55 protein-coding genes, 4 tRNA genes, 1 other RNA gene and 1 riboswitch (2 of these 61 running past the window's edge) are annotated in these 54,174 nt (G+C 64.2%); of the genes, 25 read left to right on the forward strand and 35 right to left on the reverse strand.

Annotation, left to right across the window (positions count from 1 at the left end):
- Positions 1-121 carry the 5' end (the start) of a PilT/PilU family type 4a pilus ATPase gene (locus tag ACDA63_RS10170; protein ID WP_373663120.1) on the reverse strand. 1,013 nt of this gene lie to the left of the window's left edge, so only the first 121 of its 1,134 coding nucleotides appear in the window; its start codon is at positions 119-121; the stop codon falls past the left edge of the window.
- Between the two features lie 48 nt (positions 122-169).
- Positions 170-1,216 carry a type IV pilus twitching motility protein PilT gene (locus ACDA63_RS10175; RefSeq protein ID WP_373663121.1) on the reverse strand — a complete coding sequence of 349 codons (1,047 nt, stop codon included), beginning with the start codon at positions 1,214-1,216 and terminating at the stop codon, positions 170-172.
- Between the two features lie 103 nt (positions 1,217-1,319).
- On the opposite strand from ACDA63_RS10175, the gene ACDA63_RS10180 reads away from it, so the two are divergent.
- The 5 genes from ACDA63_RS10180 to ACDA63_RS10200 all read left to right on the forward strand — a co-directional run bounded on the left by ACDA63_RS10180 (position 1,320) and on the right by ACDA63_RS10200 (position 4,313).
- A complete protein-coding gene (locus tag ACDA63_RS10180) occupies positions 1,320-2,012 on the forward strand; it encodes a YggS family pyridoxal phosphate-dependent enzyme (RefSeq protein WP_373663122.1) in 693 nt (230 codons plus the stop codon).
- Between the two features lie 125 nt (positions 2,013-2,137).
- The gene (proC, locus tag ACDA63_RS10185; RefSeq protein ID WP_373663123.1) at positions 2,138-2,947 is read left to right on the forward strand and encodes a pyrroline-5-carboxylate reductase; all 810 of its coding nucleotides are present in this window, start codon (positions 2,138-2,140) and stop codon (positions 2,945-2,947) included.
- 65 nt (positions 2,948-3,012) lie between these two features.
- On the forward strand, positions 3,013-3,588 hold the full coding sequence (locus ACDA63_RS10190; protein WP_373663124.1) for a YggT family protein: 576 nt from the start codon (positions 3,013-3,015) through the stop codon (positions 3,586-3,588).
- Positions 3,585-3,878 (forward strand): DUF167 domain-containing protein, encoded by a 294-nt coding sequence (locus tag ACDA63_RS10195; RefSeq protein WP_373663125.1) that lies wholly within the window; start codon positions 3,585-3,587, stop codon positions 3,876-3,878. Before ACDA63_RS10190 ends, ACDA63_RS10195 begins: the two co-directional genes overlap by 4 nt.
- A 6-nt stretch (positions 3,879-3,884) precedes the next feature.
- Positions 3,885-4,313 (forward strand): YqaA family protein, encoded by a 429-nt coding sequence (locus ACDA63_RS10200; protein ID WP_373663126.1) that lies wholly within the window; start codon positions 3,885-3,887, stop codon positions 4,311-4,313.
- A 1-nt stretch (position 4,314) separates the two neighbouring features.
- On the opposite strand, the gene amrS is transcribed toward ACDA63_RS10200, so the two are convergent.
- Genes amrS through amrB form a run of 3 tightly spaced genes read right to left on the reverse strand, consistent with a single transcriptional unit; the run spans position 4,315 to position 6,799 of the window.
- Positions 4,315-5,388, reverse strand: a complete 1,074-nt coding sequence (gene amrS, locus ACDA63_RS10205; protein ID WP_373663127.1) for an AmmeMemoRadiSam system radical SAM enzyme — start codon at positions 5,386-5,388, stop codon at positions 4,315-4,317.
- A 27-nt stretch (positions 5,389-5,415) separates the two neighbouring features.
- Positions 5,416-6,000: an AmmeMemoRadiSam system protein A gene (gene amrA / locus ACDA63_RS10210; RefSeq protein WP_373663128.1), complete on the reverse strand. Its 585-nt coding sequence runs from the start codon at positions 5,998-6,000 to the stop codon at positions 5,416-5,418.
- Complete coding sequence (amrB, locus tag ACDA63_RS10215) at positions 5,987-6,799, reverse strand: AmmeMemoRadiSam system protein B (protein ID WP_373663129.1); 813 nt, start codon at positions 6,797-6,799, stop codon at positions 5,987-5,989. Before amrB ends, amrA begins: the two co-directional genes overlap by 14 nt.
- Positions 6,800-6,881: 82 nt before the next feature.
- Between amrB and ispD the strand changes: the two genes are divergently transcribed.
- Genes ispD through thpR form a run of 3 tightly spaced genes read left to right on the forward strand, consistent with a single transcriptional unit; the run spans position 6,882 to position 8,597 of the window.
- Complete coding sequence (gene ispD, locus ACDA63_RS10220) at positions 6,882-7,568, forward strand: 2-C-methyl-D-erythritol 4-phosphate cytidylyltransferase (protein WP_373663130.1); 687 nt, start codon at positions 6,882-6,884, stop codon at positions 7,566-7,568.
- A gap of 10 nt (positions 7,569-7,578) precedes the next feature.
- The gene (gene ispF, locus ACDA63_RS10225; RefSeq protein ID WP_373663131.1) at positions 7,579-8,070 is read left to right on the forward strand and encodes a 2-C-methyl-D-erythritol 2,4-cyclodiphosphate synthase; all 492 of its coding nucleotides are present in this window, start codon (positions 7,579-7,581) and stop codon (positions 8,068-8,070) included.
- Positions 8,071-8,078: 8 nt separating this feature from the next.
- Entirely contained in the window at positions 8,079-8,597 is a 519-nt protein-coding gene (gene thpR / locus ACDA63_RS10230) for an RNA 2',3'-cyclic phosphodiesterase (protein ID WP_373663132.1), read from the forward strand.
- Between the two features lie 94 nt (positions 8,598-8,691).
- Here the strand turns inward: thpR and ACDA63_RS10235 are convergent, their stop codons facing one another.
- The 17 genes from ACDA63_RS10235 to btuB form a co-directional block, all read right to left on the reverse strand.
- Positions 8,692-9,288, reverse strand: coding sequence for a MarR family winged helix-turn-helix transcriptional regulator (locus tag ACDA63_RS10235; RefSeq protein WP_373663133.1), 597 nt, complete (start codon positions 9,286-9,288; stop codon positions 8,692-8,694).
- 71 nt (positions 9,289-9,359) lie between these two features.
- The gene (locus tag ACDA63_RS10240; RefSeq protein ID WP_373663134.1) at positions 9,360-10,475 is read right to left on the reverse strand and encodes a glycosyltransferase family 9 protein; all 1,116 of its coding nucleotides are present in this window, start codon (positions 10,473-10,475) and stop codon (positions 9,360-9,362) included.
- Positions 10,472-11,590, reverse strand: coding sequence for a glycosyltransferase family 4 protein (locus ACDA63_RS10245; RefSeq protein ID WP_373663135.1), 1,119 nt, complete (start codon positions 11,588-11,590; stop codon positions 10,472-10,474). Before ACDA63_RS10245 ends, ACDA63_RS10240 begins: the two co-directional genes overlap by 4 nt.
- A 12-nt stretch (positions 11,591-11,602) precedes the next feature.
- Positions 11,603-12,799 (reverse strand): glycosyltransferase family 4 protein, encoded by a 1,197-nt coding sequence (locus ACDA63_RS10250; protein ID WP_373663136.1) that lies wholly within the window; start codon positions 12,797-12,799, stop codon positions 11,603-11,605.
- Positions 12,796-13,878, reverse strand: a complete 1,083-nt coding sequence (gene rfaQ / locus ACDA63_RS10255; RefSeq protein ID WP_373663137.1) for a putative lipopolysaccharide heptosyltransferase III — start codon at positions 13,876-13,878, stop codon at positions 12,796-12,798. The genes ACDA63_RS10250 and rfaQ overlap by 4 nt, the downstream gene beginning before the upstream one ends.
- Before the next feature lie 465 nt (positions 13,879-14,343).
- Positions 14,344-14,913: an alpha-ribazole phosphatase family protein gene (gene cobC, locus ACDA63_RS10260; RefSeq protein WP_373663138.1), complete on the reverse strand. Its 570-nt coding sequence runs from the start codon at positions 14,911-14,913 to the stop codon at positions 14,344-14,346.
- A 13-nt stretch (positions 14,914-14,926) separates the two neighbouring features.
- Positions 14,927-15,703, reverse strand: coding sequence for an adenosylcobinamide-GDP ribazoletransferase (locus tag ACDA63_RS10265; RefSeq protein ID WP_373663139.1), 777 nt, complete (start codon positions 15,701-15,703; stop codon positions 14,927-14,929).
- A gap of 3 nt (positions 15,704-15,706) precedes the next feature.
- Positions 15,707-16,756 (reverse strand): nicotinate-nucleotide--dimethylbenzimidazole phosphoribosyltransferase, encoded by a 1,050-nt coding sequence (gene cobT, locus ACDA63_RS10270; protein WP_373663140.1) that lies wholly within the window; start codon positions 16,754-16,756, stop codon positions 15,707-15,709.
- A 37-nt stretch (positions 16,757-16,793) separates the two neighbouring features.
- Positions 16,794-17,318 (reverse strand): bifunctional adenosylcobinamide kinase/adenosylcobinamide-phosphate guanylyltransferase, encoded by a 525-nt coding sequence (gene cobU / locus ACDA63_RS10275; RefSeq protein WP_373663141.1) that lies wholly within the window; start codon positions 17,316-17,318, stop codon positions 16,794-16,796.
- On the reverse strand, positions 17,315-18,223 hold the full coding sequence (locus tag ACDA63_RS10280) for a cobalamin-binding protein (protein ID WP_373663142.1): 909 nt from the start codon (positions 18,221-18,223) through the stop codon (positions 17,315-17,317). Before ACDA63_RS10280 ends, cobU begins: the two co-directional genes overlap by 4 nt.
- Complete coding sequence (locus ACDA63_RS10285) at positions 18,220-19,041, reverse strand: ABC transporter ATP-binding protein (RefSeq protein ID WP_373663143.1); 822 nt, start codon at positions 19,039-19,041, stop codon at positions 18,220-18,222. The genes ACDA63_RS10280 and ACDA63_RS10285 overlap by 4 nt, the downstream gene beginning before the upstream one ends.
- Positions 19,038-20,018: a FecCD family ABC transporter permease gene (locus ACDA63_RS10290; protein WP_373663144.1), complete on the reverse strand. Its 981-nt coding sequence runs from the start codon at positions 20,016-20,018 to the stop codon at positions 19,038-19,040. Before ACDA63_RS10290 ends, ACDA63_RS10285 begins: the two co-directional genes overlap by 4 nt.
- Positions 20,015-21,478: a cobyric acid synthase gene (locus ACDA63_RS10295; protein WP_373663145.1), complete on the reverse strand. Its 1,464-nt coding sequence runs from the start codon at positions 21,476-21,478 to the stop codon at positions 20,015-20,017. Before ACDA63_RS10295 ends, ACDA63_RS10290 begins: the two co-directional genes overlap by 4 nt.
- Positions 21,475-22,494 (reverse strand): threonine-phosphate decarboxylase CobD, encoded by a 1,020-nt coding sequence (cobD, locus tag ACDA63_RS10300; protein ID WP_373663146.1) that lies wholly within the window; start codon positions 22,492-22,494, stop codon positions 21,475-21,477. Before cobD ends, ACDA63_RS10295 begins: the two co-directional genes overlap by 4 nt.
- Positions 22,487-23,416 (reverse strand): adenosylcobinamide-phosphate synthase CbiB, encoded by a 930-nt coding sequence (gene cbiB, locus ACDA63_RS10305; RefSeq protein WP_373663147.1) that lies wholly within the window; start codon positions 23,414-23,416, stop codon positions 22,487-22,489. The genes cobD and cbiB overlap by 8 nt, the downstream gene beginning before the upstream one ends.
- On the reverse strand, positions 23,416-24,039 hold the full coding sequence (gene cobO, locus ACDA63_RS10310) for a cob(I)yrinic acid a,c-diamide adenosyltransferase (protein ID WP_373663148.1): 624 nt from the start codon (positions 24,037-24,039) through the stop codon (positions 23,416-23,418). The genes cbiB and cobO overlap by 1 nt, the downstream gene beginning before the upstream one ends.
- A 10-nt stretch (positions 24,040-24,049) precedes the next feature.
- Positions 24,050-25,873: a TonB-dependent vitamin B12 receptor gene (btuB, locus tag ACDA63_RS10315; protein ID WP_373663149.1), complete on the reverse strand. Its 1,824-nt coding sequence runs from the start codon at positions 25,871-25,873 to the stop codon at positions 24,050-24,052.
- A 145-nt stretch (positions 25,874-26,018) separates the two neighbouring features.
- Positions 26,019-26,252, reverse strand: a riboswitch (cobalamin riboswitch).
- Between the two features lie 122 nt (positions 26,253-26,374).
- Between btuB and ACDA63_RS10320 the strand changes: the two genes are divergently transcribed.
- The 5 genes from ACDA63_RS10320 to ACDA63_RS10340 all read left to right on the forward strand — a co-directional run bounded on the left by ACDA63_RS10320 (position 26,375) and on the right by ACDA63_RS10340 (position 29,577).
- Positions 26,375-26,575: a hypothetical protein gene (locus ACDA63_RS10320; protein ID WP_373663150.1), complete on the forward strand. Its 201-nt coding sequence runs from the start codon at positions 26,375-26,377 to the stop codon at positions 26,573-26,575.
- Positions 26,575-26,871, forward strand: coding sequence for a cell division protein ZapA (locus ACDA63_RS10325; protein WP_373663151.1), 297 nt, complete (start codon positions 26,575-26,577; stop codon positions 26,869-26,871). Before ACDA63_RS10320 ends, ACDA63_RS10325 begins: the two co-directional genes overlap by 1 nt.
- A 72-nt stretch (positions 26,872-26,943) precedes the next feature.
- A non-coding RNA gene (gene ssrS, locus ACDA63_RS10330) (6S RNA) lies at positions 26,944-27,123 on the forward strand.
- Positions 27,124-27,257: 134 nt separating this feature from the next.
- Positions 27,258-28,058 (forward strand): sulfite exporter TauE/SafE family protein, encoded by an 801-nt coding sequence (locus ACDA63_RS10335; RefSeq protein WP_373663229.1) that lies wholly within the window; start codon positions 27,258-27,260, stop codon positions 28,056-28,058.
- A 649-nt stretch (positions 28,059-28,707) separates the two neighbouring features.
- The gene (locus ACDA63_RS10340) at positions 28,708-29,577 is read left to right on the forward strand and encodes a neutral zinc metallopeptidase (protein ID WP_373663152.1); all 870 of its coding nucleotides are present in this window, start codon (positions 28,708-28,710) and stop codon (positions 29,575-29,577) included.
- Between the two features lie 12 nt (positions 29,578-29,589).
- On the opposite strand, the gene ACDA63_RS10345 is transcribed toward ACDA63_RS10340, so the two are convergent.
- The 6 genes from ACDA63_RS10345 to ACDA63_RS10370 form a co-directional block, all read right to left on the reverse strand.
- On the reverse strand, positions 29,590-31,002 hold the full coding sequence (locus ACDA63_RS10345) for a sorbosone dehydrogenase family protein (RefSeq protein WP_373663153.1): 1,413 nt from the start codon (positions 31,000-31,002) through the stop codon (positions 29,590-29,592).
- Between the two features lie 80 nt (positions 31,003-31,082).
- Positions 31,083-31,811, reverse strand: a complete 729-nt coding sequence (locus ACDA63_RS10350) for an amino acid ABC transporter ATP-binding protein (RefSeq protein ID WP_373663154.1) — start codon at positions 31,809-31,811, stop codon at positions 31,083-31,085.
- A 25-nt stretch (positions 31,812-31,836) separates the two neighbouring features.
- Entirely contained in the window at positions 31,837-32,502 is a 666-nt protein-coding gene (locus ACDA63_RS10355; RefSeq protein WP_373663156.1) for an amino acid ABC transporter permease, read from the reverse strand.
- Positions 32,503-32,513: 11 nt separating this feature from the next.
- Positions 32,514-33,248, reverse strand: coding sequence for an amino acid ABC transporter permease (locus tag ACDA63_RS10360; RefSeq protein ID WP_373663157.1), 735 nt, complete (start codon positions 33,246-33,248; stop codon positions 32,514-32,516).
- 177 nt (positions 33,249-33,425) lie between these two features.
- Positions 33,426-34,331 carry a transporter substrate-binding domain-containing protein gene (locus tag ACDA63_RS10365; RefSeq protein ID WP_373663158.1) on the reverse strand — a complete coding sequence of 302 codons (906 nt, stop codon included), beginning with the start codon at positions 34,329-34,331 and terminating at the stop codon, positions 33,426-33,428.
- A 387-nt stretch (positions 34,332-34,718) separates the two neighbouring features.
- Complete coding sequence (locus ACDA63_RS10370; RefSeq protein ID WP_373663159.1) at positions 34,719-35,111, reverse strand: hypothetical protein; 393 nt, start codon at positions 35,109-35,111, stop codon at positions 34,719-34,721.
- A 169-nt stretch (positions 35,112-35,280) separates the two neighbouring features.
- On the opposite strand from ACDA63_RS10370, the gene ACDA63_RS10375 reads away from it, so the two are divergent.
- The 4 genes from ACDA63_RS10375 (at position 35,281) to ACDA63_RS10390 (ending at position 42,166) form a co-directional block, all read left to right on the forward strand.
- Positions 35,281-36,585, forward strand: coding sequence for an extracellular solute-binding protein (locus ACDA63_RS10375; RefSeq protein ID WP_373663160.1), 1,305 nt, complete (start codon positions 35,281-35,283; stop codon positions 36,583-36,585).
- 2 nt (positions 36,586-36,587) lie between these two features.
- Positions 36,588-37,334, forward strand: a complete 747-nt coding sequence (gene ugpQ / locus ACDA63_RS10380; protein WP_373663161.1) for a glycerophosphodiester phosphodiesterase — start codon at positions 36,588-36,590, stop codon at positions 37,332-37,334.
- Positions 37,335-37,464: 130 nt separating this feature from the next.
- Positions 37,465-40,197, forward strand: a complete 2,733-nt coding sequence (alaS, locus tag ACDA63_RS10385) for an alanine--tRNA ligase (RefSeq protein WP_373663162.1) — start codon at positions 37,465-37,467, stop codon at positions 40,195-40,197.
- A 244-nt stretch (positions 40,198-40,441) separates the two neighbouring features.
- Positions 40,442-42,166: a diguanylate cyclase gene (locus tag ACDA63_RS10390; RefSeq protein WP_373663163.1), complete on the forward strand. Its 1,725-nt coding sequence runs from the start codon at positions 40,442-40,444 to the stop codon at positions 42,164-42,166.
- A gap of 71 nt (positions 42,167-42,237) precedes the next feature.
- On the opposite strand, the gene ACDA63_RS10395 is transcribed toward ACDA63_RS10390, so the two are convergent.
- The 6 genes from ACDA63_RS10395 to ACDA63_RS10420 all read right to left on the reverse strand — a co-directional run bounded on the left by ACDA63_RS10395 (position 42,238) and on the right by ACDA63_RS10420 (position 50,189).
- Positions 42,238-43,611 carry a phosphomannomutase/phosphoglucomutase gene (locus ACDA63_RS10395; RefSeq protein WP_373663164.1) on the reverse strand — a complete coding sequence of 458 codons (1,374 nt, stop codon included), beginning with the start codon at positions 43,609-43,611 and terminating at the stop codon, positions 42,238-42,240.
- A gap of 118 nt (positions 43,612-43,729) precedes the next feature.
- Positions 43,730-44,824, reverse strand: coding sequence for an FIST N-terminal domain-containing protein (locus tag ACDA63_RS10400; protein WP_373663165.1), 1,095 nt, complete (start codon positions 44,822-44,824; stop codon positions 43,730-43,732).
- 9 nt (positions 44,825-44,833) lie between these two features.
- Entirely contained in the window at positions 44,834-45,244 is a 411-nt protein-coding gene (locus tag ACDA63_RS10405) for a PhaM family polyhydroxyalkanoate granule multifunctional regulatory protein (protein WP_373663166.1), read from the reverse strand.
- Positions 45,245-45,318: 74 nt separating this feature from the next.
- Positions 45,319-47,253: an ATP-binding protein gene (locus ACDA63_RS10410; RefSeq protein ID WP_373663167.1), complete on the reverse strand. Its 1,935-nt coding sequence runs from the start codon at positions 47,251-47,253 to the stop codon at positions 45,319-45,321.
- Complete coding sequence (locus tag ACDA63_RS10415) at positions 47,250-48,173, reverse strand: ABC transporter substrate-binding protein (RefSeq protein WP_373663168.1); 924 nt, start codon at positions 48,171-48,173, stop codon at positions 47,250-47,252. Before ACDA63_RS10415 ends, ACDA63_RS10410 begins: the two co-directional genes overlap by 4 nt.
- A gap of 9 nt (positions 48,174-48,182) precedes the next feature.
- Positions 48,183-50,189, reverse strand: coding sequence for a TonB-dependent receptor plug domain-containing protein (locus ACDA63_RS10420; protein WP_373663169.1), 2,007 nt, complete (start codon positions 50,187-50,189; stop codon positions 48,183-48,185).
- Positions 50,190-50,378: 189 nt separating this feature from the next.
- On the opposite strand from ACDA63_RS10420, the gene ACDA63_RS10425 reads away from it, so the two are divergent.
- Positions 50,379-51,044 (forward strand): response regulator, encoded by a 666-nt coding sequence (locus ACDA63_RS10425; RefSeq protein WP_373663171.1) that lies wholly within the window; start codon positions 50,379-50,381, stop codon positions 51,042-51,044.
- Positions 51,045-51,066: 22 nt separating this feature from the next.
- Here the strand turns inward: ACDA63_RS10425 and ACDA63_RS10430 are convergent, their stop codons facing one another.
- Positions 51,067-51,711 carry a hypothetical protein gene (locus tag ACDA63_RS10430; RefSeq protein ID WP_373663172.1) on the reverse strand — a complete coding sequence of 215 codons (645 nt, stop codon included), beginning with the start codon at positions 51,709-51,711 and terminating at the stop codon, positions 51,067-51,069.
- Between the two features lie 221 nt (positions 51,712-51,932).
- Between ACDA63_RS10430 and ACDA63_RS10435 the strand changes: the two genes are divergently transcribed.
- From ACDA63_RS10435 to nusG, 7 genes are all read left to right on the forward strand, one after another.
- Positions 51,933-52,017: transfer RNA gene (locus tag ACDA63_RS10435), tRNA-Tyr, on the forward strand.
- A gap of 80 nt (positions 52,018-52,097) precedes the next feature.
- Positions 52,098-52,171: transfer RNA gene (locus ACDA63_RS10440), tRNA-Gly, on the forward strand.
- Between the two features lie 12 nt (positions 52,172-52,183).
- Positions 52,184-52,258, forward strand: a tRNA-Thr gene (locus ACDA63_RS10445).
- A gap of 45 nt (positions 52,259-52,303) precedes the next feature.
- On the forward strand, positions 52,304-53,494 hold the full coding sequence (gene tuf, locus ACDA63_RS10450) for an elongation factor Tu (protein WP_373663173.1): 1,191 nt from the start codon (positions 52,304-52,306) through the stop codon (positions 53,492-53,494).
- Positions 53,495-53,581: 87 nt separating this feature from the next.
- A tRNA-Trp gene (locus tag ACDA63_RS10455) sits at positions 53,582-53,657 on the forward strand.
- Between the two features lie 28 nt (positions 53,658-53,685).
- Complete coding sequence (secE, locus tag ACDA63_RS10460; RefSeq protein WP_373663174.1) at positions 53,686-54,036, forward strand: preprotein translocase subunit SecE; 351 nt, start codon at positions 53,686-53,688, stop codon at positions 54,034-54,036.
- Positions 54,033-54,174 carry the 5' portion of a transcription termination/antitermination protein NusG gene (gene nusG, locus ACDA63_RS10465; protein ID WP_373663175.1) on the forward strand. The gene runs 392 nt beyond the window's last position, so the window shows 142 of its 534 coding nt (coding positions 1-142); it begins with the start codon at positions 54,033-54,035; its stop codon lies off the right edge, out of view. The genes secE and nusG overlap by 4 nt, the downstream gene beginning before the upstream one ends.

Raw genomic sequence — 54,174 nt, forward strand, 5'->3', positions numbered from 1 at the left:
TCTTGCCGTCGATCTTGATCGCCGGCGGAAAGCCCGTGGTGATGAACAGATCCGACCCTTTCTTGCTCATCATGAGCTTGAGCAGGTCGTTCATGAATTTGATTGCCTGGTCGCGTTCCATCGCAGCGCATCCTCAGTTGGGTGTGGGGGCACATGGCGGCCCCTGTCGTCAATTGCCGGGGAACAGGTCCTTGTTCATCGCGCGCGGACGGGCTTCGGCCGACGAGATGACATTGCGGCGGACCAGATCCTGCAGGCACTGGTCGAGCGTCTGCATGCCGTACTGCTGACCAGTCTGGATCGCTGAATACATCTGCGCCACCTTGTTCTCGCGGATCAGGTTGCGGATGGCCGGCGTGCCGATCATGATCTCGTGCGCCGCGACGCGCCCCTGCCCGTCCTTGGTCTTGAGCAGCGTCTGCGAGATCACGGCGCGCAGCGATTCGGACACCATCGCGCGCACCATTTCCTTCTCTTCGGCCGGGAACACGTCGACGATACGGTCGATCGTCTTGGCTGCCGACGAGGTGTGCAAGGTGCCGAAAACCAGGTGACCCGTTTCGGCCGCGGTCAGCGCGAGGCGGATCGTTTCGAGGTCGCGCAACTCGCCCACGAGGATGATGTCCGGGTCTTCGCGCAGCGCCGAGCGCAGTGCGTTCGAGAAACTCAGCGTGTCGCGCGACACTTCGCGCTGGTTGATCAGGCTACGCTTGGATTCGTGCACGAATTCGATCGGGTCCTCGATGGTGAGGATGTGGCCGTATTCGTTCTCGTTGAGATAATCGATCATTGCCGCCAGGGTGGTCGACTTGCCCGAGCCGGTCGGCCCCGTCACCAGCACCACGCCGCGCGGCTGGTTGGAAATGTCCTTGAAGATGCGCGGCGCATTCAGATCGTCCAGCGACAGCACCTTCGACGGAATGGTACGGAACACCGCACCGGCGCCGCGGTTCTGCTGGAACGCGTTGACGCGAAAGCGCGCCAGGTTGGGCACGGCGAACGAGAAGTCGCACTCGAGGAATTCCTCGTACTGCTTGCGCTGCGCGTCGTTCATGATGTCGTACACCATCGCGTGGACCTCTTTATGGTCCAGCGGCGGCAGGTTGATGCGGCGTACGTCCCCGTTTACACGGATCATCGGTGGCAGGCCGGCTGACAGGTGCAGGTCGGAAGCCTTGTTCTTGACGGAAAACGCCAGCAGTTCGGTAATGTCCATGGGGCGGGTCTGGTTCGTTGTCGATGCAGCGCCGAGCGCGGGCAGCCTTGAGCGGACTGCTATACTCCCCGACGCTTCTGGATAGAAACGATGGATCGATTATATGCCCGGCATTGAGGCCAGCCTGAGGGCTGTTCGTGCCCGGATGGGTGCCGCTGAGCGGGAAAATGGACGAGCGGCGGGTAGCGCAGGATTGCTGGCGGTCTCCAAGACGGTGCCGCCCGCCGGGTTGCGCGAAGCATGGGAGGCGGGTCAGCGCGCCTTTGGCGAGAGCTACGTGCAGGAAGCGCTCGACAAATTTGCGGCGTTGGCCGATCTGCCCATCGAGTGGCATTTCATCGGCCCGCTTCAGAGCAACAAGACGCGCCCCGTGGCGGCGAATTTCGCCTGGGTGCACTCCGTCGACCGGCTGAAGATCGCGCAGCGCCTGTCCGAGCAGCGCGACGTGCATCTGCCGCCGCTCAACGTGTGCGTGCAGGTCAACGTCAGCGGCGAAGCAAGCAAGAGCGGCGTCGCGCCGGATGAAGCGCGCGCCCTGGTGGAAGCCGTCGCCGTACTGCCGCGATTGCGCTTGCGGGGCTTGATGTGCATCCCCGAGCCGAGCAACGATGCGCTCGTCATTCGTGCTCGATTCGCACTTCTGCGAAGTCTGCGCGACGACCTGAACGCCGCGCTCGGGCTCGATATGGATACGCTGTCGATGGGCATGTCGGACGATATGGAGATGGCCATCGCCGAAGGCGCCACGCTGGTCCGCGTGGGCAGCGCGATTTTCGGCGAGCGACCAGCGGCGTGACGACAGGGCGGCGCCATGCCGCCCGCGTGAGGCGTGGGTTTTGCCAGGCACCGCAGCCGGCAAAACCGACTCCTTACAGGATGAAAAAGCGCAACCGGTGCGACCGTGCCGGCGCTTTCGTACACATGAAGATCACTTTCCTCGGCGGCGGCAACATGGCCTCCGCATTGATTGGCGGCATGCTCAAGCAGGGTTTCGCGCCGCAGGACATCGCGGTCGTCGAACTCTCGGAAGAAGGTCGCGCCCGCCTGGCCTCACAGTTCGGCGTACGTACGGCGGGCTCGCTTACCGACGACGTCGTGGACTGCGACGTGCTGGTGCTGGCCGTCAAACCGCAGCAGATGCAGGCCGCATTGGTGCCGCTCGCGGGGCGCATGTCGCGCCAGACGGTGGTCAGCATCGCGGCGGGTACGCTGCTCGCCAGCGTGTCGAAGTGGCTCGGCGGGCACACGCGAATCGTGCGCGCCATGCCCAACACCCCGGCGCTGATCGGGCAGGGTGTCACCGGCCTGTTCGCCGATCCGAGCGTCAGCGCGGACGAGCGGGCGGCGGTCGAACGCATCATCGGCGCGGTCGGCACCAGCGTGTGGGTCGATGCCGAATCGCTCATCGATGTCGTGACCGCCGTCTCGGGCAGCGGCCCGGCGTACGTGTTCTACTTCATCGAAGCCCTGCAGGCGGCGGGCGAAGCCCAGGGCTTGCCGGCAGAGACGGCGCGTACGCTGGCGCTGCGGACATTCACCGGCGCCTCGGCGCTGGCGGCGCAGAGTACCGAGCCGTGCAGCGTGCTGCGCGAGCGCGTCACCTCCAAGGGCGGCACGACCGAAGCGGCGCTGCGCAGCATGGGGCAGGACGGCCTGCCGGCGCTGATCGGCCGCGCCGTGGCGGCGGCTACCGAACGCGGACGGGAACTCGGCCGTCAAAGTCAGGACTGAGTGTAGGGCGCCGCCTGCCGAACGCATGGCGGCACACAGACGATCAACGATTTTCCGGGGACAGCATGCTGGGTGGCCTACTCTCGATGATTCTCGTAACGGTTGGCGGCTTCATCACGATGATGTTGCTGATCCGTACCGCCATGCGCTGGATGCGCGTGTCTTTCGTCAACCAGCTCGGGCAATTCGTGCTCGCCACGACCAACTGGATCGTGCTGCCTGCGCAGCGCCTTTTTCCAAGCATGGGGCGCCTCGATCTCTCTGCGCTGATCCCCGCCTGGGGCATCCAGGTGCTGCTCACGGTGCTGACCGTCGTACTGGTCGGCGCGTCGTTCGGCAACCCGGTCACTGCGCTGGGCGGCGTGCTCGCCGTGGGCGCGCTGGACGTCGTCAAGAGCGCGTTGTACCTGCTGATGTTCGCCGTCATCGTGGGCGCGGTACTGTCCTGGGTGAATCCCCATTCACCGCTGGCGCCTGCGCTCAACGTGCTGACGCGGCCGTTCCTCGCGCCTTTCCGCCGTGTCATTCCGCCGATCTCCGGCATCGACCTTTCGCCGTTGGTCCTGCTGCTGGTGGTGCAGATCGCGCTCTACGTACTGCAGCACCTGCGCGGCGCATTCTTCATGCTGATCATTTCGTGAGCTGGCTGCGGCGCAATGATGACGGCATCTCGCTGACGCTGCACGTACAGCCGGGTGCCAAGCGCACCGAGTTCGCCGGTCTGCATGGCGACGCGCTGAAGATCCGGCTCGCCGCGCCGCCGGTCGAAGGCAAGGCCAACGCCGCGCTGCTGGCGTTTCTTGCCAAGTATTTCGGCGTGGCTCGTGCGGATGTCGAACTCGTCAGCGGCGACACATCGCGCCACAAGATCGTACGTGTGCACGGCGCGGATACCACCGCCGTCGCCGCGCTCGAAGCCAGCCTGACCTGAGCGGGAATGGGCGCGCTCGCCGCCTATGGCAGTCTCTTCGCTGCGGCATTCCTCGCCGCCACCATCTTTCCCGCGCAATCCGAAGCGTTGCTGGCAGGCCTGCTGCTGGCAGGGCATCAGCCCGCAATATTCCTCGTGCTGGTCGCCAGCGTCGCGAACGTCGCCGGCGCATGCGTCAACTGGCTGCTTGGCCGCTACATCGAGCACTTCCGTCACCGTCGCTGGTTTCCGGTGAGCGAGTCTCGGCTGGCGCAGGCCCAGCAGTGGTATCGCCGCTGGGGGCGTTGGTCACTTCTGTTGAGCTGGGCGCCGCTGATCGGGGACCCGATCACGGTTGCCGCAGGGCTGATGCGCGAATCCTTCGGCGTGTTTCTCGCCATCGTGACCGTCGCCAAGACCACGCGTTATGTCGTGCTTGCGGTGCTGATCCTGTGACTTACGCCGCGACCGCTATGCGGATCGGGATGCGACGGTTGCCGAAGTGCCCCGCATGCGCGCCGAAACGCCCCTCCAGCGGTGTGCCGCAGTCAGGGCAGCGGCCGGCGGCGTTGAGTCGGTAATCGACGATGGCGTAGCCATCACGCACGATCAGCGCCTTGCCGCAGCCCGTGCAATACGTAGTGGCGCCTTCGCGGTCGCGCACGTTGCCCACGTACACGTGGCGCAGCCCTTCTCGACGCGCGATGGCGCGAGCGCGCGTGAGCGTCGCATGCGGCGTGGGAGGCCGATCGGTCAGCTTGAAGTCCGGATGGAACGCCGTGAAGTGGAGCGGCACCTCTGGCGACAGTTCCCGTGCCACCCATTGCGACAGTGCTGTGATTTCCTCGTCGCTGTCGTTGGCGTCCGGAATCAGCAGCGTGGTGATCTCAAGCCAGGTGTCGGTGTGGTGGTGCACATAGCGCAGCGTGTCGAGCACCGGACCGAGGCGCGCACCGGTCAGTTGCGTGTAGAACGCCTCGGTGAATCCCTTCAGGTCAATGTTGGTGGCATCCATGGCCGCGAAGAATTCCTCGCGGGCCGCTTCGCCGATGTAGCCCGCCGTCACCGCAACCGTCTTTACGCCCGCGTGGCGGCATTCGCGCGCAATGTCGATGGCGTATTCGGCGAAGATCACCGGATCGTTGTACGTGAAGGCGACGCTGTCCGCGCGGGCCGCGATGGCGGCATGGGCGATGTGCGCCGGCGTAGCGGTGTCCATGAGCCGATCCATGTCGCGCGACTTGGAGATGTCCCAGTTCTGGCAGAACTTGCATGCGAGGTTGCAGCCTGCCGTGCCGAAGGACAGCACGCTCGAACCGGGCAGAAAATGATTGAGCGGCTTCTTCTCGATCGGATCGAGGCAGAAACCGGAACTGCGCCCCCACGTGGTCAGGACGATGGCATCGCCTTCGCGCTGACGGACGAAGCATGCCGCACGTTGCCCTTCATGCAGGCGGCATTGGCGCGGGCACAGATCGCACTGGATGCGTCCATCGGGTAATGCGTGCCACCAGCGGCCCGGATGATTCATGGTGTGCCTCGTACTGCTCGGCACCGATCAATGTCGCGTGTCGCTGTGTGTCTCGTGGAACTCGTGCACACGATAGCGGCCCAGCAACATGTCTTCCGGCCAATGCGTCATGCCCGCTTTGAGCATGAGCTGCTGCAGGAAAGTCCGCGCATCCGGCAGCTTGCGCCAAACCTGCGGCAGGAAGGTCGCGTGATTGCAACCGGCAATCAGCACGACACCGTCGACGTCCGGCTCGATGCACGCCAGCGCTTGCGCCATGTCGCGGCATGGTTCGAACGTCATCGGCCCGAGCAGCGAAACCTCCACGCCGATGTCCGGCCATTCATCGACCGTCACCACCGTGTAGCGCGGATCTCGCGTGGCGGCGGCCACCGCGTTGGTGCGGACATCCTGCCGTGTCGGACGGCTGGCTTCGAGTTGTCCAATGCAGCCACGCAATTGGCCGGCCTGGGTGAGCGTCACGAAGGTCGCACCAGGTTCGTCGAGGGCGGGATGTTCCAGCGGGGGCGTGCGCGGCAGGTCCAGGTACTCGGCGATGGCATCGCGAGCCTGTGAGATCAGCGCCTTGCCCAATGCCGCATCGGCGGCGGGGGCGTTTTCAGTGTGCGACACGGGATTCCTCCGAAAAGCTGAACGATGCATAGCCCACCACCCGCGTGCGATCGCCGGCCGTATCGCCGGAGTTGCGCACGTCGAGCAGGTGTGGCGTCAGATGATGTCGCTGAGCGGCGAGCAGCAGCGCGTTGATGGCGGTCGCCCCGCACGCTTGTTCATGGTCGAGGACGGGTTCGAGTTTCATCACGCGGTCCACGGTGTACGCGTCGATCTCGCGCGCGCGGCGATAGTCGTTGTAGTGAGACAGGTCCGAACTGATGATGAACAGGGTTTCCGGCCCGCCCCACAAGGTGTCGATCATCGCCGCGATCAACGGCGCTTCTGAAAAACCGACCGTGATCGGCGCGATGCGGAAGCGTTCCAGCACCGTCTGCAAAAACGGCAACTGGACTTCCAGCGCATGCTCGACGATGTGTGCGTCGTCATCGATCACTACCCCCGGCATGCTGGCCAATTGGTACATGGCCGCGCTGTCGATTTCGACGCGTCCCAATGGTGTCTCGAATGCATTGCAGCCAGGCAGGGCTGCGCCGCTCACGGGCACGCGATGGCTGGGGCCGAGCATCACGACGCGCGTTACCGTCTGGCGCAACGGCAGCAGTTGCGCGTAGGCCTGCGCGGCGATCGGGCCGGAATACACATAGCCGGCGTGCGGCACTATCAAGGCCTTCGGCGGATAGCCGCTGGCGACGTCGACGTGGGCCATCAGGTCGTGCAATTGCGAGGTGAGGGCCAGCGTGTCCGACGGATAGAACAGGCCCGCGACGGCGGCAGGCCGTATGAGCTCGGTGGCCATTGGGGGTACCTTGCTGCAAGAGGGGTAACTCCGATTATAGGAAAGCCCTCGCCGGCCTTGCCGGGGCGTAGAATCCCGCTCCATGCGTTATATAGCCATCGTTCCCGCCGCCGGCAGCGGCAGTCGCATGGGCGGAGACCGCCCCAAGCAATATTGGCCGCTCCACGGCCGCCCGCTCCTGTGGTATGCCGTCGAAACCCTGGTCTCCGTGCCGCGCATCGATGCCGTGTGCGTCGTCCTGTCGCCAGAGGACACGGAATGGGACCAGTACGACTGGTCGCCCCTGGGATCGAAACTGCGCACCTTGAGGGTGGGCGGTGCGACACGGGCGCAGAGCGTGGCCAACGCGCTTTCGCAATTGTCGGGCGACATGTCGGCGCAGGATTGGGTGCTCGTACACGACGCCGCGCGTGCCTGCCTGACCGTGCAACAGGTGGATGCGCTCATCGACACGCTGTCGGACGATCCGGTGGGCGGGCTACTGGCGATGCCGGTGGCCGACACCATGAAGCGCGCCGACGACGGTGGCCGCGTGGGCGAGACCGTTGCGCGCGACGGGCTGTGGCAGGCGCAGACGCCGCAGATGTTTCGTGGCGGCATGCTGATCGAAGCGCTGCGCGCCCGCACCGATGTGACGGACGAAGCCGGCGCGATCGAAGCGCTCGGCCTCCGTCCCCGTCTGGTCGCGGCCGATGTGACCAACTTCAAAGTGACCTATCCGCAGGATTTTGCGCTGGCCGAGCGTCTGCTCGCCACGCGCGGCAAGTGACAGAGCAACCATGAACATTCCATTCCGTATCGGCCAGGGCTTCGACGTACACGCGCTGGTCCCCGATCGCAAGCTGATCCTCGGCGGCGTCGAGATTCCCTACCACCTCGGATTGGCAGGCCATTCGGATGCGGACGCGCTGCTCCACGCGATCACCGATGCCATCCTCGGTGCGGCGGGCCTGGGCGACATCGGCCGCCATTTCCCGGATACGGACGCACGCTTTGCGGGCGCCGACAGCCGCGTACTGCTGCGCCACGCCATGCAACGCGTGGCAGAGGCCGGCTGGGCGGTGGTGAATGTCGACGCCACCATCATCGCGCAGGCGCCAAAGATTTCCCCCCACGCCGCCGCCATGGTGACCAACATCGCGGCCGATCTCGGCATCGACGCCAGTTGCGTGAACGTCAAGGGCAAGACGTCGGAAAAGCTCGGCTACCTCGGCCGCGGCGAAGGCATTTCGACCCAGGCGGTATGCCTGCTGGCGCGGTGCGAGCGCTGAACACGCACATGGATGGCATGCAGCGGGTCTTCCTGGCTCTGTGGCCGTCGACGCCGGTCGTCGAACGGCTGCGCACCGTCGTGCCGCTGCACGTCAGCGGGCGCCACATGCGGCCCGATACCTTCCACATGACCCTGGCCTTTATCGGCGCTGCGGATGAGGACTGCCTGGAGCGGATTGCGACCGCAGCCGACAGCGTGCAGGTGCCGCCCTTCACTTTGCGCCTCGATCATCTCGGATATTGGGCTGGCAATCACATTCTGTGGGCCGGGCCGTCACGGTCGCCGCGCGAATTGCTGGAGCTGGCCGGTGGCCTGCGCGATGCACTCGATGCACAGGCCGTGTCCTACGAACCGCATCGCTTCACGCCTCACGTCACGCTGGTGCGCAACGCGTCGGCGGTCGTCCCGGCGCGCCTGTCGGAGCCTATCGATTGGGACGTTGCCGGTTGGTGCCTGGTCAGTTCCCGTCCTGACGCTCACGGCCCGCACTACGAGCTTCTGGCGCGCTGGCACTGTCGCCCCTGAATCGACCGCGTCGGCGCACAAGACAAAAGCCCGATACGCCAGGTTGGCTGGCGTATCGGGCTTTTTCTTCAATCTTGGGGGGAAGGCTGCGTCGTCAGCCGGCGTGGACGCTCTCTGTCAGGCCCGCGCTGGCCGGCGTATTGGCGATCCATAGCGTATCGGCCTTTTCGAGCGCTTCCATCTTGCCGAGCAGTTCGCCCAGGCAACGATGAAGCGACTCCAGCGTTTCGGGTGCGAGCTTGTCCAGCGCATCCGGCAACAAGCCGCGCACCGGCGCGGGCGAATTCCTGACGCGTTCGATGCCGGCTTGGGTAGGGGTCAATAAAACTGTGCGGTTATCGCCCGAGCCACGGGTGCGGATGACGAGGCCGGCCTCGACCAGTTGGTCGAGCAGGTTGCTGGCGGTGGATTGGTGCACCGACATCAGGCGGGCCAGCTCAGTGACCCGTAGCCCCGGTTTATCCACGATGACGGCCAACGCCCAAAGCTGCGCACCGCTCACGCCCACTGCGTTTTCAATGGCGTGAAAGTGTTTTCGGATGGATTTGAAAATGACCCGGAATTGCTTGAGGACCGCCAGATCCTGCGTGGCGACGGGTGTCATTACGGTGTCCATGGTGCTGATCTCTCCAGTGGCAGATAGGGCCTGCTGGAAAGCAATAACGCGCCGGTCCGCGAAAGGATGACGCATTCCTACCTAAAATTCAGGGCAATCCTAGCCGTCGCCCAAGACACCGTGAAACGGCGTTCCGCCCGGAGCGCTCACGGTTGGGTTATCAACAACCTCAGGTAGGCGGTCTGGACCGATTCCAGGGTCAGCGCTTCCATGCAGCGTGCTCGCGGACATTGACCGGGCCCCGTGCCGAAGCCCCGTCCGCATCGACGCACCCACTCGATCCGGCGACGGAAAAGAATGCGCTGATCGCGGCACTCGATGTCGGCGGTCACCGCGACATAGGGCGCATCGCGCCAGAATTCGCCGGGTCCGCAGAGTAAGGCTGAGCCCGGTCCGAACAGCACCACGGTGGGGACGTTCACGACGCGTCCGAGATGGGCGATGCCGGTGTCCGGGCTGATCAGCAGGGTGGCGCCACGCAGCAGATGTGCCATCTGGAGCAGATCGAGGCGGCCCGCGTAACTGACGTAGTTACCATCCATGTCGGCGGCTGTGACGAGTTCCAGCTCTTTCGCGCCGGCGCTCCACACGGGCGTGATGCCCTGCGCGGCAAGTGAGTCCGCGAGTGCGCGCCAATGAGCGCTGTCCCAACGCTTGAGCTTCGTCGACGCACCCAGATGAAGCACCGCGTAGCGGCCGGTGGGCGCCTCGAATGGCCTGGCTTCGGCCAGCGGCCATTGTTCGGGGCTGAAGTGCCCGGGCTCGGCGCCATCTGCGAGCTGGGCGAAAGTCTCGACCAAGGCGGTCGGCGTGCCGGGCCAGGGGCGGCGCTCATCGACCAGCCAGTTCTTGTAACCCTTGTCGTCGCCTGCAAACCCCACGATGTGGCGTGCGCCCAGGGCGCGGGCAAGCCAGGCCATGCGGTTTTCCGCCGGCACGATGGCCAGATCGAATCCACGCTGACGCCACAAGGCGCGCAAGCTGGCCGCATCGCGCTCGGCATAGGGCAGCGCGATCACGCCGTAGGGCCGCGCCGAGAACAACGGCAGCGTGGCCGGCGGGCAGATCATGACGATCTCGGCGTCCGGATGGTTCTGCCGAAGCTTGGCAAGCAGGCCCGCGAGCATGAGCGTATCGCCCAGCAACAATTGATGCGCAATGAGGATGCGGCGCGGTCGCACGGCGCGACGCCGAGGGCGCGCGACCAGAGCGCTCCAGGCGAGCATCGGGAGTAGCGTCAGGCGGGTGGCGGTGCGGCTCAAGCGCGGGACTCGCTGACGACGTGGCGGAACACCGCTTCCATGCGGTCGAGCATGTGGTCGATGCCGCAGTGCTCGACCGCGTAGAGATGCGCTTGCTGGCCCAGGCGTCCGGCCAGCGCCGGATCGTTGAGCAGGCGACGCAGCGCCTCGGACAGGCGGATCGCATCCTGCGGCGGCACGATCAGGCCGGTTTCGCGGTCATGCACCACGTCGGTCATGCTGCCCACCGCCGTGGTGACGATCGGCAGCCCGACCGCCATGGCCTGCATGACGGCCTGCGAGACGCCTTCGTTGGCATAAGAGGGCAGGGCGAAGATGTCCATGGCCTGCAGCCAGGGCACGACATCGATCTGGTTTCCGGCGAAGTGCACGCGTTCGGTCAGGCCGAGCTCGCGCACGCGATCCTCCAGCGCCCTGCGCTGCGGGCCGTCGCCGACGATGGCCAGCCGCACGTCCGGATCGTTGAGCATCTTCACCGCGTCGAGCAGGAACCGATGGCCCTTCCACGAGCGCAGCGTGGCGACGATGCCGATCCAGCGCGCATTTTCTTCCAGCCCTAGCGCGCGACGGGCATCGACGGCATCGCTCGGCACGAAACGCGTGGTGTCGATGCCGGTGGCGATGGACGCGCTGGCGTCCGGGCGCACGCCCAGGTTGTTGATCAGCTCGGAGCGCAGGCGTTCGCCGGTGGTCACCACGAACTTCGCGGCCCGCGCGTAAAGCCAGCGATTGGGCGCGCTCGATGTCACCGGCGCCGAAATATGCCGGGTGCGGACGATCGGGGTGCGACCCCGCATGGTGTAGGTGGCGATGGCCGCCAGCCACGAATCGGTCGAGCTGTGACTGTTGATGACGTCGATGTCGCCTTGCGCGGCCAGCCAGTGGCGCAGCGCCATCAGGCACGGCAGGCGCTTCTTGCGGATGGGCAGGGCAATGGCACGGACGCCCCATGCATCGGCCCGCTGGTAGAGCTTGGACTCGCCCGGACACACGATGCTGACGCGATGCCCGCGTGCCTGCATGCCGCGCGCTTCTTCAAGGATGCGGATTTCCTGTCCGCCCCATCCGCACGACGACTCAGTGTGGACGATATGGAGTGATGTCGAATCGCTCATGATTGGCGCCGATTATAGCGGGCCGCGCTCGGCCGCCTCACTCAGGAGCAAGCGGTAGAGCGCCAACTGCCGGGTGGCCATGTCGTCGCTGCCCATCCCCGCCACGGCGTGGCGCGCGGCATCGCAGACCAGATCGCGTTGCGCCGGATCGGCCACGCGGGCCAGCAGGCGCGCCAGCTCGCGCGAGATACCGTCGACATCGAGCGCGTCGACCACCGCGCCGTAGGCTGGGCGGACCAGTTCCGCCGCGCCGCTGGTGTGCGAGGTCAGTACCGGCAGCCCACAGGCCAGTGCTTCCAGCGCCGCGTTGGGCATCGGATCGTACAAGGTCGGCAGGGCAAAGGCATCCGCCGCGCCGAGATAGGGCGTCACGTCTTTCTGCGGCCCAAGAAAGCGCACGCGGAACGACAACCCGCAGGCGCCGGCCCGCGCCACCATCTTCTTGGCATCGCGATCCTTGCCGATGATCCACAGTTCGGCTTGGGCCAGCGCCGGGCTGCGAAAGGCATCGATCAACTGCGGCACGCCCTTGCGGGCAAAGCCCGACCCGACATACACCACCACCGGCGTACGCCGGTCCACGCCCAGTTGAGCACGTACGGCGTCGCGATGCTGCTCGCGCAGATCGGGTGAAAAGCGCGCCAGATCGACGCCGTTGTGGATGACGTGCAGCTTGTGGGTAATGTCCGGGTAGCGCCGCGCGACGTCGTCGCGAACCATGTGCGAATTGCAGATCACCGCGCGCAGGCGTGCGTCGCGGAACATCGCGTCTTCGGCCGCCAGGGTGTAGCGGTGCCAGTGCGAACGCTTCTGCAGAAAGCGTTGCCACCGCGTCAGCGTACGTGAGCGCTGCTCCAGCCAGGTGGCATGCACGCCATCGCCCGCGCGGAAAATATCGCAGCCGGGAATGCGCTCGTGGCTCTGCACGAGGTCGTAGCCCTCCCGGCGGATCAGCCGCTGCACCGCTTCGGCAAAACGGCGATCGCGCGACAGCCGGCCAAAGTGGAACGGCCGGCATTTTTTCAGGTGGAATCCTGCGGCGGCGGGGCCGTCCCATTTGCGGGCGATGAGCGTGACATCCAGTCCGCTGCCCGCCAATGCGCGCAATGCGCGTTCAACGAAACGTTCCGCGCCGCCGAACGGGTTGTAGCGCTGGCGCACGATCGCCAGTCGCAGCGCACGTTTTTCGGTAGCGGCGGGCGCGTTCATGCGCGCTGCTCCAGCAATCGTTGCGCGGCGGCCAGCACCCGTGCAGCGGGCAGCGTTACGAGGCAGTCCGACACTTTGCCGCCACCGCAGCCATCCAGCCCACAAGGGCGACAAGGATGCACGTCGCTCGCGACGACCTCGTGCGGCACCATCCATGGGCCCCATTCCTTGTCACCGGAAGGCCCGAACAGGGCCACGGTCGGCGTACCCACGGCGGCCGCGATATGCATGGGGGCCGAATCGACGCCGACGAACAGCGCGGCGCGCGCCGACACCGCTCCGAGTTCCTTGAGCGACAGCTTGCCGGCGAGGTTCACGACCGGTACGCCGGCCTGCGCGAGGATTGCGTCGACCAGGGCCCGTTCCCGCGCATCGGGTGCAGCCGTCATCACCACGGTTCGGCCGGATTCGACCAGCGCGCGCAGCACGTCCGCATTGCGCTCGACCGGCCATGTCTTGAAGAACCAGCGCGATGCCGGATGAAAGTGCACGTAGCCGTTGGCCACGCCCGCTTCGCGCAGCAACGCATCGACGCGTTCGGTGGCGGCATGACCCGGCACCAGCGTCAGCGCGCGCTCGTTGGGCGCGGGTTGGATGCCGATGCGCCGCAGGGCGTCCAGATGCATCTCGACGGTATGGCGACGTCCGCCGCTGACGGTGCGGAAAATATGTGTGAAGGACTTCTTCCACCACTTGGCGCCCTTGGCGCGCTGTGGCGCCACCGACCAACGAGCACCCAGGAATCGCGCGAGCCACGCGCCTCGCGGATGATCCGTAAGATGAATGACAAGGTCGTAACCCCGCGCGCGCAACGTCCGGAACAGACCCCATTCAGCACGCGCCTGCGCCAGCGGGCCGAGCTTTTTCCAGTTGCGGTCGATGGTATGCAACTGCGCCAATGCCGGGTGCTCCGAGAGCATCGCAGCGGTATCGGCGAACACCAGCGCGTCGATTTCGCACTGGGGGGCGTGGCGCTTGAGCACCGAGAAGACGGGTGAGGTCAGCAGCACGTCGCCGTGGTGGCGCAGCTTGATGACGAGAGCCCGGCGCAGGGCACCAGCGGGAATCGCGTCGGGCAAGGGTGATAGGTCGGCCGAGGTCGGCATGCGGGAGAGGGAGTCAAAATCAACGGGGGATTTTAGCCCGGATGTATGGCGGAGTTGGTTTATCTGCGGGTTTCGGGGAGTTTTGGCTGTCGGGCGCCCTTTCTTGGGCTCTTGCCCCGGAGCTTGTGATGGGGTCGCGGGAAAGGCTCTTTGTTGCTTGGACTGTGGCTTTTCGGGCTTGGCCTCGACGGCTAATGCTCGGCAGCCGGGACGAACTCCTGGCCAACGAAATCGCGCAGTCAAGGCCAGCCCGGAAAACTGAGAAACGAGCAGGAAAGGGCTGTTTGCCCTTCCTAAACAAGCGCCGCCGTAGTTGATAACCCTCCTTCCCCCTGCCGCACGGTCTATTTCGGCGGAACACACATCATCAAGCGCAACCGCGGCAGATACACGAAAGCCTAAACAAGAAGGGGACTTCAAGTCCCCACTGACCCCGCCTCACCATGGGGCGACGATCCTCATGGCAACACCGCCATGACCATCAACCGCAAACCTCACCACCTCCCCAAACCCAAACCGCCGCGCCAACCAGGCGCCATGTTCGCTTTTCCACTCCCCAAGGAGCACCGCCGCCATCACCCGCATCGGCCCCCCATGCGTGACGACCACGACATCAGCCTCCGGCCGTTGCCGCAGATCGTCGAGCGCCGCGATGACCCGCTCCGCCATCTCGCGTGCGGTCTCTCCACCGGGCGGGCGGAAATCCAAGGGGCTCGCGGCCCAGGCGTCGATGTCCTCGCGCGCGATGTCGTCGAACAAGCGCCCCTCCCATTCGCCGAAGTCCATTTCGGCCAGGCGCGCGTCCACCTCTGGTGTGCCCAACGCCTCGGCCAGTCGCCGGCAGCGCGACAGGGGGCTCGTGATGAGCGTGCAGTCCGCAGGAAGAAGAGGGCGCAGGCGCTCTGCTGTGACTGCGGGATGTTCGGCGACGCTGATATCGAGCCGGCCGTAGCACACGCCTGGTGCGACATCTGGCGCAGCGTGGCGAATCAGATAGAGGGTTCGCACGGCGTCGTCGGGCTCACGCCCAGCGTACGCACAAGGCGACGTAACCGGCCAGTTCGCACAGTTGCTGGGCCATGCCGAGGCAGTCGCCCGTGTAGCCTTCCAGGCGACGGGCGAAGTAACGGCGGCAGAGCCAGGCGGTGAGGATGGTCGCCACCAGCACGGCAAGCCATGGCCGCAGGTCAAAAGGTCCGACCGCCGCGACGCATGCGAGGGGCAGGACGCCAGTGAGGAGCCCGATGCTGATTTCGGCGGTGCCGATGCCCTGCGCAACGGGTTTCGCGCGACTGTCTTCATCGCGCACGTAAGGCAGCACGGCCATGATCCATAGCGCTGCGGCACGCGAAAGTGGATGAATGGCGATGAGTGCGAGGCAGGGTAGCAGCGGCCCGGCTATCCCGAGTGCGTCGAGCGCCACGAACTTTGTAAGCAGCGCCATGATCAGCGCCATCGCGCCGAAGCTGCCGATGCGCGAATCTTTCATGATGCGCAGCACATCGGCGCGTTGCCAGCCGCCACCAAAACCGTCCGTGGCATCGGCCAGCCCGTCTTCATGGAATCCACCGGTCAGCATGAGCGAGGCGGCCATGCTCATCAGCACCGCCAGCGGCCATGGCAAGACCATCGCAGCGAGCCACGCGACGCACGCCGCGACTGCGCCGACGATGAGCCCGGCGAGAGGAAAGTAGCGTGCCGCGCGATTGAGTTCATCCGGCGCCCAGCCCTCCCATCGTGGAATGGGGATGCGGGTGAAGTACCCGATGGCCATGAACGCGCGGCGCAATTCCCGCATCGTTCAGGCGCGACTCACGCCGGCGTCATCGAAGCCCGCCATTTCGGAAGCGATGGCGGCAGCTGAACGCAGGAGCGACAGGCCCAGTGCGGCGCCGCTGCCTTCGCCCAGGCGCATGCCCAGTTGCAGCATCGGGTGAGCGTCGAGATAGGCGAGCTGGATGGCATGGCCGGTCTCGGCGGAGCGGTGCGCGAAGAAACAGTACTCGCGGACATTGGGCGCCAGTGCTGTGGCGATCAACAGTGCGCTGGTGGCGATGAAGCCATCCACCACGATGCCGATGCCTGCACGTGCCGCGCCGATGTATGCGCCCGTCATCATGGCGATTTCGAATCCGCCGAATTCCGCCAGCACCTCGTGTGGCGTCAGCAGCCGCGATCCGACGCGTTCCTGCGCCTGTCGCAGAAGGTTGCGCTTGCGTGCGAGCCCCGCGTCATCCAGCCCGGTGCCGCGCCCGACCACGTCATCCAGCGGCACGCCGCACATCAGCTTGGTGATGAGGCTGGCCGAAGCGGTGTTGCCGATGCCCATCTCGCCGAAGCCGATGGCATCGCAGCCGCCATCGGCCCATGACAATGCCAGTTCGACGCCACGACCGATGGCATTGTCGGCCTGAGCCGCGCTCATGGCGGGCTCGAACAGATAGTTGCGCGTGCCCGGGCCTAGCGCCGCGTCGACGTACTCGATACCTTCCACCGCGTCGGTGGCGTAATCGCTGGCAACCCCGGCATCGATGATCGATAGCGCCAGCCCGTTGGCGCGCGCCAGCGCATTGATGGCGGCACCGCCAGCGAGGAAATTGCTCACCATCTGGCCGGTGACCGCGGCCGGATAGGCAGACACGCCCGAAGCAGCCGCCCCATGGTCGCCCGCGAAGACCGCGATGCGTGGGTTATGGATACGGGGCGTAACGCTGCGCTGGATGAGGCCCAGGCGCAGGGCGAGATCTTCGAGCATGCCGAGGCTGCCCGGTGGTTTGGTGCGGCTGTCGATGCGCGCTCTCAGGTCGGCGCGAAGCGCATTGTCCAGCGGTGGAACGTCGTAGTCTTTCATGCTGCGAGGGACCATCTGTTGCAGGGAGCAGGCGCCATCATCGCACAGCGCCGTTGTGCTTGAGTGGCATGGGGAGCCCGGCCACGACCAGCGTAACCGTGTCGCATACCGCGGCCAGCCTCTGGTTGAGGCGGCCCGCTTCATCGCGGAACTGCCGTGCCAATGCGTTTTCGGGAACGATACCCCAGCCCACTTCGTTGGCGACGATGATCAGTTCGCCCGGCGCGCGTGCGACAGCGTCCACCAGCACATCGCAGGCGTGTTCGAGTGTATCCGGCACACCGCACATGACATTCGACAGCCACAGCGTCATGCAGTCGATCAGTACGCAGGCATTCGGACGGCAGGTGGCGTCGATCGCGGCGGCAAGCGCCAGGGGCGCCTCGACGGTCTGCCAATGCGCGGGGCGGCTCTGGCGATGCAGGGCGATGCGTGCGCGCATCTCGTCGTCCCACGCCTCGGCGGTGACGATCATGCTCACGTCGGATGCGCGTGCGGCCATGTCCTGTGCATAGCGACTCTTGCCGGAACGCGCGCCGCCGAGTACGAGGTGGCGGCTCATCGCGGCGACCTCGCGTTGCGCGCGGCATCGACGGCCGAGCAGATGGCTTCGGCGCCGTCGATGATGCGAGGCCCCGCCCGGCTGATGGCATCTCCGGGGACCGTCCACAACTGGTCGCCACGAACGGCGCGCATTGAAGCAAAACGACGCCATGAGGCAATGTCCGAATCCTTGCCGGCTCGCTGCGCACCGGCAGTGGCATCGTGATCGATGCGCGAAGCGATGATCACATCCGGGTCGGCCGCGACCACGCTTTCGCTCGATAGCTGCGGAACGGTACCACTCTGCGTGTCGAACACGTTCTCGCCGCCGCACAGCGAGATGACATCCGAAATGACCTGCCCGGCGCCAATGGTCAGCAGCGGCTGCGCCCAGACTTGGTAGAAGACGCGTACGCGAGGCTTGCCGGCATATCGCGCGTGCAGATCGTTCAGGCGTTGGCGGAAGCTGCGGGCGGCGACATTGGCAGTCGATGAGGTGCCAAGGATCGCGCCGATGCGTTCGATGGCGCCGGGTATCTCATCGAGCTTGCGCGGTTCAATGTAGAACATCGGAATGCCGAGCGCGGACAGACGGTCGAGTTCCTTCTGGTTGCTGCCGTGGTACCACACCAGGATCAGTTCCGGGCGCAGCGCTGCGACACGTTCCAGATCGAGCCGACGATTGTCGCCCACGGGCGGGATGCGCAACGCGGCGGGCGGATAGTCGCTGTACGTGACGGTGCCCACGATGCGATCGCCAGCACCCGCGGCAAAGACGAGTTCAGTGAGGCTCGGTGCCAGTGTGACGACGCGTTGCGGCGTCCTGTCCAGCGAGACCACGTGGCCGGCGTCGTCGCGCCAGCTCGCGGCCAGTACGGGCGTCACCATTGCGCACAGCAGCGCGGCGATCAGAAGGCGTGTCATCTGCGGTTCTCCGCTGCGCCCAGTTCGACGCGGAACCAGCGCGCGCCATCCTCGTTTCGCACCGAAATGTCAATGTCGTACGCATTGCTGAGCAGTTCGGCGGTGAGGATATCCTCACGCGTGCCCCAACGGACGCGTCCGCGACCGTTGAACAACAGGGCGTGAGTCGCAATCGTCCAGGCGAGGTTGATGTCATGCACGGCGGTAACGATCGTGCCGCCCGCCGCGGACCAGTCGAACAGCACGTCGCGCAGCAATACCTGGTGCGCCCAATCGAGGTGTGCTGTCGGTTCGTCGAGCAATACCAGCGGCGCGCGTTGCGCGAATGCAGTGGCGAGCGCCACGCGCTGCCGCTCCCCACCGGACAGCGCGCGCACGTCGTTGTCGGCGAGCACGCCCATATCGAACTGCGCCAGCCATTCGCGCGCGGCGCGCTGGGTATCGTCGGCGCTCAGTTCGGGGTGTGTGGCTTCAATCGCGCAGGCCACGGTCTCCCACGCTGCGGCGGCGAACGGATCGAGCCAGAATTGCGGGCACCAACTGCGGCGTTGCGCCAACGCTTGCGCCCGTGCGCGCGCGATCGGCACGCCATCGATATGCACCGCACCGGCATGCGGCGCGGAGAGCCCGGCGAGCGCGGCGATCAGTGTCGACTTGCCCGCGCCATTCGGGCCCAGCACCACCCATCGCTCACCCGGTGCGAACTGCAGCGACAGATCGCTGCACAACACGCGGCCGTCCGCGCGGCCACCGGCATGCAGGGTGAGTGCGTCGAGGGAGCAGGTGGCGGGGGCGCCGTGAAAGAGCGTCGTCGTCATCGCGCGCTCCTCTGCCGCAACAGCAGCCACACGAACAGGGGAACGCCGACGCAGGCCGATACGACGCCAACCGGTAGCTGGCTTGGTGCCACGACCGTGCGCGCAACGGTATCGGCGACGACCAGGAAGGCGCCGCCGAAGAGCGCCGAGAAAGGCATCAGCAGTCGCGCGGAACGCAGCCCGCACAGGCGCACCACATGCGGCGCGACGAGGCCGACGAACCCGACTGCGCCGGCCGTCGCCACGGCCAGCCCGATGGCGAGGCTCGCCGCAGCGAGCGCGTGACGACGCCTTTGCGCGACCGGCACGCCCAGCGTCCACGCCCATGCGTCGCCGCGTGCGAGCCAGTCCAGTTCATGCGCACGCGGCAGTACCATCAGCAACGCAACGATCGCCGCCACCCAGACTGGCCACCACAGCGAAGCGCCGTTGAGATCGCCCAGCAGCCAGAACAGCAGGCCGCGCAATTGTTGTTCGCTGGCGATCGCGAGCAGGATCGCCACCAGCGCGCTGCTGGCCGCCGACAGCATCATGCCGATGAGCAACACGGTGACCGTGCCCGGCTGCGTGACGGGCGACAGTCCGCGACCGAGGGCCCGCCATGACAGCGTGAAGACCAGCGTCATCGCCAGCATCGCCCCGAGTATGGCGCCGCCTTCGGCAGCGAAGCGCGTGCCCATCGGCAGCAGCATGAGTGCGGCCAGCGCGCCCACCGACGCGCCCCCTGTGATGCCCAGCACGTGCGGCTCGCCCAGCGGATTGCGCGTGACGAGCTGGATGACGGCGCCACCCAGCGCGAGCGCTGCGCCCACGCCGAACGCTGCCATCGCACGAGGAAAACGCAACAGCCAAAGGATGTCGCTCTGCGGCCAACCCCATCCCGAGGTGCCACTGGTCAGCGCGATCAGCATGGCCGCCGGCACGCACAAGGCGGCCACCATCGATGCGCGTGCCAACGGTGGAGCGGATAGCCTCATGCGCTCACCTCGTCATGCAGCAGCGCGCGCAGGCGTGCGGTGTCCATGTGCTGTTCGATCATGTCGGCGAGCCGTTCGAGGCTTGCTTCTCGCAATGCCGCGACGTCGGGCGAGCGGGGCGCGGCGAGGCCCGCCCAGGCAAGCAGTGCATCGCATGCAGCGGGTGAATCGAACAGGCCGTGCACGTAGCTGCCCAGGATCTGGTTGTCATCGCTCAGCGCGCCGTCGTCGCGATCGTCGAGCCGGACGGCAGGCCTGTCGAGCGCCGGCCCGGTGCTGCGCCCTGCGTGAATTTCGTAGCCGCGCACGGGCGCATCGCCCAGCGCCAATGTTCCCTGCACGTTGTGCAACGTTTTGTGTGGCGTGAGTTGCGTCCGCATGTCGAGATAGCCGAGCCCTGCGCTGCTGCCCGCTTGGCCTTCGATTCCGTACGCGTCGACCAATTCCTGCCCCAGCATCTGAAAGCCGCCGCAGATGCCGATGAGCTTGCCGCCGTAGCGCAGGTGACGCGCGATGGCGGCGTCCCAACCCTGCGCGCGCAGGTGCCCGAGGTCCGCTCGTACGGCTTTCGAGCCTGGCAGAACGATGAGGTCGGCGGCAGGGATGGCTTGACCCGGTCCGATGAAACGAAAGTCGACCTGCGGATGCGCGCGCAGCGCGTCGAAGTCGGTGTGGTTGCTGATGCGCGGCGTGACGGGCACGACGACACGCAGACGGGATTCCGCCTTTGTATCTGGCGCGACGTTGCCGATGGCATCCTCCGCGTCGATGTGCAGGCCCGTCAGGTAGGGCAGGACGCCCAGCACCGGTTTTCCGGTGTGTGCTTCGAGCCAGTCCAGGCCGCTCTGCAACAATGCGATGTCTCCGCGGAAGCGATTGATCACGAAACCTTTGACACGGGCGCGCTCGCTCTCTGAGAGAAGCGCCAGTGTGCCGACGAGATGCGCGAATACGCCGCCACGATCGATGTCGGCCACGATGATCACCGGGCAATCCACGGCTTCCGCGAACCCCATGTTGGCGATGTCGTTGGTCCGCAGATTGATTTCCGCGGGCGAGCCGGCGCCTTCGACGATGACGTATTCGTAGGCGGCGGCGAGCCGTTGAAAAGAGCCGATGACGGCTGTGCGTGCCTGCTGTTTATATGCGTGGTAGTCCAGCGCATCCATGTTGCCGATGGCATGGCCGTGGACGATGACTTGCGCGCCGACGTCGGTATTGGGCTTGAGCAGTACGGGATTCATGTCGGTATGCGGCGCGATGCGACATGCCAGCGCCTGCAACGCCTGCGCGCGGCCGATCTCGCCGCCGTCGGCGGTGACTGCGCTATTGAGCGCCATGTTCTGCGGCTTGAATGGTGCCACCCGCGCGCCGTGCCGAACGAGCCAACGGCAGAGCGCAGCCACCAGCGTGCTCTTGCCGGCGTCGGAGGTGGTTCCTTGCACCATGAGCGCACTCATGGAGTCTCCTTCATGACGTTCGAGAGGATGCCCTGCAGGCGCTGCCAGTCGGCATGTGAGGCGGGTAGCCCGAAGCGTAGCGCCTGTGGCGCCGGCAGGTGGCGCACCAGCACGCCGTGACGGGCGAGGCCCCCGGCCAGGTCCGCGGCACGTGGCGTGGCGACCCACTGGAACAGTCGACATCCGCCCGTCGGAGTGAGCCCGCTGCGTGCCAGCAGCGTTGCCAGATGGGTCGATGCCCGCGCCAGCCGCAATTTTTGCACGCGTTGCCAGCTTGCGTCGCTCAATGCGTGACGTGCGACGAAGCGTGCGGGCGTGTTGACCGTCCAGGCGCCCAGCGCCGCGGACAGATTCCGCAGCAAGGCTCGCTGCGCGCATACGAAGCCGATGCGCGCGCCCGCGAGTCCGAAGAACTTGCCCAGCGAACGCAGGACGATGAGCCCTTCGGCATCCGAGTGCGCGGCCAGGCTGGGCTCGTCCTCGGCATCGAGAAAGGCCTCGTCCACGACCAGCCAGCCGCCACGTCGCTGCAATCGCCCATGCATGTCGAGCAGGGTGGCGATGTCGGTCTTGCGGCCAGTCGGATTGTCCGGGTTGGCCACCACCACGACGTCCGCATGATTGGCGGCCGACGGCAATGCCGCCAGCGGGAACGTCTCGACGTCATGGCCGGCGTCGAACCATGCCAGTGCGTGTTCCGCGTAGCTGCCCCGCGCGACGGCAACCCGGCTCGCGGCCCGCAGTCGGGGCAAGGCGAGGATGGCTGCCTGACTGCCCGCCACCGACAGAATGTGCGGTGCGCCGTAATGTGCGGCGGCAATGGATTCGAGACCGTCGCCCTCCGGGCCATCCTCGGGCAGTCGTTGCCAGCATTCGGCCGGCAGCAGGGGGACCGGCCATGCCCAGGGCGCGATGCCGGTCGACAGGTCCAGCCATTCGCTCATGGGAATGCCGTGCGCCAGTGCCGCGCGCCGGAGTGCGCCTCCGTGATCGCCGTTGCCCAGTGCCTCACGCATGGAGCCACTCCAGCAGGTCGACTGCTAACGAGAATGCACCGACAACGATGACCCAAAGCGCGACAGCGCGTCGCACCAGTGCGCGCGATCGAGCGATGTCCGAGGCGGCTGGGGCGCGTCCGCAGCCGAGATCCGGTCGTTGTTCCATGCAGCCCCCATACGACGCCGCGCCGCCGAGCCGGATGCCCAGACTGCCCGCACCTGCAGACATCACCGGGCCGGCGTTGGGGCTGGACCATCGACGGGCCTGCGTCCGCCAGCACGCCAATGCATCGGCGGTGCGTCCGACCAGGGCATAGCTCAACGCAGTGAGTCGCGCCGGCACATAGTTGAGGGCATCGTCCAGGCGCGCCGCGCACCAGCCGAAGTATTCGAAGCGAACATTGCGATAGCCCCACATCGCATCCAGCGTATTTGCCAGACGGAACTGCACGACGCCCGGCGCGCCCGCCACGAGTGCCCAGAACAGCGCGCCGAAAACAGCGTCGTTGCCGTTTTCAAGGACGGATTCGACCGTTGCGCGCGCGACGTCCGGTTCCGTCATCGCTGCCGTGTCGCGGCTCACCATGCGTGCGGTGTTGTGGCGCGCGGCTTCGAGGTCGTGTGCACTGAGTGCGGCTTGCACTGCATGCGCGTGTTCATCAAGGCTGCGAAGGCCGAGCGCGAGGTAGAGCGCCACCGCGTCGACCAGCAATGGTTGCAGCGGCCGCAAGAGCGCTGCCAGCGCCACCCATGGTGCGCATGCGATGAGGGCTGCGACGACGCCGGCGCAGCGCCGTCGGGCAGCGCTGCCGCGGTTGAGCTGTCGTTCGATGCTTGCGGCGAAGCGTCCGAAGCCCACCAACGGATGCCATGCACGCGGCTCACCAAGCAGGCGATCGAGAGCGATCGCAGCAACGAAGGCGAGTGCATGTCCGACCATCAAAATTCGATGCCTTTCTGCGCGCGCACGCCTGCACGGAAGGCATGCTTGATGTCATCGATCTCGCTGACGGTGTCGGCGATTTCGATCAATGGTTCGGGGGCGCCCCGGCCGGTCACGACCACGTGTTGCGACGCCGGCCGCGAGCGCAGCGTTCGCAATACGGTTTCGAGCGGCAGATAGCGGTACTTCAGTACCACGCACAGCTCGTCGAGGATGACGAGCCCCACGCTGTCGTCGGACAGCATGGCTTCCGCGCAGCGCCAGCCTTCCGCCGCCTTGGCGACGTCACGCTCGCGGTCCTGCGTATCCCATGTGAAACCTTCGCCCATGACATGGAAGTCGACGCCGTCGCAGCGACGGAAGAAGGCCTCTTCTCCCGTTGCTGCGGCGCCTTTGATGAATTGCACGACGCCGACACGCATGTCGTGGCCGAGTGCTCGCGCGGCCATGCCGAACGCCGAGGAACTCTTGCCCTTGCCGTTGCCGGTCACGACGACCAGTACGCCGCGATCGATGTAGGCCGCGGCGATGCGTTGGTCGATGATGGTCTTCTTGCGGACCATGCGCGTGGCATGCCGCGCATTGCTGCCCTCGTCGTCGTTGTTGTCGGTGTCGTGCACTGCGGGCTCCTTATAGCGCTGCGTAACGCAGTGTGATGAAGGCGCCGAAGCCCGGCTGGTTGTAGTAATAGGCGGTCTGGTGGCGTTTGTCGAAGAGGTTTTCGATGCGCCCTTGCACGCGCCATGTCTTGGTCAGCTCGTACTCGGCGCGCAGATCGACGGTTCCGTAACCACCCAGCTTGGTCTTGTTGGCGGCATCGTCGTAGCTCTTGCCCGCGCCGTACAGCGACCCCCCCAGGCTCCAGCGGCCGAAGTCATGATCGATATCCAGACGCGCTGATTGCTTGGGGCGGCGCGGCAACAGTTTGCCGTCGTTGGCGCCGCCTGAGTCGTCCTTCGGATCGACGTAAGTGGCGAACAGCGTGAACTGCGTGCCGGCCAGTTGCGTGCCGAGCGTGGCTTCCACGCCGCGGATGCGCGCCTTGGCGATATTCGCCAGCGGATAGCCAGCGATCAGATCGTCGACCTGTGTCTGGTATGCATTGAGCGACCAGTTGCTCGTCTGTGCGAACTTGCCGGAGGCGCCCAGTTCGAAGCTCTTCGATTTTTCGGGCTTGAGGTCGGGCGTGCCGTAACCGGGGTAGTACAACTGGTTGAAGGTCGGTGCCTTGAATGCGGTGCCCACGTTGGCAGTCAAGCGCAGCGCCGGCGAGAAGGTATAGCCGAAGGCTGCGCTCCCGGTGGCGTGATTGCCGAACTGCTCGTTGTCGTCATTGCGTGCGGAAAGCTGCACGTCGCTGGCGCCAAAGCTGCCGAGGTATTGCGCGAAGATGGCCTTGTTGTCGCGCGACGTGACCGTGTAGGCCGTGTCGCTCGAAACATGATCGTTCTGGTAGTCCAGCCCGACCGTGACCATATGGTCGTTGTTGATGGCGAAGTCGTTCTGCCAGCTGACCTGGTCGGTGCGGGTCAGGAAACGCGAAGCGAAGTCGCTGTAGTAATAGCTCTTCGAGCGATCCTGCGTCTGCCCCACGGTGAGTGAACTCTTCCACAGGTCGACGGGGTGGTAGCGCAGCGTGGCGCTGGCGACTTGTTGCACATTGGTGGAGTGATTCTGGAATCCACCGTCGAATTCGTTGTTGCTGTGCGCCTGCATGAACTGCACATCGGCATCGAGCGATCTGGAAAAGCGATATCCGCCGCGCAGGTTGTACGACTGATTGTTGTAGCCGTCGCGATCCGGTTCGTTGGCGAAGCAACCGGAGGACGTGCCTTCGCAGGCGTTGATGCCGTTGGTGGTGTCGGCGCTGATGCCGGCATTGAGCCAGGCCTTGTCAGTGCCCACTGCCGCGGTTGCCGCCACCTCGCCCGTACTGCGCGAGCCGCCGCCGATGCTGAAAGTGGGCCGCCATCCTCCATCGGGCGTACCCCCCTTGCGCGTGAATATCTGGATCACGCCACCGATGGCCTCCGAACCATACAGACTGGCTCGGGGGCCCCGCACGACTTCAATCCGGTCGATCAGTTCGATCGGCAGGTCCTGCAGCGCGGCCGCACCCGTGGTGGCCGACCCGATCTTCATGCCATCGATGAGCACCAGCGTGTGATCGGAATTGGTGCCGCGCAGGAAGACCGACGTGGCCTTGCCGCGACCTCCCGTGTTGGACAGTGTGACGCCCGGTACGCCGCGCAGCGCGTCCGGTACGGACACGGCCTGCTGTCGTTCGATGTCTTCGCGCGTGATGACGGTCACCGAGGCGAGCGTTTCGTCTGCGGTCCGTGCCACGCGGTCGGCGGTGACGATGATGGGATCGAGTTGCTGCGGCGCGCGTTGCGCCATGGATGCCTGCGTTGCGCCGAGCAGCACGGCTGCCGGCAGAAGAGGGTATTTCAAGATGTGCTCCTTCCGTGCTCACCCGCACGGAACGTTCGTGGGTCAATGCACGGCGGAAGGAGGACGAGGCTCGGCCAGGATGGGCGCAAACCGCAATCGCCCACCGCGATGCGCTTCAGCCACGCGCGCATCGGTTGGGACGTGCGTGCGAGGCCACGCCACAGGCCGGTCTCCGGGCTGACGAGCGGATGCCGTGGGCATCCAGGCGCGGTACCTTCCCATGCCGTGGGGCACAGTGGTTTGCTCTGAGGCTTATCGCCGCGCTTTGACTCGCTTACCGTTGCGGGGGCAGCGCCGGCCTTGCGATGAAATCGCGCACCGGCTTCCCGATTAACCCGGCAACATATGTTTGCCAGGCACCTGAAGCGAGGGCGGATGATACCGCAGAACGCGCCGTTGCCGGCAGTCGCCGCGGCTCGCGGGCGGGGCGCGAGCGCTGGCGCAATGTGTCGCGGAAGTCGTATTGACCGCACGCGAAAGGGGGCACTACCATCCTTCGCTATGGACAACGAAATTGCCGATCTCGACGCCCGCATCTCGCGGCTCATCGAAGCCTTCGCCGAAACGCGTCGCGCCAACGGTGAGCTCACCGATCGCGTGGCACGACTCGAAGCCGACAACCGCGTGCTGGCTGAAAAGCTCGCGACGGCTGTCGCGCGCATCGAAGCGGTGCTCGAAAAACTGCCGGTCACGGAGCCGTGATGGAATCGCTCGACATTCAATTGATGGGCAAACGTTTCGCCGTCTCGGTCAAACCGGAAGAGCGCGAGACCTTTGAAGCCGCCGTCGCTTTGCTCAACGAAAAGCTGCAGCAGGCGGCCGGCCGGAGTTCCGGCAGCGGTGAAACGCTCGCGCTCATGACGGCGTTGAACATTGCTCACGATTTTGTTGTGGCGCAGCGCTCGGCAGGGCTTGATCTACCGGGCCACCGGCGTAAAATCGCAGCCATGGGGCAACGTATCGAAGATGCGCTGGCCCAGCAGGAAAAACTGTTTTAGGCGGGGGCCTTCAAGCTGCGCACGGTGTCGTATCCCCCAAAGGTTTTCGGTTCGCGATAGCGGGCCACGAGTTATCCCCTGCGGTGTTCGTTAAGGTCTAATACTCCTTGAACCAATGTCTACGCGACATGGTTGCCAACCGATACACCGCTGTTGTGAGCGCTCCTTGTTGGGCGCACCTGATGCGGCAGGAAACGCAGCCCCCTGAACCCAGGTTCAGGATGATGACCTGACGGCACATGCGGGGGACCCTCTCTCAAAAAAAACGCGGCGCGATGCCGCGTTTTTTATTTGCGCGCGCCGCGCACCATCGGTATTCGCCCGGCTTGTCGACACACGCCCAGGCCGGTACGTTGCGAACTCATTCGTTCGTCATCGACCCACCGATGGATCTCTGGCTCATTGCATATTTCTTTCTCGGTACCGTCGCCGGGTTTCTTGCGGGCTTACTGGGCATTGGCGGCAGTGTGATCATCGTGGCCGTCCTGACGATGATTTTCGACGCGCAGGGAGTCGCCCATGAACATGTCTTGCGGCTGGCGTTGGGGACAGGCATGGCGACCGTCATCTTCACCTCGCTGGCGAGCCTGCGCGCGCATCATCGGCGCGGCGCCGTGCGTTGGGACGTCGTGCGCGACATGACGCCAGGCGTGATCATCGGCACCTTCATCGGCACCAGGATCGCTGGCATCGTGCCGACCCGGGGTCTGGCACTGTTTTTTTCCTTCTTTCTGATTTGCGTGGCGACCCAGATGGCACTGGATCTCAAGCCGTCCGCCAAGCGCAATCTGCCTGGGCGGTTCGGTGTTGCCGGCGTCGGTGTCGGTATTGGCGCCTTGTCGGGACTGGTCGCCGTCGGCGGAGGCTCTTTGACGGTGCCGTGGCTCAGTTGGTGCAACGTCCGGTTGCAGCACGCCATCGGGACATCGGCTGCCATGGGGCTGCCGATCGCATTCTTCGGTACGCTGGGCTACATCTGGCAGGGTTGGGGACGCTCCGGCCTGCCTGCCGCCACCCTCGGCTACGTGATGGTTCCAGTGCTTGCGACGATCGTCGTGGGGAGTGTTCTGACTGCGCCGTTTGGAGCCCGGATGGCGCACGCTTTGCCTGTGCCAACCCTCAAAAAGGCGTTTGCCCTGCTTTTGACGATTTTGGCGGTCAAGATGGTTTGGGGGGTATGGTCCTGAATAGAAAGAAGAAGTTCCCGTGTGCAGTGCACCATAGAAAACTTTTAAGTCCAAAAGTGCAATTGATAGGCGCATAAAACGATGTGATCTGTCACAATTCATTTCAACGGATCGCTGATCGCGTCAGACAGGCGCCAAGGCACACCGGGGGATGTTGGAGACATACGAAGCCGCAAGAAATGCGGCAAATAGCAAAAGTCGCGGGGCAGCAGGGCTGACCCCGCGATAAAAAACGCAGCAGACGCGTGGGCTCACAAAGCCACCGGCAAAAGAAAAAAATCGGCCGGATCGCGTTGAACGCGCCAAGGGACACCAAAGGACACTGGTTCGACAGAACCAAACGTAGGGGGAGGGAAACCCGCAAAACGGGTTTCCTCAATTGGGGACGGGAAGCTACGGGCGTAGCTTCCCGTTTTTTTTTATTGGCGGTCCGCCCGCCCGATGCAAGTCCCGCACGCAGTCAGCCTTTCTCCTCGCCTGCACGGGTGCCAGAATCCATACATCAGGATCGTTCGTCGCAGGCGGCGCACTTTTCCTGATCCCCGCCATCAACTAATCCTTCTCTGATTGACGCAGCCGATGGCGCTTGCCAATCTCCACGCCGAAGCGGTCGCTTGCCGGTGCGCGACGATTTCCTAAGGAGCAGGTCATGCGTTTTGAGGATGGGCAAGAGAGCAACAACGTTGAAGACCGACGGGGCGGCGGTGGCGGCAGACTGCCGATCGGAGGTGGCACGATCGGTGTGGGCACCGTGGTGCTGGCTCTGGTTGCCTGGTATTTCGGCATCGACCCCTCGGTGGTGCTCAACGGCGCCAGCATGGTGAGTGGTCCGACTGCCACGCAACAGGCGCCCGCCGACCCGAACGCGCCGGATGATCCGGACAAGCGCTTCGTGCGCCAGGTCCTGGGCGACACCGAACGGACCTGGTCGCAGATTTTCGCGGAAGGGGGCAGCCAGTATGCAGCGCCGAAGCTCGTACTGTTTTCCGGCGCCACGCCTACCGCCTGCGGGACGGGGCAAACCGCCATGGGGCCGTTCTATTGCCCGTCCGACCGCAAGGTCTATATCGATCTGGCTTTCTACGAGGAATTGCGCAAGCGGTTCCGCGCGCCGGGTGATTTTGCCCAGGCCTACGTGATCGCGCACGAGGTCGGGCATCACGTCCAGAATCTGCTGGGTATTTCGGACAAGGTTCGTCAGGCGCAGCAACGCGCATCAGAGGCCCAGGCCAACGCGCTGTCAGTACGGCTCGAATTGCAGGCGGACTGCCTGGCCGGCGTGTGGGCCGGGCGTTCGAACCAGCGGCACAAGTTGCTCGAAGAGGGGGACGTGGAGGAAGCGCTGGCCGCCGCCACCGCCATCGGCGACGATACTTTGCAGAAGAGCGCCCGCGGTTACGCGGTGCCCGACACCTTCACGCACGGCACGTCGGCTCAGCGCGTCCGTTGGTTCAAGCGCGGACTGGAAAGCGCCAACGTGCAGCAGTGCAATACGCTCTCCAGCAGCGCCCAGCTCTAGGCAGGTTCGGGCCTATTTCCGGTATAGCTCGTAGACTGTGTCGCTGAAATCGTCCGAAACATAGAGCGAGCCGGTGAGGGACGGCACGACGTCGACCGGCCGGCCCCAGCGGCTGCGCGCGGAGGCGTCGGTCATCCAGCCGGTGATCATGTCGACTTCATGGCCCGGCTTGCTCCCGTCGAAAGGCACGAAGACGACCGAGTGACCATTCAATCGCGTGCAGTTCCAGCAGCCATGCAAGGCGATTGCCGCCCCGTTTTTCCACGGTGCCGGGAGTGACGATCCCTGCAGGAAGCTCATTCCCAAGGGCGCCGAATGCGCGGGCAACGAAAGGCTCGCGCGATCCAGCGCCGCACAGTCGCGCTGGTTTCCGTCGGCGTTCGTATCGATGTCGCGTTCGAGCGGCAATGACTGGAATCTGTCTGCGCTGCGAGGCCCAGCGTTGCAGTACGGCCACCCGTAGTCGCCACCTTCGCGCACCGAAGTGAAGGGGTCGGGCGGGTTGTCATCGACGAAACGGCTCATCACGCGCCCGTAGTCGTCGCGCCCGTCGCCATCGAAGTCGCCGTGGTAAGGGAAGGGAATCTGGTCGCGATTGTTGACCGCAGCCCACAGTTGTCCAGTACCCGGCAGAATGTCCAATCCCTCCGCATTGCGCAGTCCGCGAGCATACAGGCGGCCGTTGCGGCCATCGGCGTCATAGACATAGATCGACCCGCGCACAGGGTCGGCCTTGGCGTCGGATTCGCACACGTTGCAGGTGGATGCGATGGCAACGAACAGCTTGCCGTCGGTCGACAATGCGATGTTCTTCAGTTGGTGGCCGTAGGAGCCGATGCCCGGGGTGCTGGCGTTGGGCAGGTTCGCGATGACTACCTGTGCGGCGCCAGCTTTTGTCATGCCGTCGGTCCACGCAAAGCGGCTGACCTGGTGCGCTTCGCTCACGTATAGCCAGGTGGCGTCGCCGCTACGGTAGAACACCATGTCGTGCGGCATTCGCAATCCGGCTGCAAAGTCGCTGGCGCGCCAGGTATTGCCGTCGCGACGCAACAAAGTGAGCTTGCCGGCATTGGGTTGCGACACCAGCAGGCCGCCGTCCGGCGTCACCGCCAGGAAGCGCGCGCCGTCTACCCGCGCAATCACGCGGATGACAAAGCCTTCCGGGACGTTGAGCGTACGGGCTTGGTTGAAGGGGGCTGAGTCGAGTCCGGACGGGACTTCGACGCTGACTGATTGCAGGTTGAGCGATGATGTGGGCGCGCTGACTGCCAAACTGCTGGACGAGGTCGCCGCAATGCTCGACGCGGCTTCGGAAGATGCGCTTGATCCGCCGCCGTTCGAGCCACAGGCTACCAGCGCGGCTGCAACCAACAGGCCGACGATGCCTGCCGATCGGAGGGGATTGCCGAGAAAGTGCTGCCGCATGGTGAGACTCCTCGACGAAGCTCGGAGTCGTTTAGTCAGCAGCCGGTGGCGGACGTTCCCATCCGCCACCGGAATACCGATCAGTGGTGCAGGATCTTGGACAGGAACTGCTGGGCACGCTCCGAGCGCGGTGTGCCGAAGAATTCGTCTTTCTGCGCGTCTTCAACGATCGTGCCGTGGTCCATGAAGATCACGCGATTGGCCACTTTGCGCGCGAAGCCCATCTCGTGCGTGACCACCATCATGGTCATGCCTTCGCGAGCCAGTTCGACCATGACGTCCAGCACTTCGTTGATCATCTCGGGGTCGAGCGCCGAGGTCGGCTCGTCGAACAACATGCAGATCGGGTCCATCGACAACGCGCGAGCGATCGCCACACGCTGCTGCTGCCCGCCGGACAACTGACCGGGGAATTTCTGCGCGTGCGCCTTGAGTCCGACGCGCTCGAGCAACTTCATGCCCTTGTCACGTGCTTCGTCCTTGCCGCGATTGAGCACCTTCATCTGGGCGATCGTCAGATTTTCGACGATGGTCATGTGCGGGAAGAGCTCAAAGTGCTGGAACACCATGCCCACCTTGGAGCGCAGCTTCGGCAGATCGGTCGCAGGGTCATTAACTTTGATGCCGTTGACGATGATGTCGCCCTGCTGGATCGGCTCGAGTGCGTTGACGCACTTGATGAGGGTGGACTTGCCCGAGCCCGACGGGCCGCATACCACCACCACCTCGCCCTTCGCGACGCCGGTACTGCAATCGGTCAGCACCTGGAAGTTGCCGTACCACTTGGAGACGTTTTTTATCTGAATCATGGATCTTTACCCGCGAAAGAATCGGTTAGCGGACGATGGCTATGCGCTTTTGCATGCGCTTGACGAGCAGCGACAGCGAGAAGCAGATGACGAAATAGATCAGCGCGACGAACAGGTACATCTCGACCGGCGCATGCTCGGTGTTGGCGATGTTTGTCGCCACGCGGAACAGATCCTTGGCCCCGATGGCATAGACCAGCGATGTGTCCTGGAACAGTACGATGGTCTGCGTCAGCAGCAGGGGAAGCATGTTGCGCACGGCCTGCGGCAGGATGATGTGGCCCATCGCCTGCCAGTACGTCATGCCGAGCGCGAAGCTGGCATTCACCTGGCCCGTCGACACGCTCTGGATGCCGGCTCGCATGATTTCGCCGTAATAGGCGGCCTGGAAAACCGTGAAGGTGATCAGTGCCGAATTCTCCGAGCCGATCGGATGACCGATGAGCGTCGGGATGATGATGAAGAAGCCCATGATCACCATCAGCAGCGGGATGGAGCGCATGGTGTTGATATAGGCCGTTGCCGCTGCCGCAAGCCACGGGCCGCCCGACAGCCTGGCCATGGCCAGCAGCGTGCCGAGGATGATGCCGCCGACCATTGCGGTGACCGTGATCTTCAGGCTGAACAGGAAGCCCGCCCACAAGAATGGGATGGAGGCCGGAATGATGCTGAAATCGAGTTCTGAAAGCATGGTCGGCGCCTTTATTTCGATGCGATGAATCCGGGCACCCGGGTACGCTTTTCGATTGTGGTCATCAGTCGGTTCGCAGCGTAGGCGAGTATCGCGTACAGGCCCCCCACGATGACCAGGATCTCCAGCGAGCGCGACGTTTCCTCATTGATCTGGTTGAACTGGTAGAAAAGTTCGATCACCCCGACGGCGTAGGTCACGGCGGAGTTCTTGATCACGTTCATGAATTCCGAAGTGAGCGGCGGCAGCACGATGCGATAGGCCATCGGCAGTAATACGTAGCGGTAGGTTTGCGCCAGGGTGAAGCCCATCGCCAGGCCGGCGTTGCGCTGTCCTCCCGACAGGCTCTGGATTCCCGCGCGCAGTTGCTCGGCGATACGCGCCGCCGTGAACCAGCCCAGACCCAGTGCGCCCGTGATGAATTCCTTGGCGGGCATGTCCTGCTTCATCCACATCTTCAGGTCGTGCGGCATCAGTTCGGGGACGACGAACATCCACACGAACAACTGAACCAGGATGGGAATGTTGCGGAAGATCTCCACGTATGCGTTGCCCAGCGCCGCGATATAGCGATTGGGCAACGTGCGCATGATGCCGACGATGGAGCCGATCACCAGTGCAATGATCCACGCCGTGAGCGACACGGCGACCGTCCAGCCGACGGCGGAGACGAGGGTGTCGAGATAGGTCTCATCACCTCCCATGATGTTCTGGAAGAGAAAGCTCCAGTCCCAGTGATAGCTCATATCGAAGCCCTAGAGTGCAGTCGGAGTCGGGATAGGCTCGCGCCCCGACCGATGGCCATGGCTGGCGCGCGAAAGGGCATGACAATACCGGGTGCGCAGCCGTTTGTGTGAACAGGCATGTAGACGAAACGGGCGGCGAGCACTGAATGCGTCGCCGCCCAGGTCAAGCGACGGACCTTACTTCTTGTACGACTCGGCCGGTTTGTCGTTGGGGCTGGCGATGGCTTCCTTGAGCGCTTCGCTCATGGGGAAGCTCAGGTTCACACCCTTCGGCGGGATCGGCGAGGTGAACCATTTCGCGTACAGCTTGGTCAGTTCGCCCGACTTGGCGAGATCGCCAACCGTCGTATCGACGAGTGCCTTGAACTGCGGATCGTCCTTGCGCAGCATGATGGCGATCGGCTCGGTAGACAGCGGCTCACCCGCCAGCGTGTACTCGGACGGGTTCTTCGAGCTGGCGATCAGGCCCAGCAGCAGGTTGTCGTCCATGACGAACGCCACGGCGCGGTCGGTTTCCAGCATCAGGAACGAGTCGGCGTGGTCCTTGCCGTAGACTTCCTTGATGTCGAGGTTCTTGCCCTTTTCGTTGGCGCGGATCAGCGCCACGCTGGTCGTGCCGGTGGTGGTGGCAACGGGCTTGCCGTTCAACTGGGTGATGCTGTTGATGCCGGAGGCCTTCTTGACCGCCATGCGCACTTGCGTGACGTAGGTCGTCGGAGCGAAGGCGACCGACTTCTGACGGTCGAGGTTGTTGGTGGTCGATCCGCATTCGAGATCAACCGTGCCGTTGGTGGTCAGTGGAATCCGGTTCTGCGAGGTCACCGGGACCATGTCCACGGCGAGGTTCGGCGCGTTGATGCGCTTCTTCACTGCATCGACGATCTTCAAGCAAATGTCGATGTGGTAGCCGATCGGCTTCTGGTTGGCGTCCAGGTACGAGAGCGGGAAGGAGGATTCACGGATGCCGAGCGTGATCTTGCCGGTGTCCTTTGCCTTCTTCAGCGTACCCGTCAGTTCCTGGGCCGATGCAACGCCCACACCTGCGCCCAGCATCACGGCCGCGATAATGGCCTTCTTGAACATACATGTCCTCCTGTTCGTTATCCAAAAAAAACGGGGCCACGCTCACGGCGCAGTCGTCTCCTCTCCCGTATGCGAAAACTGTACCAATTACTAAAAACGTCCAATCCGTAGAACCACGTATTTGACGGAAATCAGTTGCCGAAAATTTCAGCGATGCGACGGACGGTGATTCGATTGATATCGAGCAGAAAGACTCTGTCGTTGGTGCGACGGCTGACGCGGCATGACAACGGCAATCCCGGAAAGACGTGCTCTGCGTGGATGCGAAAGCGGCAGTCGCTTCAAGATGGGGCGCGCGTTTGACTGCCAGTTGCACCAATATGGTGCATTTGCGACGGCCAAAAACCGTGCAGCCACTCAGGGTTCGCGGTCGTCTCGAACGATTTCTCAGCGCTGCGCCGTGCTGGCGCGAGGGGGCGGCCCTGACGCTTGTCCGGCGTCGGCTTCGGGAGCGGACTCGTCGGCGCTGTCTTCCTGCACTACGCGCTTCTTGCGATTGGCGGGCAAGGAAGGTTCGACCTGCGGCTTGACGATCTCCAGCTTGTTCTCGGTCATGTAGTCGTTCATCTCACGCCAGCCGGTGAAGATGGCCGCCTTCGTCGCATTCGGATTGAAGGCGTAGCAGTCTTCGAGCGCGCGGCCGGACTGACGACAGGCGCCGCCGATCGCCTTGCCTTCGGCTTCTTTCTGCTGCGCGTCCTTGCGCGGATCGGGAATGCCGAGCTGCTCGCAGGCGGTCAAGGTCAGCACAACGATGAGCGCCAGACAGATGCGGGACATGATCGCTTGATCGAATGGGATGTAAGGAATAACGTCACCCGTCCCCCCAACTTGAGCCCCGCGCTCGTCCCGCTTGTCGAAGATCTCTGGGCGCAGTGGAGGGATTTCCTATAATGCCGCATCGTTTCACCACGCTGGAGCTCGACCCACAATGCAGCAAGTGTCCCCCATGAAAATCTCCTGCGCCGTTCTGGCCGCCGCCCTGGCGGCGTGTGCCACGGCAGCGCCCAAGCAGGCCGCCAAACCTGCCGCCAAGAAGCCGGCCCAGCCCACCATGGTCGAGCTCGAATTCGTTCATCAACTGGGTGCCGACAAGGGCGAACAACTGGCAAAGCTGGTCCAGCGGTTCAACGAAGCCAATCCCAACATCAAGGTCACGCTGAGCGACGGTGACTGGACCGAGGGCAAGCAGCCGGCGCTGATCCTGCCGAACCAGGAAGGCGAAGATCGCCTCGTCACCACCAAGCGCTACAAGCCCCTGTGGGATGTCATGCGCGGTGCGGGCCAGCCGCTCAAGACCTTTCCGGTCCTGAAGATGGTCACGCCGATGCCGGTCGACTCCAAGGGCCGTCTCGAAGCGCTGCCGGTGGCTCTGTCTACTCCTGTGCTTTTCTACAACAAGGAAGCACTGGCCAAGGCGGGCCTGGACCCGAACAACGTGCCCACGACCTGGATGGACTGGCAGGCCGCGCTGGGCAAGGTCTACGCATCGGGTAACGCCTGCCCGTTCACGACCGTGCAACCGGCATGGATTCTCATCGAGAACACCAGTGCATGGAACAACCAGCCCTTCGTGGCCATGAATGGCAAGCAGGAAGCGCTGGCTGCCAACGGACTCATCCAGGTCAAGCATCTGGCGATGATGTCGAGCTGGTACAAGGCACGCTATCTGCAGATTTTCGGCCGTGGCGACGAGGCGCTGGAACCGTTCGCCAAGGGGGCCTGCGCAGTCCTCACCGCTCCGTCGGACGACTACCCGACGCTGCAGCGCATGGCATCCTTCGACGTTGGCGTCGCGCCCTTCCCCTTCCATGGTGACGCCTACGGTGCGCCACAGAACACGGTTGCCGACGGTTCCAGCCTGTGGATCGGCGCTGGCAAGACGGCAGCCGAATACAAGGCGGTGGCCAAGTTCGTGAACTTCTGGCTGACGCCCGAGACCCAGGTCGAATGGCAGGTCAACGCCGGCTATTTGCCGCTCAACACGGCAGGTGCGTTGGCGACTGGCAGCAAGCTACTGAGCGACAAGCTCGTGGCACAGCAGATCGCCCTTCAGGAACTGACCAACAAGCCCGTGTCGATTGCTTCGTCCGCCTCCACGTATGGCCGTCGTGCCGGCGTGCGCCGCATCCTCGATGAAGAAATCGAGTCTGTCTGGGCCAACAAGAAGCCGGCCAAGCAGGCGCTCGACGACGCCGTCAATCGCGCCCGCGCCGGCGAGGATGGCTGCTGCCGCGCGATGGTTCGTCCGTAACCATGCCGGCCTTGGCTGACTGGCCCTATCCGCGCGTGATGGCGCACCGCTGCGGCGGTGCGCTGGCGCCGGAGAACACGCTGGTCGGCCTGGATCTCTGCGTGCTGGCAGGCGTGAAAGGCGTCGAATTCGACGTCATGCTTTCTGCAGCCGGCACGCCGTATATCATCCACGACGAAACGCTCGAACGCACGACCACGGGAGTCGGTCGTGTGAGCGACGCCACCGATGCGCAGCTCGATGCGCTCGATGCAGGACAACCCTTTCATAAAGCGTTCGCCGGCGAACCTCTGCCGCGCTTTGCGGCGGTCGCCGCGCGTTGTCGGGCGCTGGACCTTGTGGCCAATGTCGAAATCAAGCCGGCCGAGGGGTTCGAGGCCCTGACCGGCGCCGTGACCGCCGAATTTGCTGCCGCGTTGTGGCGCGATGCCTCGGTGCCGCCACTGCTGTCTTCGTTTTCGGAAGTCGCGCTGCAGGCTGCCGCCAAGGCAGTCCCCGCCTTGCCGCGTGGCTGGCTCGTTGACCGCGTGCCGTCGGACTGGCTGGTCCGTTGCCAGGGCCTGGACGTGATCGCCGTCCACACCAACTGCAAATATCTGGACGAGGCCTGCTGCCGCGCCATCAAAGCCGCCGGTTATCGCGTGGCTGTCTATACCGAAAACGACCCGCAGCACGCCATGACCCTGCTTGGCTGGGGCGTCGACACCGTCATCACGGATCGCCCGGATCGCTTCGGGCCCTTGTGTTGACGCTGTCTCGCGGCGTGAAGCCGCGATAGCGGCAAGCCATCGTTTGCATGGCTCGTGCTGCGGAAGGGGATGCGATGCTAAACTCCGCGATTCCTCTTTGAAATCAGGCCGTAGCGAGCGTCGCGTATCCATGAAAGCCGCCGAGATCCGTTCCAAGTTCCTCAAGTACTTCGAGTCGAAGGGTCACACCATCGTCCCGTCCAGCTCGCTCGTGCCGGGCAATGACCCCACGCTGCTGTTTACCAATTCGGGCATGGTGCAGTTCAAGGACGTGTTCCTGGGGGCCGACAAACGCCCGTATTCGCGCGCCACGACCGCCCAGCGTTCGGTGCGCGCCGGCGGCAAGCACAACGACCTGGAGAACGTCGGCTACACCGCGCGTCACCACACCTTCTTCGAAATGCTGGGCAACTTCAGCTTCGGGGATTACTTCAAGCGCGACGCTATCCACTTTGCGTGGGAGCTGCTGACCGAGGTCTACAAGCTGCCCAAGGACAAACTGTGGACGACGGTTTACGCCGAGGACGACGAAGCCTTCGACATCTGGACAAAGGAAATCGGCGTGCCGGCAGAGCGCTGCGTGCGCATCGGCGACAACAAGGGCGCGCGCTACGCTTCCGACAATTTCTGGCAGATGGCGGACACCGGCCCGTGCGGCCCGTGTTCAGAGATCTTCTACGACCACGGTGCCGATGTGTGGGGAGGCCCTCCGGGGAGCCCGGACGCCGACGGTGATCGCTACATCGAAATCTGGAACCTCGTGTTCATGCAGTTCGAGCGTTATGTCGAAGGCGAGCAGCTCTTCGACAGCGAACAGGCTGCGAATGCCGCAAAGGACGCCGCCGAATCGGCCGGCAAGATCGGCGCGGTGAACAAAGAAGGCGCGCAGTTCAAGCTCACCACTTACGCCCAGAAGCCCCTGCCCAAACCGTGCGTCGATACCGGCATGGGCCTGGAGCGCCTTGCCGCGATCCTGCAGCACGTGCATTCCAACTACGAGATCGATCTGTTCCAGACGCTGATCGCCGCTGCCGCACGCGAAACCAACGTCAAGGACCTGAGCGTTCCGTCGCTGAAGGTCATCGCCGACCACATCCGCGCCTGTGCCTTCCTGGTTGTCGACGGCGTCATCCCGAGCAATGAAGGCCGTGGCTACGTGCTGCGCCGGATCATCCGCCGCGCCATCCGCCACGGCTACAAGCTCGGCGTGCGCGCCCCGTTCTTCCACCGCCTCGTGGCCGATCTCGACCGCGAAATGGGTGAAGCCTATCCGGAGCTCACGCAAGCAGCGCCCCGCGTGACCGAAGTGCTGCGCCAGGAAGAAGAACGCTTCTTCGAGACCATCGCTCACGGGATGGAAATCCTCGAAGCCGCCCTGACTCAACTGAACGGCGGCAAGGTGCTCGACGGCGAAGTCGCTTTCAAGCTGCACGATACCTACGGCTTCCCGCTCGACTTGACGGCCGACGTCTGCCGCGAGCGTGGCGTGACCGTCGATGAGGCTGCCTTCGATGCCGCCATGGCGCGCCAGCGCGAGCAGGCTCGTGCAGCAGGCAAGTTCAAGATGGCGACCGCGCTCGATTACACCGGCGCCGCAACGCGCTTCTTCGGCTACGAATCGCTGCATGTCGACGGCGCCAAGGTGCTGGCGCTGTATCGCGACGGCGCGGCCGTCGACAGCATTGCTGTGGGCGATGCCGCGGTGGTCGTGCTCGACAACACGCCGTTCTATGCCGAATCCGGCGGCCAGGTCGGCGACTCCGGCGCGCTGTCCGCCAACGGTGTCGAGTTCCGCGTCGACGACACGCAAAAAGTCCAGTCCAGCGTTTTCGGCCATCACGGCACACTCGAGCGTGGCACCCTGAAGGTCGGCGACACGCTGACCGCGCAGGTCGACGCCGAGCGCCGCGCATCGACCATGCGTAACCACAGCGCCACGCACCTGATGCACAAGGCTCTGCGCGAGGTACTGGGTTCGCACGTGCAGCAGAAGGGTTCGCTGGTCGATGCCGACAAGACCCGTTTCGATTTTGCGCACACCGCGCCGCTGAGCGATGACGAAATCCGGCGTGTGGAAGACATCGTCAATCGCGAAATCCTGGTGAACGAATCCACGCTGGCGCGCGAGATGGCCATCGACGATGCGCAGAAGCTCGGCGCAATGATGCTGTTCGGCGAAAAGTACGGCGACACGGTGCGGGTGCTCGACATCGGCACCTCGCGCGAACTGTGCGGTGGCACGCACGTTGCGCGTACCGGTGATATCGGCTTCTTCAAGATCGTGGCTGAATCCGGCGTCGCCGCCGGTGTGCGCCGGGTCGAAGCGGTGACGGGTGTGAATGCGCTGCGCGTCGTGCAGGAACATGAGGCCGTGCTCGATGGCGTCGCCGCTGCGCTCAAGGCCCCCGTTACCGAAGCCGCACAGAAGATTGCCCAGTTGCTCGAACATGTCCGCGCGGCCGAGAAGGAACTCGCCCAACTCAAGGCCAAGCTGGCTGGAGGTCAGTCGGAACAGCTCGCAGGCAAGGCGATCGACGTCGGCGGCATCAAGGTGCTGGCGGCCACGCTCGACGGCGCGGACGTGCCGGCGCTGCGCGAGGCGGTCGACAAACTCAAGAACAAGCTGGGTTCGGCAGCGATCGTGCTGGGTGCCGTTGCCGATGGCAAGGTCTCGCTCATTGCCGGGGTGACGCCTGATCTCACCGGCAAGATCAAGGCCGGCGAGCTGGTGAATTTTGTCGCACAGAAGGTCGGCGGCAAGGGCGGTGGCCGTCCTGACATGGCACAGGCCGGCGGCACCGATCCCGGCCAATTGCCGGCAGCGCTTTCGGCGGTTGCCGAGTGGGTCGGTGCCAAGGCCTGATTGATCGTCGCCAGGCATCGACGTTCGCCGTGCCTGTCCATGTGGGCAAGCACGGCGTAACCCGGCTGCGCGCATAGGCAGCCAGGGGCAAGTCTGGTTTACTTGCCGAATCACTTTGGGGCGTGACGTCCGTCGCGTTCCTGCATTTCTTTCTGTTGTTCGTCGGTAAAGTTTGCGCAACCCCGGTCGTTGAGCATTCAACGACCCCGGGTTTTCCCATTGCGGTTCCTCTTGGCAGGCCGTTATGTCGAACGCATTCGTGCTGGTGGTAGTGGTGGCGTGCGCTGCGAGCCTTGGCCTCCTGGCGTATGTCGTTGCGCGCTGGCGACGCGATGCTCTCGAAATCCTTGCCTGCCTCGACCACGCGGTCGTCGTCCTGGATGGGCAGCGTCGCATCGAGACCTTCAACGCGGCCTTTCTCTCGTGGTTCGGCGGGCCCGTGCGGCGGGGCGATGATTTCGCCGGCATCCTCGCCCGCAAGCACGACGGCAACGGCATCGACAGCGAAGACCTGCAGCTCATCAATGGACTCGCTCCCGTGCACGGTCAGGTGCGCGTGGTGATCGACGGTCATCCGGTCGGTGTGCGTTGCATTGTCCTGCGCGGCAGGCGCATAGCGTATGTCATGGAAGATCGATCGGCGATAGAACGTCTATCGCATGCCATTCGCCGCGTGGAAGCCGAGCGCACCGCGCTGCTCGACATCGTGCCGGTCGGCCTGACGATTGCGGCGTCTGGCTCGGGCGAAGTCCGCTACGCCAATCAGCGTGCGGCCACCTATCTGGGCTTCGATAACGCGCAGGAATTGATCGGCCGCAGCGGCCTCGAGTTCTGCCATTCCGATACCCAACGCGACTATATGCAGCAGCGTCTGCGGGACGAAGGCATTGTCGAAGGTGCCGAACTCGAATTGCGCACCCGCGATGGCACGCCGCTGTGGGCGCTGGTTTCTGCGCGGGCGATCGAACTGGACCATGAGCGACTTATTTTCGCCAGCGTCAGCAATATCACTCACAACAAGCGCACCGAGCTGGACTTGCGCGACAGCGCGCAGAAGCTGCGGCATTTGCTGGACGCTGCACCGTGCGCCATCTTCATGATCGATCTGCAGGATGGCCGGCTTGTGTTCTTCAACCGCCATGCGGACGATCTGTTCGGTTTGCAGGATGGCGACATGCCGAGAGTTGAAGCCGACTTCATGCCGCCTGACGATCTGCTGCTACTCATGAACACGCTGCGGCGCGTCGGTACCGTCGCCGATCGCGAAATGCAGTGCCAGACTTCGCTGGGCGAGGTGCATTGGTTCCACGTGTCGGCCGCGAGGGTCGAACATGACGGTCGGGCCGCCATGTTCTGCGCATTACTGGACATCGACGCACGCCGACAGGCCGAAGTGGAGGTGCGTGTGGCGCGCGCCGAGGCCGAAGAGGCCAACCGCGAACTGCGCCTGCTCAACATGGAGCTGGAGCAGCTTGCCAACACCGACCGCCTGACGAGTGCGTTCAACCGGCGGCATTTCGAGGAAGTCGCCTTGCGCGAAATGAGCCGGGCGCGACGGTACAACCTGCCGCTGGCGCTCATCATCATCGACCTCGATCACTTCAAGCTCATCAATGACGACTTCGGCCACGCGGCGGGTGACCGCGTGCTCGTCGAGTTCACCCAGCTCGCGCGCCAGCATCTGCGCTCGTCCGATGTGCTGGCTCGTTGGGGTGGAGAAGAATTCGTCGTGCTGGCGACATCGACGGCGCTGGACGAAGCGCTGGTGCTGGCGGACAAGCTGCGCGAGCTGCTCGAGCTGCACCCCTTCGACGGGCTGCGGACGGTCACGCTATCGGCTGGCGTCACGAGCCTGAGCCTGCGCGACACCTTCGACGCCTTTGTCCGCCGCGCCGACAAAGCGCTGTACGCGGCCAAGAGCGAGGGCCGCAATCGCGTCGTGGCGATCGGGCAGGAATTGGCCGCGTAAAGGCTGCGACGGCCGTGCCCGATACAAAAAAACCGCGCCGAAGCGCGGTTTTCTTGTCGCGTGGTGTTCGTTCAGAACGGCAACTGCACACCCGGCCACGCTTGTGTCAGCGCGCGGCGGAAATCGGCCTGGATGCGGGCGATCGCCGCTTCATTGTCGGCTTCGAAACGCAGCACGACGACCGGCGTGGTGTTGGACGAACGCGCCAGACCAAAGCCGTCGGCGTATTCCACGCGCAGGCCGTCGATGGTGATGCGCTCGACTTCACCTTCGAACTTCTCGCTCTTGAGCTTTTCGACCAGTTTGACCGGCTCACCTTCGTTCATCTTGATGTTCAGTTCCGGCGTGCTGACTGCGTTGGGCAGCGCCTTGAGCACGGCCGACGGGTCCGCGCTGCGGGAGAGGATTTCCAACAGCCGTACGCCCGTATAGAGGCCGTCGTCGAAGCCGTACCAGCGTTCCTTGAAGAACATGTGGCCGCTCATTTCGCCGGCCAGCGGGGCACCGGTTTCCTTGAGTTTGGCCTTGACCAGCGCGTGGCCGGTATTCCACATCACCGGCTCGCCGCCATGGTCACGCACCCACTTGGCGAGATTGCGCGTGCACTTGACGTCGTAGATGACCTTGCCGCCCGGCACGCGCGAGAGCACGTCCGCGGCAAACAGCATGAGTTGACGGTCCGGATAGATGATCTCGCCGTCCTTGGTCACCACCCCCAGGCGGTCGCCATCGCCGTCGAAGGCCAGGCCCAGTTCGGCGTCGGTACTCTTGAGGGCGTGGATGACGTCTTCGAGGTTCTCGGGCTTGGAGGGGTCCGGGTGGTGGTTGGGGAAGTTGCCGTCGACGTCGGTGAACAGTTCCACCAGTTCGCAGCCGAACTTCTTGTACAGCTCGGGTGCCGTATTGCCGGCTACGCCGTTGCCGCAGTCGAGCACGATCTTCATCGGGCGGGCCAGCTTCACGTCGGACAGAATGCGCTCGATGTAAGCGGGGCGAACGTCCGTCTGCGTGACTTTGCCAGCGCCGTGGGCGAGGTCGTTCTCAACGATGCGGCGACGCAGATCCTGGATGAGGGCGCCATAGAGGGTCTCGCCGCCGAGCACCATCTTGAGGCCGTTGTATTCGGGCGGGTTGTGGCTGCCCGTGATCGACACGCAGCTATTGGCGCCAAGGTGATACGCCGCGAAATAGGTGATCGGGGTGGCCACGCTGCCGATGTCGATGACGTCCACGCCGGCGGCGGTGATGCCCTCTGCCAGCGCCTTGGCGAACTCGGGGCCGGACAGGCGGCCGTCGCGGCCGATCACAATGCTCTTTTGCTGGCGCGCCACCGCTTCGGAGCCAAGGGCGTGGCCGATTGCGCGCACCACGTCGGCCGTCAGCGTCTTGCCGACGATGCCGCGGATGTCATACGCCTTGAATATTTCCTGTGCGGGGTTCTGCATGCTGTGCTCCAGTGTCATTCGAAAGTTTCGGGGTTCGGGCGGGGCCGCCTCGCGGGCCTCCGGGCCCGGCCAATCGCAAGCGCCGTGCCCGGGATGTTCGTTACGTCCGTTGTTGGTTCTACAGGAATAGCGTAAGCGCGCCGGTCATGCCGAAGAGCCGGTTGCCGACGATCTCTCCTGCCGAGAAGAAACCGGTCAGCGGCATGTCGCCGAATACGTCGGCGATCATTTCGATTTCGGTCTCGTCCCGTTCGAACAGCGCGCCGCCGCGCGCAAGGCAACTCACGTAGATGCCGCCGCGCGGTGGACTGGGGCAAGCATCGCGCAGCTCTTCGAGCATGTGCCCGAGGTCGTCGCGCGCGCTGTCGTCATCCTGCCGTACGAACAGGATGTGCTGTCCCTGTTCGATGTTGTCCGCCAGCGCCAGCTTGCCGCCGCGCACATCGACGCCGACGATGCGCCGGACGGCGAACAGGCGGCGGTCCTCGGGTCCGTCGGTGAGGCCGACCTGCACGTTGCGCACGGCGCGCCGCAGGTCTGCGCCCAATGCCGGGCCGGCTGCCTGCCGGAAGACTTCGAGCGCGCTGCGCGCATCGATGGACTCGATCAGGTTGTCTCGCGAGCGCGTGACGCGCCAGTGACCAGGCAGCGGCACGCACCCTTGGCTCACGCCGGTGACGAACTGTACTTCTTCATTGAAGACTGCGCCGGACATGCCGCCCGACAGGACGTCCCCGGCCACCTGCAGTGCCGTGGCGCGCGCGCTGGCCAGGCCGCCGGCCAGCGTTTCGCCGCGCAGCTTGGATGTCATGTCCTGCACCAGTTCGGCCATGTCGGCGGTGTGCGGGTCGCCGTGGACGATCGCTGCCCAGGGCTGGAAATCACGCGGTACGGGGCGCCGACCGGAAAACACGCGAAAGCTGTCGGCCGGCAATTGCGCCAGCATCAAGCTGATGCCGCCGGCATCCAAGGCTGCGCCTGCGTTACCCAGGACACCGACAGCGCTGGCGCCGATCCATTCATGCACGCCCGTAGCGCGGCGCAGACGGGCCAGCAGGGCGTCGGCGGCCGACGAAAACTGATCCGAGAAGTAGACGATGCCAAGGTTGGATTGCGCGCCGGCACCCGCAGGCAATTGGCGCAGCGCATGTTCGAGTGCGCTGCTCCAGTCGCTGCCCGCGGCATACGCTGCGTGGAAAGGAGGAAGACTCATCGTGCTCGGCTATTTGCTGCGGCTGCGTGAAGAGCGGTTCTTGGTCGGAGGCGGTTCGGGCTCCTGCGCATTGTCGCTCTCGTCGGCGGCCGGCGATGGCGAGAAGGGCCATGCCCACAGCGCTGGATTGGCAAAGGGATTGGACGCTGGATCATTGCCGGCCGCTTCGTGCGCCTGGCCCATGGCTCGCACCGCTTGAAGCGTGGCGCGCTGTACTTCCAGCCCCTGGATTGTCATCTGCAACATGCCCAGATTCATTCTGAGCCATCCTTCGACGGCCTTGAGGTCATTGACCCGGCGATCGAGTTCATCGACGTCGAGCGTGGGCGTGACCATGCCAGGCATGCCGAAGCCCATGTTGCCCCACATTTTGCGAAGGAATTCGCGCCCCTCATCAGGCGACGGGGTAGTGCCAGTCATAGCAGCCTCCGGTGGGTGATGGTCCAACAACGAATCATACATGCCGCAGCAGCGCCCCGCAGACGCTGCTGCGCTCACACTTCGCGGCTGATGATGTCGGGGCCGGTGTCGTTGATCAGTCGCGTGACTGCCGCGCGCAGGCGTGCGGGACGTACCGGTTTGTGCAAGAGAGGAATACCGTACTCGGTCGCCCGGCGAAGCGTGTCCGGTCCTGTATCGCCCGACAGCAACAGGCCGGGCAGGCGGGCGCCGTAACGCTCGCGGACGGCGCCGATCACCTGCAGACCGTCAAGTTCGCCGGGCAGGCGGAAGTCGCTGATCACGATATCGGGTTTGACTTCGAGGTCATCCATGTCGGCGATGAGTTGCTCGACGTTGTCCGCCGCGATGACAAAGCAGCCCCATGCACGCAGCAATCCGGCCAGACTTTGCTGTGCAAGGCTGTCGTCGTCGATGGCTGCGACGACCAGGCCGGTGAGATCCATGTGCAGCGGGGTGGTGGCGTCGCGCATTTCCACCGGGCTGGCGACAGCGGCTTCAACGGCGAAGACCGACCCCCTGTTCGGTGCCGAACGCAGTGTGACGGTGTGCCCCAGCAAGTCCACCATGCGGCGCACGATGGCCAGGCCGAGCCCGAGCCCTTTGCTGCGGTCCCGCGCAGGGTTGTCGAGCTGGACGAATTCCTGGAACACGGCTTCCTGTTGCTCTTCCGGGATGCCCAGGCCGCTGTCGCGTACTTCGATCCGGATGCGCTTGCCACGCCGACGCGCCGCAAGCATGACGCAGCCGCGCGGTGTGTAGCGCAGGGCGTTGCCGATGAGATTGAGCAGGATGCGCTCGAACAGCAGCGGGTCGGATTCGATCCAGGCCGTCGTCGGACGTACCCGTAGCTGCAGTCCGCGCTCGCTCGCGGCGGGGCCATAGTCGGCGGCGATGCGTTCGAACAGCGGACCGAGCGCGAACGGACGTGGGTTGGCCGTGACCACGCCGGCATCGAGTTTGGAGATGTCGAGCAAACTGTCGAGCAGGTTCTCCATCGCCTCGGCCGATGCGGAGATGCGATCGATGAGCAGCCGGTTGGCGGGCACGTGATCCTTGCGCGCAAGATCGGCGATGAACAGGCCGAGCGCATGCATCGGCTGCCGCAAGTCGTGGCTCGCGGCGGCGAGAAAGCGCGACTTGGCGAGGTTGGCGAGTTCCGCTTCTTCTTTGCGGGCACGTAGTTCGACGGTGGCGTCCTCGACGCGCTGCTCCAGATCGTCGCGCGCCACGGACAGGCGCGCCGCCATGTCGTTGACACCTTCGGTCAGGCGACGCAGCGTGCCGCCGCGCTCGACCGGCACGCGCGTGGCGAGCTGGCCGCGGCCGATTTCCGTCACGGCATGCGCGATGCGCCGGATCGGCGCGCTGACCGAGCGGCTCATCAACAGCGCCAGCAGACCGCTGCCCGCCAGCACGACGAGCAAGGTCAACATGGCGGCGAGCATCTGCGCGTGCTTGCGGGCTTGCAAAGGTTCGAGCGATACCAGTACGACGATTTCGCCCAGACGGGTCGGTTGGCGTGTGCGGGCCGGCTTGCCCCGTGTTTCGGTGTAGGGATCGTCTTCGAGGGCCGAGGTGTACAGGACGGGTTCGGTGATGCGCAGCATGTTGCCGCCGACCTGTTCGACCTGCGAACGATCCTGCGGCAAGTGCGAGGTATGGGCCTGCAGGCCCGCCACGGCCATGAGTTCGCCGTCGTGATCGAGGATGGCGATGCCCTGCAGGTCGGCGTTGACCATCGTGGAGTTGGCCAACTGCTGCAGTGCGTCCCGGTTGCCGGCAAACAGGCCGTATTCGGAGGCCGCCGCCAACTGCTTGGCGAGCGCCTGCCCGCGTTGCACGAGGGCCTCTTCCAGGTCCGACAGGCGCGAGAAAGTCAGCAAGGCGGTCAGCAGAAGGCCCAGCACCAGCGTCGGCACCAGGGCGACCACGAGAACCCGCGTACGAATGTCCCAGCCGATTTTCATGGCCGCTCCAGTCGTTCGAGTTTGTCGCGGATGCCCGTTTCGCTATCCAGCTGATAGCCGAGCGAACGCGCGACGTGAGTGTTGATGCCCACGTTGAAAAGGCGTGGATACTGCGGGGCCGGTACCGATCCGCCGGCCAGCACGTTGCGAGCGATTTCAGCCGACTGAGTGCCAATCTGCTCGGGCGTCGAATACAGTGCTATCAATGCACCGGCCTTGACGTAGGCCTGCGAAAACCCCACGACCGGCACACGAAATCGATAGGCCGACAGCAGCAGGTTGGGGATGGTCTGCGAATTGAAGACCGCGGTATCCGGTACAGCCATGAGCACGCCCCCTTCGCCGAACATGCGCTGCAAAGCGGGGAAGATGTCGCTGTCGCTGGCGATGTTCTCCTGCATCGGGCGCAGCTTGCGGTCGCGCGCCACCTGCATCAGCCGCGCCACGGTGTCGCGGCTGTCCGGGCCCGCCAGCATGCCGATCCGCTCGGCATCCGGAAGCGCTACGCGGACCAGGTCGATGTAGCGCGCGGGGGGTTGATCGATGAAGAGCGCCGAAACCCGTTTGTCATCACGTTTGCCGGCGGCGATGCGGTCGTAGGCGCTACGGGGCAGGAGTGCCAGCAGCGTGGGCGCCTTGATGTCGCGATTGACGAGAATCTGTGCTGCGCGATTGCCCGCACCGATGACGAACTGAGCCTCGGGCAAAGGTTTGGCGCCGACCTGGTCGCTGTGCATCTGGATGACCTCGATGCCCGAGGCGTCGCGTCGCAATTCGCTGGAAACGGCGTTGGCGAACTCCTGATAGATCGGCGAGGGCTCGGACAGCAGGACGAGCACCGTCGCTGCCGCGGCCACATGGGTGGCGGCACACAGTACGAGCAGTATCAGCAGGCGGAGGAAGCTACCGAATGACAACATCGCGCGCTGTCAGTACTCCCAGCGCAGCCCGGCGTAATAGCGGGCGTCGGCCTGATAGATGGGTTTGTATTCGGCGTTGGACTGGCCGAGATACTGGCCTACGGCATAGATTTCGGCGCGGCTCCTGCCGATGAAGAATTCATAGCCGATGCGGATGTCGGTGCGGTGGTAGGGCGGGATGGTCTCCTGCTCTGTCTGCTGCCAGTTCATCCTGCCGTAACGGTAGTGCGAGAGGCTCAGGTTGATACCTGCATCAAAGCGATGTGCCGCCGTGATGACGGTGGCGACGTGTGGGGCGGACATCGAGTTTTTCGGGTTGTCGCTGCGTATGTTCATAAAAGTCTGAGCGAGCGAAATCCAACTGGTCTGCAGCGGCCTCCACATCAGTTGATACTCCAGACCCGTCATGCGTGCCCAAGAACCATTGACCGACGTGCGAACTTCGCGGCGCGACGGGTCCAACTGGTCTTGCGGAATCCGGATGGGAATCTTCAGATCCTGGATAAGACCTTCGACCTTTTCGTCGAACGCCCGCGTATCCAGCGACAGATTGGCTGTTCGCCACTCCCCCAGGTATCCCAGCTCGATGCCGGTTATTCGTTCTGGATCCAGATTGTCGGCAGGCTTGTCGGTCCAGCGCAGCACAGCCCCGTTATAGGTGTACTTGGTGTCCGACAATTGTTCGTAAGGCGTCGGCGCACGGTAGGCGCGGCTCCATGCGAGGCGGACAGTCTGCTCATCGTCAAGATGGTAATTGACGGCTACCCGGGGGGCGGTGTTTGTGCCCGAAAGAGAAGCATTTTCAATCATGGCGCCGGCGTTGACGGTCCAGTCTCTGCCGGGCCGCCATTCCAGGTTTCCGAACGCCTGTATGTCTTGCACGGTCACGGTCTGTAACGTGTTGAACTGGAGCGGTGCATGGAGCCGATCCTGCCGCCATGCCGCGCCCCATACGACGCGGAGGTGCTCGTTGATTGTCTGGGTGCGCTGGATTTCGACGTCGTCACGGGTGGTGTCATAGCTCGAATCAATGGTCAGCGTCAGCGATGATGGCAGCCCGTAAGCGGCCAGGACAGCGGGGCTGAGAATGCGCGAGAGCGGGTAAGTCTGGACGAACGCATCGCTCTGGCTTTGATCCTGGTGGTAATACATGACCGACCATTCGTCGTCGGCTCCGTCACTCATCCGCCAGCGTAGCAAGCTGTACGACGTTTGCATGTTGGTTGTGCGGGGCGGATCGCCCGCCTCGGCGGGGTAGCCGCGTCGAACCTCGGCGTCGGTCTTTCCCGCGTGGAATTCGAGGCGCTGGGTGGTGTTGATCTGATAGTCGCCGCGCAGGTCGAACATCCGGATGCGACGGCCATCGTAGGAATCCTTGAAGCCGTCATCCTGCTGTTCGTGTGCGCGCAGGCGAAGTCCCAGCCCGCCATTTTGCAGGCTACCGGCGACCGAAGTATCGAGAATGCCGTCGTTGCCTCTCTGCTGACTGGCCGAAATGCGTTCGCTGTCGTAGGCGCTCCGCGTGGTGATGCTGACCACGCCAAGCACGGCATTAGCGCCATAGGCGGCAGAGTTCGAGCCCCGGAAGACTTCGATCCGTTCGATGTCGTCGATATCGACGCCCAACTGATTCCACTCGATGCCACCCAGAAAGTACGGTGAGTAAGCAGAGCGTCCGTCGATCAGTACCTGCATGCGCGGTGATCGGTCCCGCGTCAGGCCGTGGTAGCCCACGGCGGGATAGCTGCCATATGCCAGCGTTGCGACGAAACCCGGCACGAGCTTGAGGATGTCTGAGATGTCGCGTGCGCCGGAGGCCCTGATCTGGTCCCGGTCGATGACGGTGACCGATCCAGGGGCATCCCGCAGGGGCTGCGACAGGCGCGAGGCGGACAGGACTACCGGCATGTCGCCGAAGAACGCCGATTCATCCGTTGCCGCCAAGGCCGTGGTAGTTGGCGCGGCGATCAGCATCCAGAGCGCGCGTCGACAGCCATTTTGGTGCAGATGCTTCATCCAGGTCCTGTCAGGGTGTCCGCCCTATTCTGTGAGGGCGTGGCGGCGATGGGTCATTGATCGATGAATAGGTTTGTGTAGATTGCCCTGACAGGAAGAGTCCGGCAATACGACAAGAAGTCTGGAGGAATCTTAGGGCTTTTCGGAGAAGGGGGCGTGATATCCTGACCCCCGCATTCCTTTCGCTGCATGCGTATCGCCCTCCGCCACATGGATCTGTTTCGGGTTCTCGTTGTTGAAGACCACGCCCTGGTGCGCCAGGCGCTCATCGGAATGTTGAGTCCGCTGGCCAAGGACATCGAGTTCTCCGAGGCCGCTTCCGCTGAAGAAGCGTTGGCATTCCTGCCTTCGGGTCACGAGGTCGATCTGGTTGTCACCGACCTGGTCCTGCCCCAGATGAGCGGTTTCTCGCTGGTATCGGAGCTCGCCCGTCGGTTTCCCAGCCTTCCTCTTGTTGTGTTGTCGGCCCAGGAAGACTCCGCTTCGGTCGATCGCGCCATGCGTGCCGGCGCGTCGGGCTACCTGGGCAAGAATGTATCCCCTCACCAGTTGCTCGCGGCGCTGCGTTCGGTGCTTGCAGGGGATGCCTTGCCCGGTTGCCTCTTTCGGGCCGGCAGCGTTGCACGCAAGCAGCGCCCCCCTCTCGATCTCGCCGAGCACTATGGATTGACGGCGGCTCAGATCAGGGTGGTCCAACTGATGGTCGAAGGCCGTACGAACCGAGAGATCGCAACCGCGCTGGGGATCACCGAGGGAACCGTCAAGGTCCATTGCTCAGCAATCCTCAAGGCGCTCAACGTGTCGAACCGGGCTCAGGCGCTGGTCGCCCTGTCGCGGCTGGGTTTCCTCGGCTGACCTTCCTGGTTTTTCGCCGGTTTCAGGCAGCCGCTTCCCTCAAGCTCGCTTCCACGGCGGCCACGTCGTCCCCGAGGATGTCGATGACCTGGCAAGCCACGGCCTTGGCCGCGTTGTTCAGGGCCGCTGGCAATGCTTCGGGCGGCGTGCTCTGCAATAGCAGCTTCGAAGCCGAAACGGCGTAAGTCGGAGACAGCACGCGATCCTGCATGTCGGCGGGCATGGTTGCGATCAGCTTGGCGGCTGCTTCCTTTTGCCACTTGTTCTTCGGCCATTGCGAGGGCAGGGCGAAGGCGCGCGGGAACAGTTCCAGGTCGTGCATGACCGTGCGGAGGTCCTCTGGCGAGTCGCGGAAGGGCAGGAGAACCAGATCCGACATCTCATATAGCGAGATGTCGGTGTCCGTACGGTTGGCGCCGCCGTCCAGCACGCCCATCCATCCCGGAAGCTCTTTGAGCTTTTCAACAACCTTGGTGCGGGCCTGGGGCGAGCGGGCGTCCGCCATGATGTACCGGCGGCCCTGTGGGGGAAGCGGATCCCGGTACTCGTCGGTCATCACACACGCCGTCCGACGCCCGAGCAAGCCTAATCCGTGGCACAGCAGATGCGACAGCGTGGTCTTGCCTGTGCCGCCCTTGGTGCCGATGATGCAAATGATCTCCGCCATGTGTTTCGCCCTTGGCGCTCCCGTCCCTTGAGGCAGGCACCCCAGGGCGCCTCGCCGAATAACAAGGGTTCACGGCAGGAACGGGCTTCACTTAAGGGAACGGCGGCGATCCCTGGGTGTCTCCAGCAAGGCGCCTATTGCGCTACGCCGGGTTTGGGGCTTTTTCTCCAGAAGGCGCTTGACTTGTTCTTTTGCGGTCTCTATAGTGCTGCGTCTCACGTGGAGGGATTCCCGAGCGGTCAAAGGGATCAGACTGTAAATCTGACGGCTCTGCCTTCGAAGGTTCGAATCCTTCTCCCTCCACCAGAATTTGAATGCCGTGCCTCTGTGTGCGGCGCGTGGGTAGTAAGTGCGAACCGCGTGTTTCTTCAAGCGGCTCGTTGTACGCGGGTGTAGCTCAATGGTAGAGCAGAAGCCTTCCAAGCTTACGACGAGGGTTCGATTCCCTTCACCCGCTCCAGCTTCTGGTCGTGCCCATGTAGCTCAGTGGCAGAGCACTCCCTTGGTAAGGGAGAGGTCGCGTGTTCAATCCACGCCATGGGCACCATCGCATTTTTGTTGAACCGCCTTTTGCTCAGTTTGAGGTATAGACATGGCCAAGGAAAAATTCGAGCGGACGAAACCGCACGTGAACGTTGGTACGATTGGTCACGTTGACCATGGCAAGACGACGCTGACGGCGGCGATCGCGACGGTGCTGTCGGCGAAGTTCGGCGGTTCGGCGAAGAAGTACGACGAAATCGACAACGCGCCGGAAGAAAAGGCACGTGGTATCACGATCAACACCTCGCACGTGGAATACGAGACGGCCAGCCGTCACTACGCGCACGTTGATTGCCCGGGCCACGCCGACTACGTGAAGAACATGATCACGGGTGCTGCGCAGATGGACGGCGCGATCCTGGTGTGTTCGGCTGCTGACGGCCCGATGCCGCAGACCCGCGAGCACATCCTGCTGGCCCGTCAAGTGGGCGTGCCCTACATCATCGTGTTCCTGAACAAGTGCGACATGGTGGATGACGCCGAGCTGCTGGAACTCGTCGAAATGGAAGTGCGCGAGCTGCTGTCCAAGTACGAATTCCCGGGCGATGACATCCCCATCATCAAGGGTTCGGCCCTGAAGGCGCTGGAGGGCGACAAGGGCGAGCTGGGCGAAGTGGCCATCATGGCCCTGGCCGATGCGCTGGACTCCTACATCCCGACGCCGGAGCGTGCAGTTGATAAGCCGTTCCTGCTGCCGATCGAAGACGTGTTCTCGATCTCGGGTCGTGGCACCGTTGTGACGGGTCGTGTCGAGCGCGGCATCGTCAAGGTCGGCGAAGAAATCGAAATCGTCGGTATCAAGCCGACCACCAAGACCACCTGCACGGGCGTGGAAATGTTCCGCAAGCTGCTGGATCAAGGTCAGGCCGGTGACAACGTCGGCGTGCTGCTGCGTGGCACGAAGCGCGAAGAAGTCGAGCGCGGCCAAGTGCTGGCCAAGCCGGGTTCGATCACGCCGCACACGCACTTCACGGGTGAAGTGTACGTGCTGAGCAAGGACGAAGGCGGTCGTCATACGCCGTTCTTCAACAACTATCGTCCGCAGTTCTACTTCCGTACGACCGACGTGACGGGTTCGATCGCGCTGCCGGAAGGCACCGAGATGGTGATGCCGGGCGACAACGTGTCGATCACGGTGAAGCTGATCGCCCCGATCGCCATGGAAGAAGGTCTGCGTTTCGCGATCCGCGAAGGTGGCCGCACAGTGGGTGCCGGCGTCGTCGCCAAGATCATCGAGTAATTTGTCTGATTGCGGTGGCCGTCCAGTGACGGTTGCCGAAGGCGCCCGGCGGTGGAAATGTCGTCGGGCGCTTTACAGTTCTGCTGCAGGGGCATAGCTCAATTGGCAGAGCGTCGGTCTCCAAAACCGAAGGTTGGGGGTTCGAGACCCTCTGCCCCTGCCACTTTCACTTCACATGGGCTGCAAGTTCGATGGCCGATAAAATCAAGTTCGTGATTGCGCTGCTGTTGCTGGTTGCCGGCGTGGCGGGCTTTTACCTGCTTGGCGAATACGCAACCATCTATCGCGTGCTGAGCGTGCTGGCTGGTGTCGTGGCCTGTGCCCTGGTGGGCTGGTCGACGACGCCTGGTCGTCGATTTGCGGATTTCGCCCGTGAGGCAGTGACCGAGACCAAGAAGGTCGTCTGGCCCACGAAGAAAGAAACCGTCCAGACTACCGGTGCCGTGTTTGCCTTCGTGGTGGTCATGGCGTTGTTCCTGTTCATCGTGGACAAGGGCCTGGAGTGGCTGTTCTACGGTGTGATTCTGGGGTGGAAGTCATGAGCAAGCGTTGGTACGTGGTTCACGCCTACTCGGGCTTCGAGAAGTCGGTCAAGCGTGCGCTCGTTGAGCGCATTGCGCGTTCTGGCGTACAGGATCTGTTTGGTCAGATCCTGGTGCCCGTCGAAGAAGTGGTCGAAA

Origin of the sequence: Uliginosibacterium sp. sgz301328, assembly GCF_041807905.1 — a bacterium.
Taxonomy (GTDB): Bacteria; Pseudomonadota; Gammaproteobacteria; order Burkholderiales; family Rhodocyclaceae; genus JBGVSA01.

What these genes read in the sequence shown, in the direction of transcription:
- ACDA63_RS10175 (WP_373663121.1), bottom strand. Translation starts at nt 1,216, where the DNA reads ATGGACATTACCGAACTGCTGGCGTTTTCCGTCAAGAACAAGGCTTCC.
- ACDA63_RS10180 (WP_373663122.1), top strand. Translation starts at nt 1,320, where the DNA reads ATGCCCGGCATTGAGGCCAGCCTGAGGGCTGTTCGTGCCCGGATGGGT.
- proC (WP_373663123.1), top strand. Translation starts at nt 2,138, where the DNA reads ATGAAGATCACTTTCCTCGGCGGCGGCAACATGGCCTCCGCATTGATT.
- ACDA63_RS10190 (WP_373663124.1), top strand. Translation starts at nt 3,013, where the DNA reads ATGCTGGGTGGCCTACTCTCGATGATTCTCGTAACGGTTGGCGGCTTC.
- ACDA63_RS10200 (WP_373663126.1), top strand. Translation starts at nt 3,885, where the DNA reads ATGGGCGCGCTCGCCGCCTATGGCAGTCTCTTCGCTGCGGCATTCCTC.
- amrS (WP_373663127.1), bottom strand. Translation starts at nt 5,388, where the DNA reads ATGAATCATCCGGGCCGCTGGTGGCACGCATTACCCGATGGACGCATC.
- amrB (WP_373663129.1), bottom strand. Translation starts at nt 6,799, where the DNA reads ATGGCCACCGAGCTCATACGGCCTGCCGCCGTCGCGGGCCTGTTCTAT.
- ispD (WP_373663130.1), top strand. Translation starts at nt 6,882, where the DNA reads ATGCGTTATATAGCCATCGTTCCCGCCGCCGGCAGCGGCAGTCGCATG.
- ispF (WP_373663131.1), top strand. Translation starts at nt 7,579, where the DNA reads ATGAACATTCCATTCCGTATCGGCCAGGGCTTCGACGTACACGCGCTG.
- thpR (WP_373663132.1), top strand. Translation starts at nt 8,079, where the DNA reads ATGGATGGCATGCAGCGGGTCTTCCTGGCTCTGTGGCCGTCGACGCCG.
- ACDA63_RS10235 (WP_373663133.1), bottom strand. Translation starts at nt 9,288, where the DNA reads ATGCGTCATCCTTTCGCGGACCGGCGCGTTATTGCTTTCCAGCAGGCC.
- ACDA63_RS10245 (WP_373663135.1), bottom strand. Translation starts at nt 11,590, where the DNA reads ATGAGCGATTCGACATCACTCCATATCGTCCACACTGAGTCGTCGTGC.
- ACDA63_RS10250 (WP_373663136.1), bottom strand. Translation starts at nt 12,799, where the DNA reads ATGAACGCGCCCGCCGCTACCGAAAAACGTGCGCTGCGACTGGCGATC.
- ACDA63_RS10265 (WP_373663139.1), bottom strand. Translation starts at nt 15,703, where the DNA reads ATGCGGGAATTGCGCCGCGCGTTCATGGCCATCGGGTACTTCACCCGC.
- cobT (WP_373663140.1), bottom strand. Translation starts at nt 16,756, where the DNA reads ATGAAAGACTACGACGTTCCACCGCTGGACAATGCGCTTCGCGCCGAC.
- cobU (WP_373663141.1), bottom strand. Translation starts at nt 17,318, where the DNA reads ATGAGCCGCCACCTCGTACTCGGCGGCGCGCGTTCCGGCAAGAGTCGC.
- ACDA63_RS10280 (WP_373663142.1), bottom strand. Translation starts at nt 18,223, where the DNA reads ATGACACGCCTTCTGATCGCCGCGCTGCTGTGCGCAATGGTGACGCCC.
- ACDA63_RS10285 (WP_373663143.1), bottom strand. Translation starts at nt 19,041, where the DNA reads ATGACGACGACGCTCTTTCACGGCGCCCCCGCCACCTGCTCCCTCGAC.
- ACDA63_RS10290 (WP_373663144.1), bottom strand. Translation starts at nt 20,018, where the DNA reads ATGAGGCTATCCGCTCCACCGTTGGCACGCGCATCGATGGTGGCCGCC.
- ACDA63_RS10295 (WP_373663145.1), bottom strand. Translation starts at nt 21,478, where the DNA reads ATGAGTGCGCTCATGGTGCAAGGAACCACCTCCGACGCCGGCAAGAGC.
- cobD (WP_373663146.1), bottom strand. Translation starts at nt 22,494, where the DNA reads ATGCGTGAGGCACTGGGCAACGGCGATCACGGAGGCGCACTCCGGCGC.
- cbiB (WP_373663147.1), bottom strand. Translation starts at nt 23,416, where the DNA reads ATGGTCGGACATGCACTCGCCTTCGTTGCTGCGATCGCTCTCGATCGC.
- ACDA63_RS10320 (WP_373663150.1), top strand. Translation starts at nt 26,375, where the DNA reads ATGGACAACGAAATTGCCGATCTCGACGCCCGCATCTCGCGGCTCATC.
- ACDA63_RS10325 (WP_373663151.1), top strand. Translation starts at nt 26,575, where the DNA reads ATGGAATCGCTCGACATTCAATTGATGGGCAAACGTTTCGCCGTCTCG.
- ACDA63_RS10335 (WP_373663229.1), top strand. Translation starts at nt 27,258, where the DNA reads ATGGATCTCTGGCTCATTGCATATTTCTTTCTCGGTACCGTCGCCGGG.
- ACDA63_RS10340 (WP_373663152.1), top strand. Translation starts at nt 28,708, where the DNA reads ATGCGTTTTGAGGATGGGCAAGAGAGCAACAACGTTGAAGACCGACGG.
- ACDA63_RS10345 (WP_373663153.1), bottom strand. Translation starts at nt 31,002, where the DNA reads ATGCGGCAGCACTTTCTCGGCAATCCCCTCCGATCGGCAGGCATCGTC.
- ACDA63_RS10350 (WP_373663154.1), bottom strand. Translation starts at nt 31,811, where the DNA reads ATGATTCAGATAAAAAACGTCTCCAAGTGGTACGGCAACTTCCAGGTG.
- ACDA63_RS10355 (WP_373663156.1), bottom strand. Translation starts at nt 32,502, where the DNA reads ATGCTTTCAGAACTCGATTTCAGCATCATTCCGGCCTCCATCCCATTC.
- ACDA63_RS10360 (WP_373663157.1), bottom strand. Translation starts at nt 33,248, where the DNA reads ATGAGCTATCACTGGGACTGGAGCTTTCTCTTCCAGAACATCATGGGA.
- ACDA63_RS10365 (WP_373663158.1), bottom strand. Translation starts at nt 34,331, where the DNA reads ATGTTCAAGAAGGCCATTATCGCGGCCGTGATGCTGGGCGCAGGTGTG.
- ACDA63_RS10370 (WP_373663159.1), bottom strand. Translation starts at nt 35,111, where the DNA reads ATGTCCCGCATCTGTCTGGCGCTCATCGTTGTGCTGACCTTGACCGCC.
- ACDA63_RS10375 (WP_373663160.1), top strand. Translation starts at nt 35,281, where the DNA reads ATGAAAATCTCCTGCGCCGTTCTGGCCGCCGCCCTGGCGGCGTGTGCC.
- ugpQ (WP_373663161.1), top strand. Translation starts at nt 36,588, where the DNA reads ATGCCGGCCTTGGCTGACTGGCCCTATCCGCGCGTGATGGCGCACCGC.
- alaS (WP_373663162.1), top strand. Translation starts at nt 37,465, where the DNA reads ATGAAAGCCGCCGAGATCCGTTCCAAGTTCCTCAAGTACTTCGAGTCG.
- ACDA63_RS10390 (WP_373663163.1), top strand. Translation starts at nt 40,442, where the DNA reads ATGTCGAACGCATTCGTGCTGGTGGTAGTGGTGGCGTGCGCTGCGAGC.
- ACDA63_RS10395 (WP_373663164.1), bottom strand. Translation starts at nt 43,611, where the DNA reads ATGCAGAACCCCGCACAGGAAATATTCAAGGCGTATGACATCCGCGGC.
- ACDA63_RS10400 (WP_373663165.1), bottom strand. Translation starts at nt 44,824, where the DNA reads ATGAGTCTTCCTCCTTTCCACGCAGCGTATGCCGCGGGCAGCGACTGG.
- ACDA63_RS10405 (WP_373663166.1), bottom strand. Translation starts at nt 45,244, where the DNA reads ATGACTGGCACTACCCCGTCGCCTGATGAGGGGCGCGAATTCCTTCGC.
- ACDA63_RS10410 (WP_373663167.1), bottom strand. Translation starts at nt 47,253, where the DNA reads ATGAAAATCGGCTGGGACATTCGTACGCGGGTTCTCGTGGTCGCCCTG.
- ACDA63_RS10415 (WP_373663168.1), bottom strand. Translation starts at nt 48,173, where the DNA reads ATGTTGTCATTCGGTAGCTTCCTCCGCCTGCTGATACTGCTCGTACTG.
- ACDA63_RS10420 (WP_373663169.1), bottom strand. Translation starts at nt 50,189, where the DNA reads ATGAAGCATCTGCACCAAAATGGCTGTCGACGCGCGCTCTGGATGCTG.
- ACDA63_RS10425 (WP_373663171.1), top strand. Translation starts at nt 50,379, where the DNA reads ATGCGTATCGCCCTCCGCCACATGGATCTGTTTCGGGTTCTCGTTGTT.
- ACDA63_RS10430 (WP_373663172.1), bottom strand. Translation starts at nt 51,711, where the DNA reads ATGGCGGAGATCATTTGCATCATCGGCACCAAGGGCGGCACAGGCAAG.
- tuf (WP_373663173.1), top strand. Translation starts at nt 52,304, where the DNA reads ATGGCCAAGGAAAAATTCGAGCGGACGAAACCGCACGTGAACGTTGGT.
- secE (WP_373663174.1), top strand. Translation starts at nt 53,686, where the DNA reads ATGGCCGATAAAATCAAGTTCGTGATTGCGCTGCTGTTGCTGGTTGCC.